Origin of the sequence: Corallococcus sp. AB032C, from assembly GCF_003668935.1 — a bacterium.
In the GTDB taxonomy this organism is placed as follows: Bacteria; Myxococcota; Myxococcia; order Myxococcales; family Myxococcaceae; genus Corallococcus; species Corallococcus exiguus.
Genome location: NZ_RAWP01000052.1, coordinates 1 through 57671, shown reverse-complemented (window position 1 = coordinate 57671; position 57671 = coordinate 1). Strand labels below are relative to the sequence as shown.

General features: G+C 68.5%; 44 protein-coding genes and 2 pseudogenes (1 of these 46 running past the window's edge). 23 read left to right on the top strand and 23 right to left on the bottom strand.

Translation table 11 applies throughout. The features are described 5' to 3' along the window. Both D7X99_RS22795 and D7X99_RS22790 read left to right on the top strand, forming a co-directional pair. Positions 1–532 carry the 3' portion of a DUF6310 domain-containing protein gene (locus tag D7X99_RS22795; protein ID WP_121779617.1) on the top strand. The gene continues 383 nt to the left of window position 1, outside the view, so the window shows 532 of its 915 coding nt (coding positions 384–915); its start codon lies beyond the left edge, outside the window; the stop codon is at positions 530–532. Position 533: 1 nt separating this feature from the next. Continuing rightward, positions 534–1292 carry a DUF5953 family protein gene (locus tag D7X99_RS22790; RefSeq protein ID WP_121779616.1) on the top strand — a complete coding sequence of 253 codons (759 nt, stop codon included), beginning with the start codon at positions 534–536 and terminating at the stop codon, positions 1290–1292. Between the two features lie 100 nt (positions 1293–1392). Here D7X99_RS22790 and D7X99_RS22785 read toward each other — a convergent pair. Then, positions 1393–1593 (bottom strand): annotated as a pseudogene (locus D7X99_RS22785) (IS3 family transposase); the annotation flags it as partial. A gap of 109 nt (positions 1594–1702) precedes the next feature. Here D7X99_RS22785 and D7X99_RS22780 point away from each other — a divergent pair. Both D7X99_RS22780 and D7X99_RS22775 read left to right on the top strand, forming a co-directional pair. Further along, positions 1703–4039, top strand: a complete 2337-nt coding sequence (locus D7X99_RS22780) for a DUF1588 domain-containing protein (RefSeq protein ID WP_121779615.1) — start codon at positions 1703–1705, stop codon at positions 4037–4039. Positions 4040–4044: 5 nt separating this feature from the next. Continuing rightward, positions 4045–5442, top strand: coding sequence for a DUF1552 domain-containing protein (locus D7X99_RS22775; RefSeq protein WP_121779614.1), 1398 nt, complete (start codon positions 4045–4047; stop codon positions 5440–5442). Positions 5443–5487: 45 nt separating this feature from the next. Here D7X99_RS22775 and D7X99_RS22770 read toward each other — a convergent pair whose 3' ends face one another. From D7X99_RS22770 to D7X99_RS22740, 7 genes are all read right to left on the bottom strand, one after another. Beyond that, on the bottom strand, positions 5488–6096 hold the full coding sequence (locus tag D7X99_RS22770) for an iron-containing redox enzyme family protein (RefSeq protein WP_121779613.1): 609 nt from the start codon (positions 6094–6096) through the stop codon (positions 5488–5490). Positions 6097–6098: 2 nt separating this feature from the next. Continuing rightward, entirely contained in the window at positions 6099–7328 is a 1230-nt protein-coding gene (locus D7X99_RS22765; RefSeq protein ID WP_121779612.1) for a CapA family protein, read from the bottom strand. Continuing rightward, positions 7325–8308 carry a fatty acid desaturase gene (locus D7X99_RS22760; RefSeq protein WP_121779611.1) on the bottom strand — a complete coding sequence of 328 codons (984 nt, stop codon included), beginning with the start codon at positions 8306–8308 and terminating at the stop codon, positions 7325–7327. The genes D7X99_RS22765 and D7X99_RS22760 overlap by 4 nt, the downstream gene beginning before the upstream one ends. Before the next feature lie 6 nt (positions 8309–8314). Further along, entirely contained in the window at positions 8315–8926 is a 612-nt protein-coding gene (locus D7X99_RS22755) for an isoprenylcysteine carboxylmethyltransferase family protein (protein WP_121779610.1), read from the bottom strand. Next, positions 8923–10197: a hypothetical protein gene (locus D7X99_RS22750; protein WP_121779609.1), complete on the bottom strand. Its 1275-nt coding sequence runs from the start codon at positions 10195–10197 to the stop codon at positions 8923–8925. The genes D7X99_RS22755 and D7X99_RS22750 overlap by 4 nt, the downstream gene beginning before the upstream one ends. After that, positions 10170–11198, bottom strand: coding sequence for a hypothetical protein (locus D7X99_RS22745; RefSeq protein ID WP_158627055.1), 1029 nt, complete (start codon positions 11196–11198; stop codon positions 10170–10172). Before D7X99_RS22745 ends, D7X99_RS22750 begins: the two co-directional genes overlap by 28 nt. A 777-nt stretch (positions 11199–11975) precedes the next feature. Then, entirely contained in the window at positions 11976–12434 is a 459-nt protein-coding gene (locus tag D7X99_RS22740) for a hypothetical protein (protein ID WP_121779607.1), read from the bottom strand. 211 nt (positions 12435–12645) lie between these two features. On the opposite strand from D7X99_RS22740, the gene D7X99_RS22735 reads away from it, so the two are divergent. Further along, positions 12646–12861 (top strand): hypothetical protein, encoded by a 216-nt coding sequence (locus tag D7X99_RS22735; protein ID WP_147476227.1) that lies wholly within the window; start codon positions 12646–12648, stop codon positions 12859–12861. Positions 12862–12918: 57 nt separating this feature from the next. On the opposite strand, the gene D7X99_RS22730 is transcribed toward D7X99_RS22735, so the two are convergent. From D7X99_RS22730 to D7X99_RS22720, 3 genes are all read right to left on the bottom strand, one after another. Beyond that, positions 12919–13776 carry a hypothetical protein gene (locus tag D7X99_RS22730; RefSeq protein WP_147476226.1) on the bottom strand — a complete coding sequence of 286 codons (858 nt, stop codon included), beginning with the start codon at positions 13774–13776 and terminating at the stop codon, positions 12919–12921. A 98-nt stretch (positions 13777–13874) separates the two neighbouring features. After that, positions 13875–15791, bottom strand: a complete 1917-nt coding sequence (locus D7X99_RS22725) for a hypothetical protein (protein WP_121779604.1) — start codon at positions 15789–15791, stop codon at positions 13875–13877. Between the two features lie 290 nt (positions 15792–16081). Continuing rightward, complete coding sequence (locus tag D7X99_RS22720) at positions 16082–16636, bottom strand: DUF1993 family protein (RefSeq protein ID WP_233613625.1); 555 nt, start codon at positions 16634–16636, stop codon at positions 16082–16084. 98 nt (positions 16637–16734) lie between these two features. On the opposite strand from D7X99_RS22720, the gene D7X99_RS22715 reads away from it, so the two are divergent. From D7X99_RS22715 to D7X99_RS22705, 3 genes are all read left to right on the top strand, one after another. Further along, on the top strand, positions 16735–17094 hold the full coding sequence (locus D7X99_RS22715) for a helix-turn-helix transcriptional regulator (RefSeq protein WP_121779603.1): 360 nt from the start codon (positions 16735–16737) through the stop codon (positions 17092–17094). Positions 17095–17157: 63 nt separating this feature from the next. Continuing rightward, entirely contained in the window at positions 17158–17658 is a 501-nt protein-coding gene (locus D7X99_RS22710) for an SRPBCC domain-containing protein (RefSeq protein ID WP_121779602.1), read from the top strand. Between the two features lie 125 nt (positions 17659–17783). Further along, positions 17784–21920, top strand: coding sequence for an MG2 domain-containing protein (locus tag D7X99_RS22705; RefSeq protein ID WP_121779601.1), 4137 nt, complete (start codon positions 17784–17786; stop codon positions 21918–21920). 422 nt (positions 21921–22342) lie between these two features. On the opposite strand, the gene D7X99_RS43190 is transcribed toward D7X99_RS22705, so the two are convergent. After that, positions 22343–23857, bottom strand: a complete 1515-nt coding sequence (locus tag D7X99_RS43190) for a Cof-type HAD-IIB family hydrolase (RefSeq protein ID WP_233613623.1) — start codon at positions 23855–23857, stop codon at positions 22343–22345. A gap of 203 nt (positions 23858–24060) precedes the next feature. Between D7X99_RS43190 and D7X99_RS22690 the strand changes: the two genes are divergently transcribed. After that, complete coding sequence (locus tag D7X99_RS22690; RefSeq protein WP_121779600.1) at positions 24061–25125, top strand: class I fructose-bisphosphate aldolase; 1065 nt, start codon at positions 24061–24063, stop codon at positions 25123–25125. A 13-nt stretch (positions 25126–25138) separates the two neighbouring features. After that, a complete protein-coding gene (locus D7X99_RS22685) occupies positions 25139–27607 on the top strand; it encodes a phosphoketolase (protein WP_171805312.1) in 2469 nt (822 codons plus the stop codon). Between the two features lie 51 nt (positions 27608–27658). On the opposite strand, the gene D7X99_RS22680 is transcribed toward D7X99_RS22685, so the two are convergent. From D7X99_RS22680 to D7X99_RS22665, 4 genes are all read right to left on the bottom strand, one after another. Next, on the bottom strand, positions 27659–29497 hold the full coding sequence (locus D7X99_RS22680; protein ID WP_121779599.1) for a glycoside hydrolase family 15 protein: 1839 nt from the start codon (positions 29495–29497) through the stop codon (positions 27659–27661). A gap of 377 nt (positions 29498–29874) precedes the next feature. Beyond that, complete coding sequence (locus D7X99_RS22675) at positions 29875–30168, bottom strand: hypothetical protein (protein WP_121779598.1); 294 nt, start codon at positions 30166–30168, stop codon at positions 29875–29877. A gap of 92 nt (positions 30169–30260) precedes the next feature. Next, a complete protein-coding gene (gene xopAJ / locus D7X99_RS22670; RefSeq protein ID WP_147476225.1) occupies positions 30261–34076 on the bottom strand; it encodes a XopAJ/AvrRxo1 family type III secretion system effector zeta toxin in 3816 nt (1271 codons plus the stop codon). Positions 34077–34242: 166 nt separating this feature from the next. Continuing rightward, positions 34243–35106, bottom strand: a complete 864-nt coding sequence (locus D7X99_RS22665) for a hypothetical protein (protein WP_147476224.1) — start codon at positions 35104–35106, stop codon at positions 34243–34245. A gap of 405 nt (positions 35107–35511) precedes the next feature. Here D7X99_RS22665 and D7X99_RS22660 point away from each other — a divergent pair, with 405 nt between their 5' ends. Next, complete coding sequence (locus D7X99_RS22660; protein ID WP_121779595.1) at positions 35512–35697, top strand: hypothetical protein; 186 nt, start codon at positions 35512–35514, stop codon at positions 35695–35697. Between the two features lie 97 nt (positions 35698–35794). On the opposite strand, the pseudogene D7X99_RS22655 reads toward D7X99_RS22660, so the two are convergent. Continuing rightward, positions 35795–36075: pseudogene (locus tag D7X99_RS22655) on the bottom strand (methyltransferase); the annotation flags it as partial. Between the two features lie 409 nt (positions 36076–36484). Between D7X99_RS22655 and D7X99_RS22650 the strand changes: the two are divergent. From D7X99_RS22650 to D7X99_RS22615, 8 genes are all read left to right on the top strand, one after another. After that, on the top strand, positions 36485–36976 hold the full coding sequence (locus D7X99_RS22650; protein WP_158627054.1) for an RNA polymerase sigma factor: 492 nt from the start codon (positions 36485–36487) through the stop codon (positions 36974–36976). Then, complete coding sequence (locus D7X99_RS22645; RefSeq protein ID WP_121779593.1) at positions 36976–39942, top strand: CHAT domain-containing protein; 2967 nt, start codon at positions 36976–36978, stop codon at positions 39940–39942. The genes D7X99_RS22650 and D7X99_RS22645 overlap by 1 nt, the downstream gene beginning before the upstream one ends. A gap of 79 nt (positions 39943–40021) precedes the next feature. Next, positions 40022–40675 carry a hypothetical protein gene (locus D7X99_RS22640; RefSeq protein ID WP_147476223.1) on the top strand — a complete coding sequence of 218 codons (654 nt, stop codon included), beginning with the start codon at positions 40022–40024 and terminating at the stop codon, positions 40673–40675. Between the two features lie 24 nt (positions 40676–40699). Beyond that, positions 40700–42118 (top strand): hypothetical protein, encoded by a 1419-nt coding sequence (locus D7X99_RS22635; protein ID WP_121779591.1) that lies wholly within the window; start codon positions 40700–40702, stop codon positions 42116–42118. A gap of 59 nt (positions 42119–42177) precedes the next feature. Continuing rightward, complete coding sequence (locus D7X99_RS22630; RefSeq protein ID WP_121779590.1) at positions 42178–44145, top strand: SAVED domain-containing protein; 1968 nt, start codon at positions 42178–42180, stop codon at positions 44143–44145. Further along, positions 44138–45208 (top strand): nucleotidyltransferase, encoded by a 1071-nt coding sequence (locus D7X99_RS22625; protein WP_121779589.1) that lies wholly within the window; start codon positions 44138–44140, stop codon positions 45206–45208. The genes D7X99_RS22630 and D7X99_RS22625 overlap by 8 nt, the downstream gene beginning before the upstream one ends. Next, positions 45205–46923, top strand: a complete 1719-nt coding sequence (locus D7X99_RS22620) for a ThiF family adenylyltransferase (RefSeq protein ID WP_121779588.1) — start codon at positions 45205–45207, stop codon at positions 46921–46923. Before D7X99_RS22625 ends, D7X99_RS22620 begins: the two co-directional genes overlap by 4 nt. 43 nt (positions 46924–46966) lie before the next feature. Next, positions 46967–47431, top strand: a complete 465-nt coding sequence (locus D7X99_RS22615) for a Mov34/MPN/PAD-1 family protein (RefSeq protein WP_199756362.1) — start codon at positions 46967–46969, stop codon at positions 47429–47431. Positions 47432–47637: 206 nt separating this feature from the next. Here the strand turns inward: D7X99_RS22615 and D7X99_RS22610 are convergent, their stop codons facing one another. Beyond that, entirely contained in the window at positions 47638–47970 is a 333-nt protein-coding gene (locus D7X99_RS22610) for a hypothetical protein (RefSeq protein WP_147476222.1), read from the bottom strand. Positions 47971–47979: 9 nt separating this feature from the next. Here D7X99_RS22610 and D7X99_RS22605 point away from each other — a divergent pair, with 9 nt between their 5' ends. The 3 genes from D7X99_RS22605 (at position 47980) to D7X99_RS22595 (ending at position 51124) form a co-directional block, all read left to right on the top strand. Then, positions 47980–48816, top strand: coding sequence for a hypothetical protein (locus tag D7X99_RS22605; RefSeq protein WP_147476221.1), 837 nt, complete (start codon positions 47980–47982; stop codon positions 48814–48816). A gap of 102 nt (positions 48817–48918) precedes the next feature. Continuing rightward, on the top strand, positions 48919–50160 hold the full coding sequence (locus tag D7X99_RS22600) for a hypothetical protein (RefSeq protein WP_121779584.1): 1242 nt from the start codon (positions 48919–48921) through the stop codon (positions 50158–50160). Between the two features lie 130 nt (positions 50161–50290). Continuing rightward, positions 50291–51124: a hypothetical protein gene (locus tag D7X99_RS22595; protein WP_147476220.1), complete on the top strand. Its 834-nt coding sequence runs from the start codon at positions 50291–50293 to the stop codon at positions 51122–51124. On the opposite strand, the gene D7X99_RS22590 is transcribed toward D7X99_RS22595, so the two are convergent. Genes D7X99_RS22590 through D7X99_RS22570 form a run of 5 tightly spaced genes read right to left on the bottom strand, consistent with a single transcriptional unit; the run spans position 51096 to position 57158 of the window. Then, positions 51096–52076, bottom strand: coding sequence for an ABC transporter substrate-binding protein (locus tag D7X99_RS22590; protein ID WP_147476219.1), 981 nt, complete (start codon positions 52074–52076; stop codon positions 51096–51098). The genes D7X99_RS22595 and D7X99_RS22590 overlap by 29 nt on opposite strands. Further along, the gene (locus D7X99_RS22585; RefSeq protein ID WP_121779581.1) at positions 52073–53125 is read right to left on the bottom strand and encodes a hypothetical protein; all 1053 of its coding nucleotides are present in this window, start codon (positions 53123–53125) and stop codon (positions 52073–52075) included. The genes D7X99_RS22590 and D7X99_RS22585 overlap by 4 nt, the downstream gene beginning before the upstream one ends. Next, positions 53122–55185 carry an MFS transporter gene (locus D7X99_RS22580; protein WP_121779580.1) on the bottom strand — a complete coding sequence of 688 codons (2064 nt, stop codon included), beginning with the start codon at positions 55183–55185 and terminating at the stop codon, positions 53122–53124. The genes D7X99_RS22585 and D7X99_RS22580 overlap by 4 nt, the downstream gene beginning before the upstream one ends. After that, on the bottom strand, positions 55182–55940 hold the full coding sequence (locus tag D7X99_RS22575; protein ID WP_121779579.1) for a cache domain-containing protein: 759 nt from the start codon (positions 55938–55940) through the stop codon (positions 55182–55184). Before D7X99_RS22575 ends, D7X99_RS22580 begins: the two co-directional genes overlap by 4 nt. 15 nt (positions 55941–55955) lie before the next feature. Next, complete coding sequence (locus D7X99_RS22570) at positions 55956–57158, bottom strand: OprO/OprP family phosphate-selective porin (protein ID WP_158627053.1); 1203 nt, start codon at positions 57156–57158, stop codon at positions 55956–55958. 160 nt (positions 57159–57318) lie between these two features. Here D7X99_RS22570 and D7X99_RS22565 point away from each other — a divergent pair. Further along, the coding region (locus D7X99_RS22565; protein WP_147476218.1) for a hypothetical protein at positions 57319–57671 on the top strand (353 nt) is incomplete at its 3' end.

The window sequence follows — 57671 nt, the reverse complement described above, 5'->3', positions numbered from 1 at the left end:
TGCATATGAACTCCGCCACGCCTACCCCGAGGAAGCAGGGACCTCGCGAGAAACGAAGGTGGCATCCCGGGAAGCTGAAGCTCAAGGCAAGCCCAAGCTGAAGCCCGAGCCAGCAGGGCAGGACTGGCTTCCCCCAGTGCCGCCCGAGTCACTGGAGCGCGAGCGCCATCCCGAGTGCAGGCCGGTCCCAGTGTCGCACCGAGGAGGAAACGACCACCACAACAGGTGCGCTGACGCAATCAAGAACAACAGCATCCCCGGTTGGGATGTGCTTGTTAATGGCAAGCAGTTCGACGCCCTGGTGCTTGCCACACGCACACTATGGGAGGTCAAGACTGATGATTTCGACATACAATCGCTTCGCTCTCAGAGGTTCTTTGCCAAAGTGAAGTTGCCAGAGATACAGCGCGAGAAGAGGCTTGCGGAGGCATGTGGGTATAACTTCGTCGTTGGCGTGCGAAGTGCCGCGCATAAAGCCGCGCTGCTTGAGTTGGACCGCTCCCTCAATGTCGTCGTCATGGATTGGTGCTGAAATGGCAACTACGAAAAAACACCTCCGCCTTGCCGTCTACGCCCCCGCGCTCGTTGGCGACAATGGCCGTCCTCTTGCCATTGTTCACGGAATGGAGAGTGCTATTCCTGGCCTGCGGCTGGCATGGACGAGTTCTGAAACGGACGAACTTATTGCATTGCCCCATCGAGACGAGTGGGTCGCGTCCAACAAAACAGACGGAGGGCTACCGTTCCTGTGCAACGAGGATGAGAACCATTTGGTGACGGTTGCTGGGTGGGAAAGCCCTGGGCGGCTTGCCCCCGGAAGCCGGCCACGCTTTGAGGTCCATGCAGACTGGCCACTCGACGAAGCCGGTATCGCAGCGGCGGTAGATGTGTTGGCGACAACGGGCGACAGCGCTCGCGCGTTCTGGGGGTACGTGGATCCGGAGGGGGTCGCTGTGACAGTGGCTCAGCAATTTTGCCACCCGGGGGATGAGTCTTCCGTTCCGCCCCACGGTCTCCCCTTCCTCAACCCCCCAGAGGAACTTCGCTCCGATGAGATTCCGCATTTCCTCGGGTGGCTGAACTACTGGTCTACCGCCGCCGCACGGGCCATCGGGTTCCCGGACCCGACCCGTGATGCCGAGCTTCTTTCACGGGCACGGCGCACGGCATCGGGCGGATGGGTCGTGCAGCTCACCGACGCGCCGCTCGACCTGGACAACCCCGCCCACCTGGACGCGCTCCAGCGGGCCTATGAACGGTTCCCGGAGATCGGCGGACGGGCAGCGCCTTGATCCCGGCACGCCGCTTTGGTTGGCGCGCCCATCCGAGAGGTCATGCATCCTTGCTCCAACCCTTCAGACTGGGCGTGACCCGGTTCCGTAGACAGGTTGGTTACGCTGCCAGCCTACTCGTTGTGGCCACTCGCTCGAACTCGACGTGGCTGAGGTAGCCCAGGGCGGAGTGGCGCCGCTTCCGGTTGTAGAATACCTCGATGTATTCGAAGAGTGCGCCCCGGGCCTGCTCGCGCGTCTTGAAGCGGGTGACGGAGACGAGCTCTATCTTCAGCGTGGAGCAGAAGCTCTCCGCCACCGCAACGCCGCATTCAGGCAGCCGCCTGATCCGGATGGGCGCCAGTCCCGGGTAAGCCCGTTTGGCAGGACCCGCTTGCTAGTTCACCCGCCGTCCGTGCCAGACTGGCCGGATGAACCGCGTCCTCCTGCTGGCCGGACTGTTGAGCCTCGTTGCGTGCAAGGGCAACATCGGGCCGAACACCAACGACGGAGGCCCCAACAACCCAGGGGATCCAGGTGGGCCCGGGGATGCCGGGGCGAACGTGGGCGCCGCGTGCGTGGTGCAGTCGGTGCTCACCAATCGCTGCGCCAGCTGTCACGGCGCGCTGCCGACCCAGGGGGCGACGATGCCGCTGCGCACCCTGCACGACATGCGGGTGAGCTCAGCGATGGATGGGAAGCTCAGCAACGCCCAGCGCGCGCTCAGCCGCATGCGCGACGACGCGTCTCCGATGCCGCCAGCCCCGCATGAGCGCGCGAGCGCGGCCGAGCGCACCGCGCTCGAGACCTGGATCAAGGAGGGGATGCCCCTCTGCAGTGGCACGGACGGGCCGCCCGTGACCGTAGTGCCCGAGCCCAACCTGCTCGATCAGTCCGCGCTCTTCACCTGCACCGAAGGCGTGCGCTCGGATGCGCCGACGCGCATCCGCCGCATGAACCGGCGCGAGTTCACCCGCAATGCCGGTGGCTCGGTCGAGCGCAGCTGGACCGGGTTCAGCTTCTACGACAACCCGCTCGATCCCAGCGCCATCGAGCAGTACAGCTCCTGGGCCACGGACGAGACGCTGGACGAGGCCACGGTGGAGCTCTTCCTGCCGGTGGTCGGCGCGGCCGCCTCGCCGTGGACGATGAACTACCCGGACGGCAACCGGATGGAGCGTGTCTTCACCAACAGCCGCTTCAGCTGCATGTTCAACGACGCGAACCCGAGCGACACCTGCAAGCGCTTCCACCTCGGCCAGATGCTCGAGTTCGGCGTCTTCTTCCGCCCGCCCACCGAGGATGAGCTCACCCGCCTCACCGCCTTCGCGACCTCGGTCATCGCGCAGGAACCGACCTACTCCCCCCGAAACCGCGCGGACTCCATCACGCGGATCTCCAACGCCGCGTGGATGATGACCGGCGCCATGTTCCGCCGCGAGATGGGCGGCGATCCGGCCGACGGTCGCGTGGAACTGACCAGCCTCGAGCTGGGCTCGCAGCTGGCCTACGCGCTGGCAGGGCGCGCGCCCTCGGCCACGCCGAGCTTCGTGTGGCCGTACTACTCCGCGCCCCTCGAGGGGCATCTGGCGGACGTGGCCATTGCCGCGAAGGATGGCTCGCTCACGCAGGATGCGACGACCACCGCCCTGATCAAGAAGCACCTGGGCGGCGTCGACGCCAGCCAGAACGGGACACCGCGCTTCGATCTGGTGCAGGACTACAACGAGGAGCAGCGCTCCAAGCGTGGGCAGTACTGGCTGGGTGACGGCGTCGCGGGCTTCTTCCGCGAGTGGCTCGGCTACGAGCACGTGTCCGCGGTGTTCAAGGAGTCCCCGGCGGCGACCTCGCGCTTCGAACTCGAGGGGCTCGGCTACATCAGCTCGGTCTCGTACGACAACCTGCTCACCAACTTCCATCCGCTGGAGCCGACCTTCATCCAGCAGTTCGACGATCTGATCGCGCGGGTGGTGGTCGAGGATCAGGACGTGCTGGCGAACCTGCTCACCACGCGCACCTTCTACGTGCCGTCCATGCAGAACGCGGCATACGACTCGCATAAGGGCCTCTCGCACCCCTACAACGTCAGCGAGATCCTCCCGGCGACCGTCGCGGGCCGCTGGAAGACGCTGCCTGCCACGGAGCGCGCGGGGGTGCTGACCCACCCGGTGTGGCTGGCCGCGCACGGCGGCAACTTCGAGGACGATCCGTCCATCGTCCACCGCGGCAAGTGGGTGCGCGAGAACCTCCTGTGCGGCTTCGTCCCGCCGCTCAGCAGCGTGCAGGTGGCAGCCCAGGTCGGCGCTCACGCCGCCGACAAGAACGCGCGCCGCCGCCTGCAGGAGGCGACCGCCGGATCGCAGTGTCAGGGCTGTCACCGTCTGATGGAACCGCTCGGTCTGCCCTTCGAGATCTACAACCACGCGGGCTTCCTGCGCGCACGGGATCACTCGCCCAGCGGAGGCTGGACCACGCCGGACGGAAGCTCGACGCTCACGTCGATGCCGGACCCCGCGTTGGACGGTCCGGTGCGCGACGCGGTGGAGTTGAGCGAGCGCCTGGCGACCTCGCGGCACGTGAAACGCTGCTTCGTGCGACAGGCATTCCGCTACTTCATGGGACGCCCGGAGAACGTGAGCGACGCCTGCACGCTGACGCAGATGGAGCAGTCGTATGATCAGAACAACGGCTCGTTCTCCAAGATGCTGACCACGCTGATGACAAGCGACACCTGGAAGACGCGGCGTGCGCCGCAGGCTGGAGAGTGACTGCCATGTTCTCGCGACGAACCGTCCTGAAGGGCATGGCCGCCGGCCTCTTCGCGCCCTACTTCCACGACGTCTATGCCCAGTCGTCAGCGTTGCCGGCGCGCGTGGTGCTGGTCCTCGAGTGCAATGGCGTCTACCCCCGCGCGCTCCTGAGCACGGGCACCCGCGCGGCGCTGGGGGGACGCGCCAACACCTCCGACCGCCTCTTCTGGGACGCGTACAAGGACACGCCGCTGGTGCGTGAGGGCGACAATCTCGCCAGCGCCATCAGTCTGGGGCCGCTGGCGGCGTCTTCCGGCAACCTCGACCTGGTGAACCGCTCCGCCGTACTGCTGGGGCTCTCAAACCTCATCGCGGGCGGCGGGCACTCCAGCGGGACGGGCGGGCTGAGCTGCGCGGTGAACGGCGCGGGCGCGACCTTCGACGCGGTGATCGCACCTCGCCTGCGCCGGGGTGCACCGTTCGACGTGCTGCGCCTGGGCACCAGCTCCGCGCGCGTGTCGATCGTGTACGAAACCTGCGCGCTCGGACCCCGCAAGCCCGCGGGCATCATCGTCAACCCGTCGCTCGCGTTCGACAGCACCTTCGGCTCGCTGCTCGGCGGCTCGACGAATGGGCGCGACCGCAAGATGCTCTTCGACTTCGCGCTGGCCGACTCGCGCAAGGCGCTGGTGGAGTTCAGGGGCAACTCCAACGAGCGGCTGAAACTGGAGCGCTACCTCTCCTCGCTCGAGTCGCTGCGCACGCGGGAGGATCAGCTCGCGGGCATGGCGGACCGCGTGCGGCCCTACCTGCCGCTGGCGCCGAAGGACAACCCGCTCCTCACCGGCGCGGGCTCACCGCCCGACTCGCTGAAGTGGTTCGAGGCGCAGTTCCAGATCGCCACGGCGGCCCTCCTGGGCGGGCTGACGAACACGGTCGTGCTGGCGACGGGCACCTCGGGCTTCGACGTGGCCTACGGCCCGGACGTGAGCGACGTCGCGCGACACAACCTGCAGCACGGCCTGGATGCGGGGCAGAACTGGGAGAAGGTCGCCGAGGTCACCCGCCGCCACGTGCAGCTGGTGGCGAACCTGGCGAGGACGCTGGCCGCCACGCCCGAGGTCGGCGCGAGCGGCTCGATGCTGGATCACACGGCGATCGTCTTCATGTCCGATAACGGCGAGCAGCACCACTCAACCTCGCGTGAGTGGCCGAAGCTCGTGGTGGGCGGCAACGCGCTGGGCCTGAAGACCGACGGGCGCACGGTCGTGTATCCGAAGTACGACGCGCCCCGGAACCGGCAGGTCTCCAACCTCTTCAACACGCTCGGCCACGCGTTCGGAGACGCGGACTTCAACACCTTCGGGCAGGAGGGCAGCACGCGCATCGCGCCGGGACCGCTGAGCGAGCTGTATGGCTGAGCCGCGAGGGCGGGCCGCGGAACCTGTCAACCCATGCGCGCGTGCCTATGCCTCCGCGAGCGCCCGGCGATGGATGGCCACCCAGAAGTCCGCCGCCTGGCGCGCGCCGTCCAGCAGGGGCTCGGGGCCCTGCGCACCGAGCGACTCGCAGAGCGCCTGGGCCCGCGCGCCGTGCTCCACGTCCACGTCCAGGTGCACGAGCAGGAAGCGCGCCCGCGTCCTGTCCAGGCCGAGCCGCCCCACCCCCTGGCGTGTGTCGCCCCCGAGGTGCCGCGCCACGCCCTCCAGCACGTACAGGGCGCCGAGGAACGAGAGCTGACGCTCCGCCGGGATGCCTTCCCAGAAGGCGTGGAACGCGGAGACCTCGCGGGGCGTGGCGTCCGACGGCGTGCGCCCGAAGGCCGCGAGGTCCGCCTTCGCGAGCTGGTAGTGGGACTGCTCGTCCGCCGCGAGCTCCGCGAAGAAGGCCTTCAGCTCGGGGAGCGTGGCGCGCTCGGCCGCGAGCCGCAGCCGGTCTCCACTGCGCAGCGTGTAGTGGTACATCATGTCCAGGAAGGCCACGTACCGCTCGGGCGTCACGGCCGGCAGCCAGCCCGCGACCTGCTGGGCCATGCCCACGGTGAGTGCCTCCAACTGCTCCCGCATCGACACCATCTTCAGCCCCTCCGGGTTGAAATCAGTCCGCCCAGGGTGCGCCGCGCGTGCGCGAGGTGCGGCGCCGCGCGCTCCGGGCCCAGCTCGTCCACCGCCACGACGCCCGCGTCCAGGAAGCCCTCGCCGCCCAGGCCCCGCCCGCACGCCGTAGGCACCGCGCGCACGTCCACGGGGCGCAGGGAGCCCCCCGCGTCCCGCGCGAGCGCGAGCTTCAGCACCGCGCCCGTCTGGCACGCCCGCGTGGGCATGATGCTCAGGAAGTTGCCGAGCGAGTACGCGATGAGCCCCACTCGCGGCGGCCCTCCCCGGCGCACCTGCGCGGGGCACGTGGGGTCCCCGCCGTCGATGGAGACCAGCTCCACGGGCTGCAGCACGTGCGGAGAGGAGCCCAGGAGGATGTCCGCCCCGCGCTCGATGAGGCGGTAGGCGTGCTCGCGCTGGAGGGACTCGGGCCAGGACTCGTACTCGAAGCCCCAGTGCGGCATGAGCACCACGAGGTCCGGCCCCACCGCGCGCGCCGCGTCGATGAGGGCGCCCAGCCGCTCCCAGTCGGGCGCATGCCGCGGGTTGCCCAGGCGCGTCACCGGAACGCCCTCGGGCGGCGCCCCGGCGAGGTGGTTGATGTCATACGTCACCGCGGCAATGCCCAGGCGCACCCCGGCCACCTCCAGGCCCGCCACCGCGTCCTCCTCCCGGGGGCCTCCGACGCAGCGGTGCTCCGGGCGGGCCAGCACGCTCTGGCGCGTGCGCTCCAGCCCTTCCGCGCCCTGGTCCAGCGCGTGGTTGTTGCAAAGCGAGAATACGCGGTGGCGCGCGGTGCCCTCCCACGCGTCCAGGTAGCCCGGCGGCGCGTTGTAGTGGAGCGTCTCGTAGACGAGCCGGGGCACGGGCCGCGCCGGGTCCACGGGTGTCTCCAGGTTGGCGAAGGCCACGTGCGCGTCCGCCATCAGCGCGCGCACGCCCGGGGAGAGGGCCTCGCGGAAGCCGCTGCGAATCCACATCACATCGCCCACGGCGCACAGGTTGAGCTCCGCGGGCGCGTCGGGCTTCCAGCTCCCGGAGGCGAGGTGCCGGGCGACGCGCGCGAAGTGCTCGGCGTCCTCGGCGCGGCGCGGCTCGGGGACGTGGAGGAGGCTCTTGGCGATGTAGCGCAGGTTGAGGTCCCAGCGGGACAGCGGCCAGCGGCCGTCCTCGTAGCGTATGTCCGCGTACAGCTGGCGCAGGGGGTTCATGGGCGCTTTCGTTCCAGGGTGACGAGCCACACGTCCTCGTCCACGACGGTGGGCCCGGCGAGCAGCGCGCGTCCCATGACGTCGAGGTAGCTGTCGAAGACGGGGGCGCCGCGCGCCAGCAGCCCGGGGCGCAGGTGGGTGTGCAGCCTCGCGAGGTTGTAGCCGGGCACGCGCGGATAGAGGTGGTGGTCCAGGTGGTAGTTCAGCCCGTTCCAGAGGAAGGTGACGAGCCGCGTGCCGCGCACCGTCGTCGCGGTGTGGAAGCGGTCCCCGCGCCACGTGTTGGCGTAGTGGTCCGCGATGGACTTGAGGCCGTTGAGGGGGCTGGCGAAGAGCACCGGCAGCAGCCAGCACTCCACCGCGCCGGGGACGAGCCCGTGCCGCGACAGCAGCCAGAAGAGCCCCGCGTAGAATCCCGCGTAGCAGAGCAGCACCGCGCCATGGCGGCGCAATCGCGCGCGGGAGAAGTGCTGCAGCGGATAGAGGATGTTGAAGTAGATGAGGCTCAGCGGGATGCCGAGCAGCACGGTGGCGTAGAAGAGCGCGCTCAGCCCGAGCGAGCGGCGGCCCGCGTTGTAGGCGTCGGGGTCCTTCTCCGTGCGGTTCCAGCGGTGGTGCGCGAGGTGGTCATGGCGCATGGGCTCGTAGGCGATGCCCACGAGCAGGCTGAGCGCGTTGCCGAAGAGGCGGTTCTGCCACGGCCTTGGGAAGAGGTTGTCGTGCCACGCGTCGTGGTCGAGCTGGATGAGCCCCATCACCGCCCCACCCGCCAGCATCCACAGCGGCAGCTTCACCCAGACGCTGTCCGCGCGGGCAATGGCCACGGCCGCCGCGACCCATACCCCCAGGTGCAGCGCCGCCATGCCCACCGCGCGCGGAGGACGGATGCGGAGCAACTCCACCAGCTCGGCGCGGGAGAGGCCGGGCTCCGGGGGCGCGGCTCCGGGCGGATCAGCGGGACGCGAGAGGGCTGGGTGCATGGCGCGTCAGAAGTAGCGAGGGACGCGCTGGCAATAGCGCGCATAGGGCTCACCGAGGCGGTCCGCGAGGAACCGCTCCTCCTGGAGCACCAGTTGATGGAAGAGCCCCCCGAGCGCCGCACAGGCGCCCAGCGTCACCAGGGACGGAGCCCAGAGCGAAGCCCCTACGAGGTACAGGTAGGAGAACATGTAGATGGGGTTGCGCGAGTAGCGGTGGAGTCCCCCCTCGTGCAGCTCGGGCCGGGCCTCCCCCGCGTCCACTCCGATGCGGAACGCCGGGCCCATTCCATACTGGGCCCACAGCATGCCCATGAGCCCCACGACACCGAGCACCCAACCCGCGAGCGGAGGAATGGGCAGCAGCGGCCGTCCCCAGGCCATGACGGACCACGCGGGCCAGAACGCGGCCGCGAGCACGGAGCCGGCCCAGAGCAGCGAGACACCACTGATGCGCCGCGTGACGCGCGTGTGCGCGGAATCCGCCGCCGCGCTCCGGTAGGCCAGCGGGCTGCGCCCGAAGCGCAGGCGGTGGACGAGGCTTGCGCCCAGGTGCCCCGCGAGCACGTGCAGGGAGATGAAGCCCAGGTACACCCCGGGCGCCTCGCGCAGCCCCATCATGGCGCGAGCACCTCCGCCCGCAGGCCGAAGCCCGAGGACGCCCACCCGGCGACGCGCTCCGTGAAGTCGCGCAACTCCTCGCGCGTCCAGAGGCCCTCGAAGGCCGCCGTGTTGATGTTGAGCGTGTCCGCGAACGACAGGCCCGTGGCGCCCCAGGTGGCCGTGTGGCTGCGCATGGAGCGGATGCGGAACGGCGCCTCCGTGAAGTGCTTGTCCATCCGTCCCAGGTAGGTGACGACGAGCGTGTTCGTCCGGGGCTCGGCGATGAGCCCGGGACGAGCGTTCTTGCGCAGCACCCGCGCCGGTGCGAACCGGGCCACCGCCATGCACTCCAGCGCCGTCGTCCAGTGCACGCCCTCATCGATCACCCGCTGCACCTCGGAGCGCAGGAAGCGGGCCAGCTCGCGCGGGGCCTCCAGCCGGGCGCGGACCTCCTTCAGGGAGATCTCAATCGGCACCGCGGAGCAGCCATTGCCCAGCGTCCGCCCGAGCCCCAGCATCCGCCGCAGGTCCACCGGCATGCGCAAGCGGATGAGTCCGTCCGCCGGGGACTCTCGCAGAGCCACGCCCGCGAGCAGCGCGGAGAAGAAGACCTCCGACGCCTGGAGGTCCGTGGTGCCCTGGGAAAGCGTGAGCCGCGCCGTGGCCGATAGCGCCTGTCCGGCGGTGTCCCCACTGCGGCGCAGGCCCATTCCCCGTGGTGCCAGGAGCCGCCGGCGCGGACTCGTGAGCCCCAGCACCCGGCCAGGCTGGCGCAGCGCCGCGAGCAGCACCTTGCCATCCGTGAGCGTCGAGGGCTCCAGCGGGCGCGACTCCGACCCGCGTCCCGCGCAGAGCAACCACAGCCGCTCCAGCAGGTGCGCCAGCGCCTTCGCGTCCCCGATGGCGTGGTGCAACTGGATGCCCAGCAGCCAGGGCCCCTGGGCCGCGTCCACCATGGGATGCAGGTGCAGCCGCAGCGGCACGTCGCGCGCGAGGTCCACCCGCGTGTTGATGATTCGCGCCACGGCGTCGGGCTCGGACAGGCGCTCCGCGCCTTCCACCAGGGCCGCGTCCACCTCCGCGTCCCCGCGCACCGCGGGCGCCCATGCGCGGCGCGCGTCGTTCCAGGCCACGTTGAGGCGCTCGCTCTCCCGCACCAGCGCGCGCAGCCCCCGGCGCAGGAGCGCCACGTCGGGCCTGTCCTCCAGCCGCAGCAGCACCGTGGCCCAGATGGTGGCGACCTCGCCGTCCAGCAGCGCCATCACCGTGTCCACGAAGTTCGCGCGCATCGCTCCATCCATCCCACGAAGAGTTCCCGGGCCCGCGCGCCGTCCAGCCGGGCGCGGCTCACGACCTCGCACGCGGCCTTCGGGTCCGCCACGTATTGGAAGACGAGCTCATCCGGCTCGTGCTGGCGGAGGCGGATGCCCGTCGGAAGAAAGCCGGCCGCGAGGAGCACCGGCGTCCCCTCCGCCACCGACTGGGGCTCGCCCATGGGCAGGTGGATGAGGTCCACCCGCGCCCGCTCCGACGTGAGCGCCGGGGTGCCCTCCGCGCTGAAGCCCACGAGGATCCGCCGCTCCAGACGCAGCGACGCGTTCCAGTCGAGCGGACGCAGCACGGCGCCCTCCCTCCCTGCCCGGCGCTCCAGCGGCGTGAAGTCCACCGACTCCGCGAGCCCCACCCCGGCCAGGATGGACGCGAGCCACTCTCCCCACGGGCCCTCGGGCAGGTAGCGCCGGCGTGGCGGTGGGGGCGCGAGCACCGTCGTCATCGCCAGTGCCTGCATGGGCACGCCCCTGCCCTCCTCCACGCCAATCACTGTCTCGCCCCGCGTGTAGTTGACGACGAGGCCCATGGGCCTCGCCCGCATGAAGCGCGAGGCATAGCGCTGCGCCATGACGTGCAGCGTGGAGGTGTTCTGGTGCAGGAAGCCCACCCAGCGCCCGAGCCGCTCCAGCAGCGAGCCCCACAGCGCCTCGTGCTCGGCGCGGCCCATGACGGTGCGGCGGCTCGGCAGCGCCACGGAGAGCCCCGAGTCCAGTGAGTCCCGCCCCGGCTTGCTCCACAGGCCCGTGTGCCACAGCAGCGCCCCCCGCGCGTCGAACTCGCCGAGGCTCAGCAGCGCCCCGTCCCTCCAGAGCCGCACGGCGCCGCCGGGCTCGTAGAGGAACGGGTAGGAATACGTCTGCGCGTAGCGCGCGTGAAGCAGCTCACGGAAGGCCGGCTCATCGGGCTCGGCCAGCCAGCGCGTGTGCTCGCTGGGGTTGGCGGCGCGAAGGTCGTCCATCAGGGAAACAGCTCGGTCCCGGCACATGTGCGCCAGCAATGCATCCTTGAGGCCAGCCGGGAAGACCGCCCTCCCGCCCGGACGCAACCTCGCTCGCCCAGCCGCCCGTGCAGCGCCTGGCACACGGGTGTGAAGCCCCCTGCACAGCCGAGGCGCATCAGAAGGATGGGGGCCCTGTTGAGGGGGAAGGAGGGTGTAGAGAGGCCGAGGAGGGTCGCTGACGGGGCCGCCCGAGCCGCGGATCCCCCTCTTCGTCGCCAGCGTCACGGCGCATGCGTTGGCCCTCGTCTCCGCGATCAGCCCCGTGTTCGCGTGGCTTCACTCTCTCGTCGTCGAGGAGTGAAGAGCCAGGGAGCCGACTGTGGGAACGCGAACTTCATGCCCGTCCTACGCTCGCGCCTGGTCCTACAGCTGCAGTCTGAAGCGCGGCTTTCGGGCCCGGTAGTGGCACTGCATGGCCACGGCCTGATGGTGGCGTCGCCAGCGACTCCACGCCAGGACATGGGCAAGTGGAGTGGGAGTAGCCCAGGGCATGCAGCGGCAGCGGAGAGTGGCTGACAGGGGCCCCTGGGCCGTGCGTTGGGTGGGCTGAGCGGCTGTGCAGCCAATTTGGGGCACACCGAAACCTTGCCCAACATCTGCTCAAGGCAAGGCGGGTAGCTGGTGTTTTGACAGTCCCTGCTGCGGGCTGGGCACCACGCGCTCCGCGGGGGCACTTGTGCTGGAGCCAGTCTCCCAGGCTGCATGAGCCGTGGTCGTCCAATCACGCGCGGGGCTTCAGAGAATCCCGTGGCGCTGGAGGATGTCCGCGATTGCCTTCACAGCTCGCGGCTCCTCCTCGCCCAGGCGGCAGAGCGCGTCCGCTGCTGTCCCGACGACCTCCGAAGGCCAGTCATCGTGATCGTCATACCGAGCCTTGCGTAGCGCGCCGAGCACCAGGAGCAAGACGTCGTGTTCAAGGGATCCGCGCGCGGGTCCCCGGGGGGCATTGAGGGTATTTTCGATCGACTCGCTCGCCGCAAGGACGGGTTCGAGTTCCTGCTTTCCGCCGCACCAGGCCTCAAGCACCGCTAGCGCCTCGTCAACGGCAGGCCGCACGGGAGCCCGGGAGTTCAGCTTTCTGGAAATGTGGCGCACGATGGCGAGCAGAGCCGAGACGATGTCCTGATGCGGCGCCCCCAGCCGCGGGGCAAGCTGGTCCTCCAGTTCATAGACGGTGGTTGGCACAGTAATCATGGAGAGATTCTATCAGCTGGTCCTTTGGCCGGGTGGAGATTGACGAGCGGGCTTCCGCTGTTGCTCCGGGCATGAGGGGGTAAACGAGAGGCCAAGGCTTGAAGCTGAAACAGGCGGACGGCGCTGCGCTGCGGGTGCTGACGCACCGAGGACGCGAGTGTTGCGGCGAGCCCGGGTGTTGCAACTGTTCGCGGTGGGCTAGACGGTCGTGGTGGAGATTGAAATCAGCATCCTCACGCGCCAGTGCCTGGGCCGGCGACTGGGCGACGTGAAGACACCCAAGCGCGAGGTGACCCGATGGCAGCGCCAGCGAAACCTCGCACGCGCCCGCATCCGCTGGCGCTTCGGCGTCGACTCCGCCCGACAGAAGCTGGGCAGGTCCTACCCCCTGATGGCACAGGCGGCAGCACACAAGGCCGCCGCCTGAACCATTCAGAACCTCTGTGCCTGCCAGGCGAGAGGCAGGCGAGCTGGAGTCCCGGGGTCACGGGGATGTGTTCTCAAGCTCAAGCAACGACCTTCGGATGTAGACCATCGCGCTCGCGTTGCGCGTCTTCTGGCTCGTGACGTAGTTCCTGACCTCGCCGGCGATGAATCCCATGTTGAGCACTCGGTGCTCGTTCGGGAGCGCCCGGAGGGCCGCGTAGGTGTTGAAGTCGGCGCCGCCCACCAGCACGTAATCGCCGTCACTGCGCATGATGTCCTGATACACATAGAACTGCGGTAGGGTGTTAGTCCATTGAACCTTGCGCTGCTGGCGCTCCGACTGGTGACCAGTGGTGTATAGTTCCACTGGCATCGGCTGCGGAGACATCTTCGTGAGCCCTGATTTCAAGCGTGCGCGGCCACGAGGCAGGGGCAGCAGGTTGAGCTCATTCAGGGATCCGATCCGAGAGAACGTCTCATCGGAGATCTTCCCCTCCCTGCCGAGTTCGTCGAGGAGCAGGTTCGTGTTGGCGATGAGCCCGCCTGTGAACACCTGCATGAGTTGCGTCAGCTTGGGATGTGTGTACCAGGACTCCACCACGTGGTTTTGGCCTGAGTACTCGTAGCGCCCGACCTTGACCTTCCAGGTGGCTTTCGTCCAATCGACCTCGCCGCCATCCCACGAAAGGGCATCCTGATAGGAGTCCATGAAGAACGAGAAGAACTCGTCGAGGTTCCGAATGTACTGAGTCATCCAGGCCCCGAAGACGATGACGTCCGCATCCGAGATGCCGGGCTTCTCGAAGTACAGCGCGTCCCAGAGCCCTTCGTTGAGCCCCTCGACGACCTTGACCGGGTCCCGCTCCTCCCTGACCTCGAGCAGCCCGTCGTCCACGCCGACCAGCCGGGGCGCCACGCCCATCTGCCGCCACAGCAGGAACCTTCGGACGAAGGGCAGAAGGTTGGCGCCGGCGAAGATGCGCTTCTCCGTCCGGATGCCCTCGACGATGGGCTCTACGACGGAATTGAGGATCTCCAGCAGCGCGAAGAACCCCGCTCCCCCCGCGTGGTGGCACGGGCCCCCGAGGACCAGTGGCGGGGAATCGACAGCTCACCCGTGCCGAGCACTGCCTGCTGGAAGGCGAACTGCACCCGCACGCGCTGGAAGGCCTTGAGACGCGTGGTGGGGCCACCGCGCCGCCCGGTGAGCAGAGAGTTGCGAGTCGTCGGCTCCAACGCCGAGAGCATGTGCGCGAAGGCCTTGTCGCTGTACTCGCCCCGGGTGAGCGCCGCGTGGACCGCGACCTGGAGAGGAACCTGTCGCGGCCCCATCTGGCGGCACTTCTCGAGCGCCTCAAGCCCCTTGGGGCCGAGAGTGGTCTCGGCCTGGGTCGTCCTCGGAATGGCGCTTAGGGCCGTCACGAAGGCGGTCCCGCGACGCCCACCGTTCGCGGTGTAGTCGCGCCCCGTTCCGCCCTCAGCCTTTCGGCCCTCCGTCCTCACCCGGAGCGCCGCCTCCATGGCGGTGCGCACGGCCGCGCGCAGATGCTGGAGGGATTGCTCGATCTGCGGCAACAGCTCCGTGTCGAAGTACTTCTCAGAGGGATCGAGCTCCTCGAAGAATGGCCGCCAGACATCGAGGGTCGAGCGCGCCTGCGCGAGGCGTTCGATGCGAGCCAGCCCATCCGTCAGCGCGGAGGGCGTGATGGCACGCGCCTGCGCGTTCGGGCCGCGCACGGTCAGCCGGTCCCCGCTGGCGCCAGCGCCCGAGGGCACCGCCCCCGCCGTGGGCATCTCGGCGGTGACCAGCTCAATGCCCAGCCGGCTCATCAGCTCCATCGTCTCTGCACGAGTCGTGCTGTGGTCGTCGGGATTGGTCTGCTCCACCACCCGGAGCGTGCCGTTGCGCAGCAGCGTCACCTCCAAGAGGCTCATCATGCCCGCCACATGTCCGGCGTCCATGCGCCCGACGTGATGGGAGAAGCCGCTCAGGGTGGTCATGCCCTGGAAGAACTCCGCCCAGGAGCCGACACGCTGCCCCTCCATCGCGGACCGGATCGCCGCGAGGTCGGAACCGCGCATGTCTCCGAGGATGACGACGCTGGCTCGATCTGCCGGGCGCGTGACGCGGGTGAGATAAGAAGAACGGTCCAAGTCCGTCATGGCCCGGAACGCCGACTTCAAGCCGACGTGTTCGACTGAGGCTTCCCCTGCTTTGTAGCTGTATCGAAAGATGTCTCCCCGACCGCCGCTGCGGTCCTTGCTCACCGTTCTGGGAACCCACGTCGCGGTGTAACCGAGCCCCGCCGCGCCGGGCTGTTTTCGCAGCTCGGTGAGGACGCGTTGCATTTCGCGGACTTGCGTAAATTCCCGGGGGATGGAGAGCCTGTCCGGCGTGACGCCGTATTGCTGCAACACCTGTGGAATCGACGAGATGTGATCCCTGTGGACATGGATGATCTGCACTTTTTCCATGTGCGTCACCCCCAGGTTGCGCATCACGCCTTCGAGCTGGTTCAGGTACACCGCCGCGGTGACGCCTCCACGCGGATCCGAGCCAGCATCGATCATCAGCGCGCCGCGCGGACCAACCTTGAAGACGCGAGAGCCTCCGGCGCCTACCGCAGGGACTTCGAGGAAGGGGCCGAGATCCCACGGGACGTGGCTCGAAGATGCCTGCATCTTCGCCAACGTCTCCGTGGTGGGAACGATGGCGAGCCCCGAGCCCGGAATGAGATGGGCATGGAGCGATTCATCCAGCAGGAGGAGAATGGAGCCGGTCGAATTCTCCCAACCTGGAATAGTCTCTTCGGGATCAGGTGGCTGCTGGCGAGCCGCTACCTTTGTCGCGCTCTGGGCCGCGACACGGGCGCTGGTGCTTCTTTTCTCCTCCTGAAGCTTCGCCGTATGCTCCTTACGGCCCTTGATCATCTCCAGCACCTCCAGCTCGCGCGGGTCGCGGAGAAACGACAGGCTCGGGACGCATGCCTGTGACTCTCTCGTAGAGGCTGTAAAGCATCTGCCGGGTCGGGGGAGAGGGATGCCACAGGTCAGGATTTGAGAGGAGGAGCGACTGGGACACACGGCGCTCCGCATCCTGCGGCGTGAAGTCGGCGCCCAGGATGATCAAGACGTCGTGGGTATCCTGGCTGCAGAGGGCGAGGTCGTCCGTGTGCAGCGCATTCGCGTCGGGCGAGGACGCTTCGCCGAATTGCGCTGCCTCAATCCCCGCCCTTGCCTCCTCCGAACCTGGTGCGCAGCTGGCCTTCGTAATCACGCTTGCCTATCGGCACACCTCGCGAGCGGAGGATGTCGTAGGCAGTGACAGCGTGGAAATGGAAGTTCGGCAGGGAGAACGAGAGGATGAACGTCTCCGGCGTGAAGGCGAGCCTCCGCGGCCCGATCTGAAGGTCCAGGTCCTTGCCCGCGCATTGATCGATCTCTTCGGGCGTGAACGCCTCCAGCGCCACCTCCGCTTTGCGGATCATCGCCTGCAGGTCGGCGAAAGGAACCGGTCCGACCAAGGCAGGCGGTGCGAACACCCCGGTCTTGAGGGCTTCCACCCCCCACACGGAATGGTGCCATGTGGCTTCGACCTGAAAGTGGAAGGGCGCCATGTCGTCGAAAAGACGAGCGTTCACGAAGTCGTCGGGATCAGCACCCGTCTCAGCGCAGTGCCTGACCGCACGGTCGAGAAAGCCCGAGACGGCCCTCACGGTCTGAAGGAAGGTGGGCACACTGAGGTCATAGAGCGATGTCGCCATCGGCTTCAGCATGCGTCCGACCGACCACGACTTCAACAGCTCGACGACCCGCTCACGGAACTCCGGCAGGCGAGATTGCTCTCGTGAAACCAGTTGGTATAGTAAACCACATGGTTTTGGATCGATCACCCCGGCTGGACCTCGTGTTTCACGCCCTGGCCCACCCGGCCCGGCGGGCGATCATCCGGCAACTCTCGGGCGGGGAACGCAACCTCAGTGAGCTGGCCGCGCCCCTGAAAATGACCTTCCCGGCGGCCACCAAGCACGTGCGCGTGCTGGAGCACGCCAAGCTCATCCGGCGCCGCGTCGAAGGCCGACAGCATTTCTGCCGGCTGGAGGCCGCGCCACTCAAGGAAGCGACGCTCTGGACCGAGTCGTTCCGCCAGCACTGGGAGGCCCGCTTCGAAGCGCTGGACTCGTTGCTCGATGAGATGAAATCCGAGGAGCGAGCGCGTGCCCGCCGGACCTGAGCGTCTCACCGCCCTTCAACCCATTCCGACCCCTCCCGGTCGTCTGTCACGAGTCACAACACCATGAACACCCCTTCACCCCAGGGCCTGCGAATCTCGACCCCCACGGACACCACCCTCGTCCTCACCCGCACGTTCAATGCGCCTCGTCGGCTGGTGTGGGAGGCCATGTTCACTCCGGACAGGATGCGTCGCTGGATGCTGCCGCCGCCGGGCTGGACCGTGATCACCTGCGAGTGTGATGCGCGCGTGGGCGGCAAGCTCTCGGTGGCGTGGAAGAGCGATGAAGCCAATCCGGTCATGACACTCCGGGGCGAATTCACGGAGGTGGCCCTGTACGAGCACGCCGTTCACACGGAAACGATGGCATTGGGGTCGGGCCAGAAGGTGGGCTCGCTCGTGGAAAAGCACCAGTTCGCCGATCAGGGCGCCACCACAGCGATGAGCATCACGCAAACCTACGACTCGAAAGAAGACCGCGACGGCGCGCTCGCCTCCGTCATGGATCAGGGCATGGAAGCCTGTTACCAAAAGCTGGACGCGCTGCTCGGCGAGCGGAACTAGAGCAACGCTACCGCCCCAGCAGGCCTCGGAGTCGTCGCTGTCGCGCAGGGTGCGCCGCTCACCGCGACGCGGTGTGCCGCCTGACCCGCTAGAACTTCCAAGGCCCCCGCCCGTTGAATGAGGCCATGTCCTCACACGTCCCGAAGCCTCCGCGCGCGTTGCTCCCCATGGGGTTCGCCGCCCTCCTCGCCCTGCTGTCACCCGATACCTTCGCGGCCCGGACCACCACCCAGTCCCTGGGCGGCCCGAACCGCTACCTGACCCACCTCACCACCGACAAGCCGTTCTACCGCCCCGGGGAGCAGGTGCTGGTGCGGGGCCTCATCCTGGACGCCAGGAACCGCAAGCCCCATGTGGGCTCGCTCGATGCACGGATGGAGCTGCGCGGGCCCAAGGGAGACGTCATCACCACCGGCACCGTGTCCACGACGGACGCCGTCTGGGGTTACGCCTGGCCCGTCCCCGCGGGGCAGGCCGGCGGTGAGTACACCGTGCGCGTCACCTACCCGTGGACGGGCGCGGCCCCCGCGGAGCGCAAGTTCGACGTGCGCGCCTACCGGGCCCCCCGGCTCAAGTCGCAGATCGAATTCCAGCGCGACGGCTATGGCCCCGGTGACACCGTCACCGCCACGCTGGACGTGAAGCGCGCGGAGGGCGGCGTGCCCACGGGCGCGCAGGTGACGGCCACCGCGCTCGTCGACGGCGCCACCGTGGCGAAGGTGCCCTGCACGGTGGATGGCAAGGGGCGCTGCTCGGTGAGCTTCCCGCTGCCCGCGGCCATGGAGCGCGGCGAGGGCACACTGGCCTTCACCATCCAGGACGGCGGCGTGGTGGAGTCCGCGGCGAAGACGATTCCCATCCTCCTCCAGACGCTGGACATCGCCCTGTACCCGGAGGGCGGCGACCTGGTGGCGGGGCTCGCTTCGCGCGTCTACTTCGAGGCGCGCACGCCCGCGCGCAAGCCGGCGGACCTGATGGGCCGCGTGGTGGAGGTGGAGAGCGGCAAGGTGGTCGCCCGCGTGAGCTCGGAGCACGAGGGCCGTGGCCGCTTCGAGCTGACCCCGCAGGCGGGGGTGCGGTACGCGCTGAGAATCGACGCGCCGTCGGGCATCCAGAAGAGTTTCCCGCTGCCGGAGGTGAAGCCCCGGGGCGCCGTCATCCGCGTGCTGGAGGACGTGGTGCCCGCAGGCCGAGGCACGGTGCGGCTGGCCGTGGGGATGTCTGGCGTGGGCAAGGGCGCGACAGTGACCCTGAGCCAGCGCGAGGTGCGCGTCGCCTCGGCGGTGCTGCGCGACGACAAGGGCGGGCCGGTGACGCTGGACGCGGGCGAGGCGGACGGCGTGCTCGTGGCCACGGTGTGGGATCACGACGGGCGGCCCCTCACCGAGCGACTGGTGTTCCGCCAGCCGTCGAAGGAGCTGACGGTCGAGCTGAAGGCGAACCGCGAGCGCTATGTCCCCGGCGCTCCGGTGAGCATCACCGCCCGGACGACGCGGGACGGCAAGCCGGTCTCCGCGCTGGTGATGCTCACCGTCACGGACGACGCGGTGCTGGAGATGCAGGAGAAGCGCGACCAGGCGCCGCAGCTCCCCGTCATGGTGCTGCTGGAGCCCGAGGTGCGGGAGCTGGCGGACGCGCAGCTCTACCTGGACGCGAAGAACCCGAGGTCGACGCTGGCGGTGGACCTGCTGCTGGGGACCCAGGGCTGGCGGCGCTTCGCGCTGGCCGACACGAAGAGCTTCCTCGCCAGGAATGGCGACGCGGCGCTGCGCATGCTCGCGGTGCGCTGGCCGCAGGAGCCGCGGCCCAGCAGGCCCCAGCTGAGCAGCCGTGGAGCCGTCCGCGCCCCCGAGCCCGGCCCGAACCTCGAACTGGGGGGCGCGGTCGTCGACGAGGAGGCCGCGGTGCGGATGGAGCGGGCCGTGGACAAGTCGGTCGCCGGCCCCGTCCCTCCCCCCGCCGCCGAGCCCCAGCCCGAGGCCCTCGCCGCGGCGCCATCGGTGGTGGCGGATGATGCGTTCCAGAAGATCGAGGAGGAGGAGGCGCCGCGGGAGATGAAGTCCGCGCGCGCGCGGCGGTCGTACAACCTGGACTGGCGGGGAGACCTGGGACAGTGGCTCTATCTGCGCGAGTTCGCGCACTCGGCCCGGATGGAGCGCAAGGACGGAGACCGGGTGGACTTCGCGGAGACGCTCTACTGGAACGCCGGGGTGCGCACGGACGCCCAGACCGGCGTGGCCGAGGTGTCCTTCGCGATGAGCGATTCGGTCACGACGTTCAAGGCGTTCGCGGGCGCGGTGGGCGGCGACGGCGCGCTCGGCTCGGCGGTGGCGGAGCTGGAGTCGGTGCAGCCGTTCTACGCCGAGCCCAAGCTGCCCCTGGAGGTGACCTCCGGTGACGCGGTGCGGCTGCCCGTGGCGCTGGTGAACGGGACCCAGGCCACGCTGTCCGGGGCGAGCGCCCGGGTGGAGCTGAAGGGAGACGTCAAGGTCACCGCCGGGGCTCCGGTGGATCTGGCCTCGAGCGCGCGGGCCCGGCAGCTCTTCTCCCTGGAGATTGGCCAGGAAGCGCGGCCGGTGGACGTGAAGCTCACTGCGAACGCGGGCCAGTTCACGGACGTCGTCACCCGCACGCTGTCCATCAAGCCCCGGGGCTTCCCGGGCCGCGTGTCCTTCGGCGGGCTGGTGTCCGCGAAGGCGCCCGCGGTGCACCGCGTGGTGCTGCCGGAGACCGTGGTGCCGGGCAGCGTGAAGACGTCCATCGCCGTGTACCCCGCCCCGCTGGCCAACATGACGGAGTCGCTGGCCCGCCTCATCCAGGAGCCCTCCGGCTGCTTCGAGCAGACCAGCTCCACGACGTACCCCATGACGATGGCGCAGCAGTACTTCCAGACGCACACCGGCGTGGACCCCAAGCTGATGGCGGACGCGCGTGAGAAGCTGGAGCGCGGCTACCAGCGGCTGGTGGGCTACGAGACGTCCGAGAAGGGCTACGAGTGGTTCGGGCAGAACCCGGGCCACGAGGCGCTGACCGCGTTCGGCCTGCTGCACTTCACGGACATGGTGCAGGTGCGCGAGGTGGACACCGCCATGCTGGAGCGCACGCGCGGGTGGCTGATGCAGCAGCGGGATGGCCAGGGCGGCTTCAAGCGCAACCGCCGCGCGCTGCACGTGTGGGTGGAGGACGCGGACACGTCGAACGCGTACATCCTCTGGACGCTGCTGGAGAGCGCGGGCAGGCCGGCGGCCCAGGCGCAGGAGCTGTCACGTGAGGTGGCCTCGCTGAAGGCGGCGGCGAAGAAGAGCACCAACAGCTATGTGCTGGCGCTGGCGGCCAACGCGCTGGCGCTCGCGGGAGACACCCCCGAGGCGCGGGCGCTGATGGACCGGCTCGCGTCCCAGCAGAAGCAGGACGGAGTGGTGGGCGGCGCGACGCAGTCCATCGTGGGCAGCTCCGGAGAGACGCTGGACATCGAGACCACCGCGCTGGCGACGCTGGCCTGGATGCGCGAGCCCGCCCACGCGCTCAACGTGCAGCGCGCGATGAAGTTCATCGCGGAGTCCAGCGACGGCGGCCGCTACGGGGCCACGCAGAGCACGGTGCTCGCGCTGCGCGCCATCATCGCCTACGACAAGCAGCGCGCGTCCAGGCTCGTCCCGGGCCGGGTGCGCGTCTACGTGGAGGGCCGTCCGGTGGGCGAGCCGATGCGCTTCGACGGCTCCACCCAGGAAGCCCTCAAGCTGCCCGACGTGAGCGCGCTGCTGGGACCGGGCGAGCGCAAGCTGGAGCTGCGGATGGACGACGGCGCGGAGCTGCCGTACTCCGTGGAGGTCACCTACAACACGCTCACACCCGCAAGCTCCAAGGACACGCAGGTGGCGCTGGAGGTGTCGCTGGCGAAGGCGGAGCTCATCGAGGGCGAGCCCACCGAGGCGCGGGTGCGCGTCTCCAACCGCACGGACCAGAAGCTGCCCACTGCGGTGGCCATCCTTGGCGTGCCGGGCGGCCTGGAAGTGCGGCATGACCAGCTCAAGGAGCTGGTGAAGCGCCAGGTGGTGGATGCGTACGAGGTGCTCGGGCGCGACGTCGTCCTGTACTGGCGCGGCATGGAGCCGAACAAGCGCATCGACGTGCCGCTGTCCCTGGTGGCCGCGGTGCCCGGCACCTACACCGGCCCGGCCAGCCGCGCGTACCTGTACTACGCGGACGAGCACAAGGTTTGGACCCCGGGCTTGAAGGTCTCCATCGCCCCGAAGCAGTAGGGCCTCACGCCCACGCTCCCCCGTCGCATCCTTCGGGACACGGGGGAGCCAGGGCACCTCCAGCCGGATCCGAAGTCGTGGGCGACATGCGCTCGCAGGATTCTCGCGAAGCTCGCGCGCTGCCTTGCCCGGAACGGCGCAGGGAATCCATCGAAGCACTCCAGAACGCGTCAAACCGCCGGCCCAAATCCTCGCTCACCACCTCGACGAGCGCCTTGATGAAGTGCCGGACGCGCTCTGGTTCCAGCCGGGCGGAAGCCGGCACGGCATTCCAGTCCTGTTCCTCTTCCGGCAGGAGAAGGAATAGGAGATCCAGTTCTCGTCGCCTGACCGCTTCCGGACGAAGGTCACCTTCCCCTGGATGAGCAGCCCCTGCTGCTCCAGCCGGACGGTCGCGCGGCGGAAGCGGACGAGGCGCGCCTTCAGGAGGCTTCGTCCTGCCCGAGGAGCACGGCGGGGTCCGCCACCACGAGGTCCGCGCCGTGGCGGCGCAGCTCTGCGGGCCGGCCCACCCTGTCGACGCCAATGACATAGGCGAAGTGGGCTGCCCGCGCGGCCGCGACGCCGGCGGGCGTGTCCTCGAAGATGACCGCTTCCTCGGCGTCGGCACCGAGTGCCCAGATGGCCGCGAGGTAGAGCTCGGGGGGCTGCGTGGCGTCCAGCCGCGCGTCGAAGAGGTCCGGGATGCCGGCGGACTGGAGCAGCTCCGCGCAGTGCCTGCTCGTGGAGACCGCCGCGGTCCGGAGTCCCGCGGCGCGCGCCGCCTGGACGTAGCGGATTGTCCCCTCATACGTCTCCACCCGCTCCTGCCGGAGCAGCTCCACCAGGAGCTCTCCCTTGCGTTCGTTCAGCGCGTGGACCGTGCTCTCCGGCAATTCGATGCCGCGGGCGTCGAGGAACGCGTGGATGCCTTCCAGGGGCGGCTTGCCGTCGAAGCAGCGGCTGTAGTCGCGCACCAGGTCGAAGGGGATGAAGGGCTGCCGCGAGGACCGCGCCCTCTGCCGCAGGTAGTAGTCGCACAGCTGCTTCCAGGCCCGGGCGTGCAGGCTGGCGGTCTGGGTGAGGACGCCGTCGAGGCCGAAGAGGCAGGCGCGCGCGCGCGGTGGAAGCCCCAGCTTCGTCCGTGCGAGGGGCGGCTGGCCCAGGATGAAGGTGTCCACCGCGTGGGCGAACCCCTCCTCTTCGTTGGTGCGCGTGACGTGGCGCGCGGGCCGTTGGACCTCCGGGCTGGCGTTGCCCATGGCGATGCCCATGCCGGCGATGCTCAACATGGGCAGGTCGTTGGCCATGTCCCCGATGGCCGCTATCTGCTCCAGGGGAAGCCCGAGCAGACGCGCGGCCTCGCGTACGACCATCCCCTTGTTCGCTTCTGGGTGCGTGACGTCGACATAGTAGGGCGTCGAACGCGCCGCCGACGCATCGGTGCCCAGCCGCAAGGCGAGCTCCGCCTCGCAGCGCGCGACCCGCGCCGTGTCCTCGCTCACCCCGACGAGCTTGATGACTGCATCGAGCACGCCGTACAGGTCCGCGATGACGACCGGATCGAACCCGACGTTGCTCCGCTCGCGCGCCACGCGGAAGGCCTCGGGGGCGCGGAGGAACCACTCCACCCCCTGGTAGACCCAGACATCCAGGCCCGCCTGGAGCATGAAGTCGATGGCCTGTCTGGCAATGGCGGGCGGCAGGGTCCGCTGCGCCAGCACCGTCGTGAGATCGGGCTTGACGTACACGCCGCCGTTGAAGGCCGCCAGGGGAGCGGTGAGTTTCAGCGGGGCCACCAGACCTGCCATCCCACGCGGCGGCCGCCCGCTCGTGAGGGTGAACTGGATGCCGCTGGCGCGCAGCCGGGCGACAGCCTCGCAGGTTCGCGGCGTGAGGACCTTGTCCCTCGTCACCATGGTCCCGTCGACGTCCGCGATGAGCAACTTGATGGTCATGGCTGTCTCCGCCCGCCCGCTCGCCGCCTCCGCACACCGGGCGTCATCCGTGACAGTGGGGGCCTGCATCAAGATGGCATCGCGACGTGGGCCGCACCATCCAGCCCGGTGCGCAAAGGCAGACCCGCTGCCAGGCGCCCCACCGCCAGTTGTTGGCGCACCGGTACGCCCTCACGTTTCCCTCCGGGGGATGGGAGGAACACATGCCGACGAGGCCAGGGCTCGGTGAAACCGCGCGAGCCATCATTGCAGACGGAATGGGCATCCTGGCGGCGGATGAGACGGTCTCCACGATCACGAAGCGCCTGACCGCGCGCGCCATCGAGTCGACCGCGGACAGCCGCCGCGCCTACCGGGAGCTGCTCTTCAGTACGCCCGCCATCACCGGATTCATCGGCGGTGTCATCATGCAGGACGAGACGATCCGTCAGCAAAGCGCGGCTGGTATTCCGCTGGTCGAGCTGCTGACGGACCGCGGCATCATCCCCGGCATCAAGGTCGACGCCGGCGTCCACCCCCTGGCCGGCGCGCCCGGAGAGTCCGTCACGGAAGGGCTCGACGGGCTCCGCGAGCGGCTCGTGGAGTACCGCGAGCTGGGCGCGCGCTTCGCCAAGTGGCGCGCGGTCTTCGTCATCCGCGCCGGGATGCCCTCCGCGGCGTGCATCCACGCGAATGCGCACGCGCTCGCGCGCTACGCCGTCCTCTGCCAGGAGCAGGGCCTGGTGCCCATCGTGGAGCCCGAGGTCCTGATGGAGGGCGCGCACGCGCTCGAACAGTGCGAGGACGTGACGGGGCGCGTGCTGCAGGCGGTCTTCGATGAGCTCTTCGCCGCGGGGGCGTCCCTGGAAGGGATGTTGCTCAAGCCGAACATGGTCACCGCTGGCCACGGCTTCGCGAGGCACGTCCCGGTGGCGGAGGTGGCGGAGGCGACGTTGCGTGTCCTGACGCGCCACGTGCCGCCCGCGGTCCCCGGAATCGTCTTCCTGTCCGGCGGACAGGACGCGGTCCTGGCCACGGAGCACCTCAACGCCATCAACGCGCTGGAAGGCCCGAAGCCCTGGACGCTGAGCTTCTCCTACGGACGCGCGCTGCAGGACGAGGCGCTCGAAGCCTGGCGGGGCCAGAGCGCGCAGGTGCCCGCCGCCCAGCAGGCGTTCCGCCACCGCGCCTGGTGCGACAGCGCGGCGGCCCTGGGCGCGTACAGCGCGGACATGGAGGGCGAAGCGGGTGTCGCCCCGTCCGACTCCACACTCCACACCCACCACTGATGGAAGGCATGTCATGGCACACCCCGAAGGAACGGAAGCGTCGGAGTATGGATCGCCGTTGTCCGCCAGGGAGCACGGCCAGGGGCCCTCCGCTCCAGGCCGCGAGCAGACCCGAGGCGGAGGACCGCTCACCGCCAGGGAAGTGGAGTTGATGAACGCGTACTGGCGGGCGTGCAACTACCTGGCGGTGGGGATGATCTACCTCCAGGACAACCCGCTGCTGCACCGGCCCCTGGTGCCGAAGGACGTGAAGCACCGGCTGCTCGGCCACTGGGGCGCGAGCCCGGCGCTCTCGTTCACCTGGGTCCACCTGAACCGGCTCATCGTCGAGCAGAACCTCGACGTCATCTTCGTGGCCGGGCCGGGCCACGGCGCCCCGGGCGTGCTCGGGCCGGCGTACCTGGAGGGCACCTACTCGGAGGTCTATCCGGACAAGAGCATGGACGCGGAGGGGATGCGGAAGTTCTTCAAGCAGTTCTCCTTCCCCGGGCACATCGGCAGCCACGTCACCCCGGAGACGCCAGGCTCCATCCACGAAGGCGGCGAGCTGGGCTACAGCCTCTCCCACGCGTACGGCATGGCCTTCGACAACCCGGACCTCATCGTCGCCTGCGTCGTGGGTGACGGCGAGGCCGAGACAGGGCCACTCGCGACGGCCTGGCACTCGAACAAGTTCCTCAACCCCGTGCGGGACGGCGCCGTGCTGCCCATCCTGAACCTCAACGGGTACAAGATCGCCAACCCGACCATCCTCGCCCGCATCAGCCCGGAGGAGCTGGAGGCGCTGTTCGTCGGCTACGGCTACAAGCCCTACTTCGTCGAGGGCAGCGACCCGGCCCAGATGCACCAGAAGATGGCGCAGACCCTGGAGCAGGCAGTCGAGGAGATCCGCTCCCTGCAGAAGACGGCACGGCTGACGGACACCCCGACGCGTCCGCGCTGGCCCATGATCATCCTGCGCTCGCCCAAGGGCTGGACCGGTCCGAAGGAACTGGACGGGCACAAGCTGGAGGGGACCTGGCGCTCACACCAGGTTCCCTTCGGCGACGTGCGAGGCAACCCGGCGCACCTGAAGGCGCTCGAGGACTGGATGCGCAGCTACCGGCCCGAGGAGCTGTTCGACGCGGAGGGACGGCTGATGCCGGAGCTCCGGTCGCTCGCGCCCAAGGGGGCCCGGCGGATGAGCGCGAACCCCCACGCCAACGGCGGCCTGCTCCGCAAGGCGCTCAGGCTGCCTGACTTCCGCGACTACGCGGTCAAGGTCGGCTCGCGCGGCACCACGCTGCATGAGAACACGAAGCCGCTCGGCGAGTTCCTGCGCGACGTCATGCGCGACAACCCGACGAGCTTCCGCGTCTTCGGTCCGGACGAGACCGCCTCCAACCGGCTCCAGGCCCTCTACGAGGTGAGCGGGAAGACCTGGATGGCCAACCTGGTGCCAGAGGATGCCGACGGGGGCTACCTCGCGCGGGACGGCCGCGTCATGGAGATGCTGTCGGAGCACACGCTGCTGGGCTGGCTGGAGGGGTACCTGCTCACGGGGCGCCACGGCCTCTTCCACACCTACGAGGCGTTCGCCCACGTCGTGGACTCCATGTTCAACCAGCACGCCAAGTGGTTGGACATCAGCAAGAACCACGTGAGCTGGCGGGCACCCGTTGCCTCGGAGAACATCCTGCTGTCCTCGACCGTGTGGCGTCAGGACCACAACGGGTTCTCACATCAGGACCCGGGCTTCATCGACCTGGTGACGAACAAGTCCGGCTCGGTCACGCGCATCTACCTGCCGCCGGATGCCAACACGCTGCTGGTGGTGGCGGACCAGTGCCTGCGCAGCACCGACTGCGTCAACGTCATCGTCGCGGACAAGCAGAAGCACCTGCAGTTCACCAGCATGGACGAGGCCGTCGCCCACTGCGCCAAGGGGTTCGGCATCTGGAAGCGGGCCAGCACGGACGAGGACGCGGAGCCGGATGTCATCATGGCCTGCTGCGGTGACGTCGCGACGCAGGAGGCCCTGGCCGCCGCCTCCATCCTGCGCGCGCGCGCACCGAACCTGAAGCTGCGCTTCGTCAACGTCGTCGACCTGTTCAAGCTCCAGTCGTCGGCGGATCACCCGCACGGGTCCACTCAACGCGAGCTCCAGGGCCTGTTCCCGCCGGGCAAGCCCATCATCTTCAGCTTCCACGGCTATGCGTCACTCATCCACAAGCTGGCCTATCGCTTCATCGACCACGAAGACCTGCACGTGCATGGCTACCGGGAGAAGGGCAACATCAACACCCCCTTCGAGCTGGCGATCCTCAACGAGACGTCCCGCTACCACCTGGTCATCGACGTCATCGACCGCGTGCCGGCGCTGCACGCGAAGGCGGGGCACCTGAAGGAGGAGATGAAGAACGCCATCCTCGACAACCTGGCCTACGCGCACGAGCACGGCCGGGACCGGCCTGAGATCGCGGACTGGACCTGGCCGGACTGAGGGCTCGCGCCCTGGAGCTCCCGGGCCTTCGAAGAAGGCCCGGGAGCCGCGTCAGGCGCGGGGCTCGGTGAGGATGTAGGCCGCGTTGACGAGCGAGAAGTGGCTGAACGCCTGCGGGAAGTTGCCCAGCTGCGCGTGCAGCTTCGGCATGTACTCCTCGGCGAGCAGGCCCAGGTCGTTGCTCAAGGACAGCAGGTGTTCGAACAGCCGCCGGGCATCCTCGAAGCGCCCCATCATCTGGTACGTGTCGGCGAGCCAGAACGAGCACGCGAGGAAGGTGCCCTCCTCTCCACTGAGCCCGTCCACGGAGCCGGTAGCGTCCGGCTTGAAGCGGAGCACCAGCCCGTCCTGGAGCAGCTCGCGCTCGATGCACTCCACCGTGCCCACCACCCGTGGGTCCGTTGCCGGAAGGAAGCCGGTCAGCGGGATGTAGAGCAGGCTCGCGTCCATGTCCTTGCCGCCGTAGTACTGCACGAAGCTGTTCAGCTCGCGATTGAACCCCTGCGCGCAGACCTCCTCGAAGATGCTCTCCCGGGCTTCCAGCAGCCGCTCCATCGGGGCCGCCATCTTCGTCTCATCCGAGGCCTTGATGGCCCGGTCGAGCGCCGCCCACGCGGCCACCTTGGAGGCGGTGAAGTGGCGATCGGGTCCGCGCATCTCCCAGATGCCCTTGTCGGGATTCTGCCAGACCTTCATCGCGTGCTCGGCGACGTTGAGCAGCGCGCGCTGCGCGACGGGGCCGACCTCGCCGAAGTATTTCGCGCCCGCGTAGAGCACCGCGGCCACCTCGCCGAGCACGTCGAGCTGGAACTGGTTGTAGGCCCCGTTGCCGATGCGCACGGGCTTCGCGCCACCGTAACCATCGAGCCAGTCCAGCGTGGACTCCGTGAGGCGGCGCTCGCCTCGGATTCCGTACATGATCTGCATCTGGGCGGGGTCTCCCGCGATGGCGCGCATCACCCACTTCCAGAACGAGGATGCCTCGTCGCGCAAGCCCGCGCGCGACAGGGCGTTGTGCGCGAGCGCGGCGTCGCGCAGCCACGTGAAGCGGTAGTCCCAGTTGCGTTCGCCTCCCGGCGTCTCCGGGAGCGACGTGGTGGGCGCGGCCACGATTCCGCCCGTGCTCTCGTAGCTGCAGGCCTTGATGGTGATGAGGGAGCGGACGACCTCGTCGCGGTACCTCGGCGGCGGGACGATTTTCGACGCCCACTGGGTCCAGTAGCGGTCGGTCTCCTGTTCGGACTGGTCCGCATCCAGGTTCGGCGGGACCTGATCCAACCACGAGTAGTTCCAGCTCATCACCCAGGAGAACCGCTGGCCCTCGGTCACCTCGAAGTTCGAGACCAGTGGGGACGCCGTATCCCTGTCCGTGCGCCGGAGGAAGATGGCGTCCGGGCCGGCGAACGCACGGAGCGAGCCGCCCACGCTTTCTACCTTGGGGATGGAGCGGCCAAAGGCGAAGCGTGGCGTCAGCTTCGAGTGCATCGCCACCGTCCCCTTCACCCCCACGACGGTCCGGACGATCCTGGGGAACTCCTGGCCGACAGGCATGAAGTCGATCAACCGGGCGGAGCCCGAGGCGCAGGTGAACTCCGTCTCGAGGATCAGGGTGTCCTTCCGATAGCGGCGGGTGATCTTCTGGATGGACTCCCTCGGTGCGAGCGCCCACTCACCGTTCTCCTCCGTCCCGAGCAGGCTCGCGAAGCAGGCGTCCGAGTCGAAGTCTGGCAGGCACAACCAGTCGATGGTCCCGTCCCGGGCGACCAATGCCGCCGAGCGCATGTTTCCGATGAGCGCGTGGTCCTCGATCTTGCGGTTCGTCTGGACCCCCAGCTGAGCTGGGATGACAGGCTCCTGGGCCTTCTGTTTCTGCGTGATTTGTTCCGCCATTGCGTTGGCTCCCGTATGCCTCATGATCAAGCCTTGACGCTGGCGCCCGGGGCGCGGAGGCGCAACCGCAGCGGCGGAGGGAGAGCGACCGCTTGGTGCTCCGGGGGCGAGGAGCCACTGTCGCGGGTAGGTGGGTGCGCAACCGTTTCGCCCCCAGGCGCTGCTCGAGCAGCACGGGGGACATGCACGGGCGGCGCTGCGCTAGAAGCGAGCGGCTTTACGTCCGCGATGAGAGCATCGGCGCCATCGAGGTGCCGCCGCCCGACTGCCCACCACCGGCCGCAGGCGCTGCTGGAGGATCCTCTGCCCTCCGGCCCCTGAGCGCGGTCCCCAGCCCGGCACAAGGCCCGGGCGGAGGAATGCCATGCCCGGGAGTGTCAGGTCGCGTCGTTGTCGCGCAGGAAGGCCAGGCGCTCCGCGAACTGCTGGAGCGTCTTCACCTGGGGCGACTCCAGGTAGTACCGCCGTTCGTAGTCTTCGATGGCGGAGGGCGTGAGGGGCGCGTCACCGCGATCCCACGCGGGGTTGTAGAGGGCGCGGAGCTTCTCCATGTCGAAGGGCTCCTTGCCAGACGTGGCCCGGGCCTTCGCGACCTGCTCCCGCTCGGTCGCCTTGCGCTGCTGCTGCGCGTCGCGGAGTTGCTTCAGGGTGTCTTCGGCGGATGTCGGCATGCGCGTTCCTCGAGGGTGCAACACTCTTTTTCAGGCTAGGGCCGCGAGCGGCCCGCTTCAACCCATGGATGAAGCGGGCACACGCCGCGGGCTCACTCTGTCTTCTTCGAGTGTTGTTCCAGGGCCTCTCCCAGCGTCTTGCCTTTGTACTCGGTGAGGCGGGCCCGCATCTTCTGCGCGAACCCGGGGTCGGTGATGGCGCCCACCTGCCGGTCGATGAAGGCATCGTCGATGACCGTGTTCTTCACGCGCGCGGCCTCGGCGGCGGGGCTCTCCATGACGGCCCTGTCGAAGAGCGCCTGCTTCTCCGCCGTGTCCGGCCCGTGCCACGTGCCGTTGCGCTTCTCCGCCACCAGCACCTGCTTGCCGGTGTTGTCCGTCACCATCAGCTTGTAGTCGGTGATCTTCGGGTTGTTGATGACGCCCTGGAACTCACCCTCGCGCCCCATGAGCAGCTCGAGCCGGTTCTGGCGCACGCCCTTGAAGCCGCCCTCCACGGCCTCGAACGGGACGAGCGGATCCGCGGTGCCCGGGTTGCGCATGAGCACGCGGACGCTGGACGTCTCCAGCGGGACCTCCAGGTCGACGATCTTCACGTTGCGGCCTTCGACGGCCTTCAACATGCGCGGGATGTCGCTCTCGCCCGCGAAGCGCTTGTCGTAGACGACCGAGCTGCCCGGCCGGGAGAGCATCTCGTTCTCCACCCGCTGCGAGATGATGGAGCCTTCCACGTGCGCCTGGGACGTGGAGATCTTCCCGTCGTGCGCCTCGGCGATCTTCGCCTTGATGGGGTCCGGGTTGAGGGCGCCGCTCAGCTCGCCGTGCTCGTCCAGGACCTTGCTCTTGAGGTGCGGGTCGCTCTTCACGGCCGTCGTCTTGCCCGCGGCGGTGTTGCCGCGCAGCGCGTAGACGGTGTTGGGCTCCAGGCGGTCGGAGAGCGTCTGCGCCTTGTCCAGCTCCGTGTTGAGCAGCTTCTGCTGGAGCTCCCGCCGCTCCGGGACCCAGTTCTTGGGCTCCTCCAGCCACGTCCACAGCGAGCCGTCCTTGGGGGGCTCGCCGACGGTGAAGGCCTCGAAGGTGCTGACCTTGCCGCCCGAGCGCTCCAGGATGGCCTGACGGACCTCGTAGCTGCCGGCCGTCTTCCCCGTGCGCAGGTCCGCGGCCTTGACGAGCTTGAGGACGTCCTTGGCGTTCTCCGGCGTCACCGTGCCTTCGAAGACGCGGCCCTCGGAGGTCGTGAAGCGGATGTTGGGGCCGTTCGTCTCCAGGGCGCCCTTGGCCCGCACCTCGCGGATGAGCTGCCCGGCCTTGGCCGTGCCCGCGCCCACCACGCCACCGGTCGCCGCGCCCACCGTGCCGTCGATGGCGGCCCGCTTGCCCACCTCGACGAAGCCGTTGACGACGCCGTTCTCCCACGTCTCGCTCCGCGTGGCCGCGTCGAAGGCGCCACCCGCGGCGCCGCCCACCGCGCCTTCCTTCGCGCCCTGGATGGCCGCGGCCTTGACGGACGTCTCCACCGTCTCGCGCACCGCGGTGCCCGCGACCTCCTTCGCCGCGGTGGTGGCGCCCGTGCGGGCCCCGGCCGTCACGGCCCCGGCGCCCTTGCCCACGGGCAGCACCGCCGTGCCGCCCTCCACCGCGCCAATGCCGGCCTGGCGCAAGAGCTCCTGGCCGCCGGCCGCGTCACCCTGGAGGGCCGCGTACGTCCCCACGCGCGTCGCCGCGCCCAGGGCCGCGTAGCCCGCGATGGCCAGCGGCGTGGCCGCGCCACCCGTGCCGATGACGGCCGCGGTGGTGACCACGACGACGGCGGCGCTGGCCGCGCCGTCCGCCAGCGAGTCCTTGCTCGTCTGGAGCGACTTCACGTCGTCCGCGCCATAGCCGGTGAGCGTATTGGCCCGCTGCGTGTCGCCGGCCTGGATGGCGGTCTCCGCCCGCGCCAGGTTGTTGTTGATGCGGTCGTTGTCGGACTCGCCCTTGATGGTGCGCTGGACGCCACCGAGCACCCAGGAGCCGAAACCCGACTCGTTCGCCTGCTGTTCACGCAGGCGGCGCGTGCGCTCCTGCGCGGCGTTGGGATCGTTGGCATCCACCGCGCCCAGGTCGTAGTTCTGCTTGAGCAGCTCCAGCTCGTCGCGCCCATCCAGCTCCGAGTCCAGCTCCGCGCGCAGGTCCTTGCCGTACTTCTCCTTGTAGGCCGCGGCGATGTCGTCGAGCTCGGGCTTGGACTTGCCCTCCAGCGTCTGGCGGATGGCGTCCTCGTCGGTGCCCAGGCCGTCCATGGCGAGGTTGAGCTTCTCTGCGGCGGCCTCGGCCTGCGCCTTCTTGTCGCCCGGCGCGGGAGGGTTGAGCAGCCGCAGCGTCACGTCCGCGTCCGCGCCGCCCCAGCCGCGGATCTCGCTCTCCAGCGACTTGCCGGTCTGCCGCTGGTATTCGCTCTTGATGGCGTCGAGCTGGGCGGGCGTCTTGCCCTCCAGCACCTTGCGCACGCCCTTTTCGTCCGCGCCCGTCCAGCCGCTCATGGCGTCGCGGATGCGCGCCGCGTCCGCCTGGCCGGGGGTGCCCTGGAGCAGGCCCATGGCGCGGTCGTAGTCCTCGCTGCCCAGCTCGTCCTTGAGGCGGGCGGCGACGGCGGGGTCCTTGGCCAGGAGGGCGCGCTGTTCGGGCGTCGCCTTCTCCAGGCGCTCGAAGATGCGGTCCTCGTCGGTGCCCAGGCCGTCCATGTCCCGCTTCAGACCCTCCTTGAGGGCCTGGGTCTCCAGCTCCAGCTTCTGCTGGGGCGTCTGGGCCTGGCTGGCGCCGAGCAGGCTCCGGGCGCGCGACATCTCGTCCGAGTCCAGCTCCTTGCCCAGCTTGGAGAGCATGAAGTCCTCGGCGGACTGGCCCGCCGGGGCGCCGCCGTTCTGCTCCGCGAACTTCTGGGCAATGGCCTTGCGCTCCTCGGGCGAGCGCTTCTCCAGCGTCTTGAGGACCGCTTCCGAGGAGCCGAACACGCCATCCAGCTCGGACTGGATGACGACCGCGTCGTTCTTCGCGGTGTCGCCCTTCAGCATCGCCTGGGCGCGCGTCCAGTCGTCTCCGCCCAGTTCGTCCTGGAGCTTGGCGTCCAGGTCCTTGTTGTAGTGGTCCTTGTAGGCCTGGCGGATGAGGTTGACCTGCTCGGGCGTCTTGCCCTCGAGCGTCTGGAAGATCTTGTCCTCGTCGGTCCCCCACCCGGTGATGCCGCCGTCCGTGGCCTCGTAGAGCGCGGTGGCGTCCTTGCTGGCCTGCTCGGCGGTGTACGCGGGGGCCGCGGGCGCCTGCGCGGGGCTCGCGGGCGTCGTGCCCGGGGGCGAGTCCGCGACCATCATGCGCTGGAGCTCGGGCGAGACCTTCGCGTCCGCGATGGCCTTCTGACGCTCCGGCGAGCCCGGGGGCGCGGAGAAGATCTTGTGGGCCGAGGTCCCCGACAGCGTCCCCGACTGCTTGTACTGCGGCTGCTCCTTCAGGAAGGCCTGGAGGTTGTCGTAGCTCTTGCCGCTGGAGGGGTCGACGACGCGCTCACCCTGCCGCACGATGACGTGGCCGGTCTGCCCCTCCTGGCCGGGACGCGTGTCCTTGAGGAACACCAGCTCCGAGCGGGCCCGCAGCGCGGGGGTCGCCGTATCCACCCAGTCCGCCGCCTTGTCCAGGCAGTTGGCCTGCGCGTCCTGGGTGTTCTCCGTCAGCAGCGAGCTGGCCGGCGGGGCAAGCTGCGGGCCTTCCCGGGGCGCGGTCCGGTCGAAGGTGGACTGTTCGTTCGCCACGGGCCGGGTCGCGACGTTCGCGGGCGGAGCTGGAGGAGGAGGCGGCGGCGGTGGCGCCACCACGGGAGGCTGTGCCGTGACCGGCTGCCGAGGACGATTGTTGCCAGTTCCGTCGATACCCATGCGCATCCCCCAATCGGGCGCAGCGAAAATAAAGAGGGCCGCTCACATCGGGCCCATGAAACCCCTCTGCGCTGATTATCCATCAAAGGGGCTCGCGGTTGCGTCCCCTGTCGCGGCTGGACAGAAGTCCTGGAATTACGAGAGGTTGGACACCCTCAGGCCCCGGTCAACGCCGGCTGGCGCGGGTGGCGGCGGCCTGGGTCCTGGGGGGACTGAACGACAGCTCGCGCAGACGCATCTGGAGTGTCGCGAAGCTGTCCATGCGACGCGGTGAGTCCTTGTCTTCCGCGCGCAATGCCAGACGTGTCTCGACGTCCAGCTCGAAGCGCGTGGGCCACAGCCGGTCCAGGCTGAACGTGCAGCCGCCCTGACCTCGCACGTAGGTGGTGAGGGACTCGCCGCCCTTCTTCGTGCGGAGGTTCTCCGGCGCGGGCTGGGGCTTCGAGGTGGAGTCCAGCTCCAATCGCAGGCCGAAGCCCGTGGCCTCCCGCTTCTTGAGCTCCAGGGTGGTCCGAGCCCCGGAGAGGGGCCCCTTGCCGGGCAAGGGAGGCGACCAGCGAGCCCCCAGCCCCAGGGCTTCGAGTGGGAGCAGGCGCCCGAGACCCGCGAGGGTGGCCGTCACCTGTTGGAGCTGGTCGCGTACGGGGGCGGCCATGTCCTTGGGCAGCTTCAGCGTGAAGCCCTGGGAGCGTCCGTCCGAGCCCACGCGTCCCTCGCCTGTCAGTCCGGGCAGGGGTTCCAGCTGTGCGTGGAGCTTCTCCACGGCCTGGGGCGGCGTGCCGGGCTGGATGAGGAGCGCCGCGCTTTCGAGCGTGAACTGGAAGCGCACCTCCCCGGAAGCGGACACGCTGAGCACCTCCGCGGCGAGCACCATCTGGACGCCAGGAACCGGAGGGAGCGGCGTCTTCTGGCCCGCGTCCTTGATGGCGCCCTGGCTTTCGGAGCGGACGCGGATGCGTTGCACGCTCCCCACGAGGGGGCTGAGCCGCAGCGGCGCATGGGGAGCACTGCCTCGTTCGAGGACTTTCATGGGAGCGGGAGGATAGCCCTTCTGGAGTCTCTATTGGCGAGCGTTGTCCGGGCGGAGGCCCTTCCCTCCCAGCCATGGGTGAGACGCGGCTCTCTTTCCTGCCATGGGCATACAACGCCGCCATTCCAAGACACCCATGACACAGCCGACATATTTGTCATTCTCTGCCCTTCCTCGCGGGCGCCTCCGAGCAGTCCGCCTGTCTTCACCAGGAGCCGCTGAATGGATTTCTTCGAGCAGCCGATGGCCAGCGCCGCTTGCTCGAAGCTCTCGCCAGCGATGACACGCCGCCGAATCTCCAGCCTATCCTCACCCGTCAGCCTTGCTGCTTTCCCTCGGCCTCGCACCCTGTGCCTCCCATCAAGCAGGGTGCCATGGTGAGCACCCGCGTGGTGCGTTCACCGCTTGAGACCGCCGGGTTACGCCCACCTCACCGGGGTTGTCCCCATCTCCGCAGGCAATCACCAGACACTGGCGACGACGTCCGATGGCGCCGTCTGGGCCTGGGGCGGCAACTCCTTTGGCCAACTGGGCGATGGGACGACGACGGACCGGCTGACGCCTGCTCCGGTGCAGTCCCTGGGGCCCTGACGAAGCGCGGGGCACCTGTGGCTGGCGCCGCGCCCGAGACGCCGGCCCCGCCGGTCCGTGCCCGACACGGACCGGCGGAGGAAGCATCGACCCAGCCTCAAACGCTCCGTGACGCGATGAGCGCGAGGTTGCGCGGAGACAGGCGCGGCTCGAAGCGATGGAGGATCTCGACCTGGAAGCACAGCTCCTCCAGGACGAGCGCGCGATCGAGCAGGAGCACGACCTCCAACGCCCTCACGAAGCGGTCCCTCAGCAGATGGCATGGCAAGAGAACCCGCGTCTCGGCGCGAACGGACACCTCGAAGGCATCCAATTCGGCGTCCGTCATGCCAGCACCGGGGGGCCCAGGCGCTCCAGGCGGTCGCGCGCGTAGACGGCCCGGCGTGGCCACCCGGATGACCTCCGAAGCGGCGCGCTGAGCCCTCGGCTACGCACGTTGAGCAATACGGTTTTAGAAGCCACACCAGCGGGGCCGTGCTCCAGCACGGCCCGTTTCCATTTCAAATGGAGTGGAAAACGACCCTCCAGGTCCAACTCTGCAGGCGAAAATCAGGCGGGCGGAGGTAACAAAACGGCGGTTCGGCGTCTGTGGCGGAGGCAAGCTCCCATGTCCCCACCCGATGCCCATCCTCCCGACGCGTATCCGCCCCAGGAAACGCCCACTCCCGAACAACGGGGGCAGGCCCGAGGTAGCTCCACCTCCTTCCCTGCTTCTGTCCAAAGGGAGAGGGAAAGGCTTCCGCCCGTGAGGACAGAAGCAGGTGCCCAGCGCTTGGGCGAGTTCGCCATGACGTACCGCGACTGGCTGTTGAGTCAGGCGAGGAATCTCTGCAGGAACGAAACGGACGCCGAGGATCTCGTGCAGGAGACGCTCCTGCGTTTCGTCAAGACTTTCAGCCAGAGCGGGTCCCTTCCAGACAGGAAGGCTTGCGGTGCCTGGCTCAATACGACCCTCAGCAACCTCTTCATCGACCAGTGCCGCAAACAGCAGGTGCGCAAGAAGCACCTCACGGATCCGACTCGCAAGGAACAGACCGAGGCGACCTCGAAGCACTCGGCCCTGCCCGATCTCGACGATGTGACCCCGGAACAGCTCGCCAGGGCCGTCGAAACCCTGAGCCCACCCATGCAGGAAACTTACAACCTGCATGCCAAGGGCATGAAGTACCGCGATATCGCAGAGGCGCTGGGCATCCCGGTGGGCACCGTCTCCAAGCGCCTCCATGACATCCGCGCGAAGTTGGGTGCGCTCCTTCGCCCGCACCACAAGGTGAATTGATGGCCAGCCCATGCGAGCATGTGGCGCTCTTCGTCGACGGTGAGCTTTCGCCCGAGGAGGCCGAGGACTTTCGCCAACACCTGCCGGACTGCGTGGCCTGTCAGCGGGAGATTCCCGTCCTGCTCCAGTTCAAGTTCCTGGCCAGGGAGCACGTCAGTGACCCAGATGAATCAATAGCGCCGCGCGCCCCGCCCGTCCCCGCCGGCTGGTGGAGACAGCCCAGGGTCCTCGCCGCGACGTCGTTCGCGCTGGTGCTCGTGGTGGTGCTGCTCCTGGTGGGGCGGCCTCCCGGACAATCCCCGGCACTGCCACCGATCCTCGTGGAGGGCCCGGAGCGTCCGCTAGAGCCCAGGCTCAGTCATCCATCCATGGCCCGCTACCGCCCCCTGGCCAGCAGGCCCATGGCGGCACAGACCAACTCCGCCGCCAGTCTTCCGGAGTACGCCGCCTTGGGCGAGCTCCAACGGGACAAGGACTATCGGGAGCTGGCCACGGCCCTGCTGCTGCGGGAAGGGCCCTCCGCCGCGAAACGGGTCCTTTCCGTCCTGGATCGCCTCCCCCCGTCCCCGGAACGCGAAGCCGACCGGGCCGCGGTCCTCCTCCTCCACGGCTCCTTCGACGACGCCCTGGCAGCGGCGGACGCGGCGCTGGCGCAACGTCCCCAGATGCCCCAGGCACTCTGGAACCGGGCCCTGGCGCTGAGGGAACTCCAACTGCCTTGGATGGCGGCCAAGGTCTTCACGGACATCGCCAACCTGCAGGAGCCGGGTTGGTCGGAAGAAGCCCTCCAGAAGTCGCGGACCTTGCGGCACACGATGCCTGACCGGAAGCAACGAGAAGACCAGGATGCCCTGGGCAGGTCGCTCGTGGACAAGGACCCGGCAACGCTCCCCAGTGACTTCAGCCTCTGGCCCAGTGCTCGCCTCTACTTCTACGACGCGGTCCGGTCCGCCCCCAGCCGCGCCCGGGCCCTGGAATTCGAACCTCTGGCACGGAAGCTGGATGCTCGCGCGGGCGGACGGGTGCTCCAGGACTATGTCGCCCGGATCGCGGGAGCAGACTTCAAGCACCGAGGTCCCTTGGCGAAGACCTACGCGGAGCTGGTTCACGACCGCTTGTCACGGCCTCAGCAAGAGAAGTTCCTGGCCAGGATCCAGACCTCGGGAGAGGACGACCTGCTTCTGGGAGCACTCGTCCTCATGGAAGCCGTTCCCCAGCACCTGCCCCTCTTCGAACAGAAGGCCGCCGCGAGCGGGGACCCCTGGTTCACGCTGACCGCGGCCCGGGCGCGTGCGACGGAACAGCAGGGCCTCGCGGCGAAGAAGGGGGTGGAGGCGCATGCCCATTGGAACCAGGCCATCCAAACGCTGCTGGATGCCCGGCGCCTGTGCACCTCACCCGGCCTGGATTACCGCTGCGCCCAGATCGACATCGATCTCTCCACCCTCTACACCCAACTCCACCGGCTCGACGACGCGCGACGACATGCCCAGCAGGGCCTGCTGCTCACCCGAAGGAACGGTGACTGGTTCCTGGAGCGATCCCTGCTCCAGAACGTCGCCCAGGTGGCTCGCATGGTGAATGACGCTCCACTCTCGCGTGCCTACTATGGCGAAATCCTGGAGCGTGACCCGGCAGACCCCGAGACCCGTCGCCGGGTCCATCAGGCGCTCGCGGACATGGCCTGGCACCACTTGAAAGTGGACGAAGCCAGAACGGAACTGGACCTGGCGCTGGCCTCGGGACTGCCGCTCTCCGTCAGTGGTGCCTTCACCCTGTCGGACGTCGCGAGGCTCCGGAGCACGCCTGAGGACGAAGAGCACCTCCAGAAGGCCTTCGATGCGATCCCGCCCACGGAGAAGGGCGAGCGCTGGGCCGCCGCCCACGCCCTGGGGCGACTCGTCATCGAGCGGGATCCGGCGCGCGGTCGCGAGTTGCTGAACGACCTTTCGCGGCAGGTGGAAGCCGCCGCCAGGCAAGGGCTTCCGGCGGCCAGGCGGGTGTGGGCCTACGGGTTCACGTCCCTGATCATGGACGCGGGGCATCGAAACGACTTCACGCAAGCCCTGGCGTTGATGGCGAGGGAGCGCGGCACTCCGCTTCCCTCCCACTGCCTCCTCGCCGCCACCGTCGACTCCGAACGCACATTGGTGCTCTCCCTGGATGCACAGGGAACACTCGTCGGCCATTACGATGCCACCCGCCGGCAGCCACTGGCGTCGCGGCTCGACGGCCTCGTCCCCGCGTCCGTTCTAGAGCCCCTGCGCGCCTGTGCCCGGGTGGACGTGCTCGCGCGCCCGCCCCTGCATGGCCGCGCCGGAATCCTCCCCTCCGACTTCGCATGGAGTTACCTCACGCGGACCACCGAAGCCCGACGCACGCCCCCCGCTGGCGTGGCCCGGCACCTGGTGGTCTCTGGAGTCGCGCTACCTCCCGGCACGGACCTGCCCCGGTTGAATGACTGGCAACCCGGCTTCGGTCCGGAGGAAGAACAGGTACGGCTCTCTGGCGCCCAGGCCACCCCGGCCCGCGTGCTCGCCATGATGGAGGATGCTTCCGAGGTCGACCTGGTGACCCACGGGGACATCCACGCCGGGTCCAGCGCCTCCTTCCTGCTGTTGGCCCAGGACGCGGACGGACCCGAACTGCACGCGGCCCAGGTGCGATCCGCCGTGCTCCGGTACGCGCCTTTCGTCGTGCTGGCCGCGTGCAAGGCTGCCCACACGACCTACGCCGTGCACGAACCCCTGAGCATTCCCGCCGCGTTCCTCGACGCGGGGGCGCGGGGCGTCCTGGCCGCCCCCATCGACCTGCTGGATACGGAGGTCAATGCGTTCTTCAATCAGGTTCGGGAGCGAATGCGCGCGGGGCAGCCCGCGGCGATCGCCCTTCGCGACGAGCGGGAAGCCTGGCGCCACGAAGGACGCGGCAGGCCCTGGCTCGATGGCATTCTTCTATTTGAGTGAAGACAGGTAACAAAACGCTCCAGAGCGCGTCCTGATTGCCAGGTGAATCCCGCACCTGCATCCCTCTGGAGGAAGCGCATTGGACACGCCGAACCTGCCGCAACACGACCTGGAGTTTTCACAGGCACAGGAACTCTGGCCAGGAAATGAGACCGCGCGACGTCTCGTCTATCTCATGCCCTTGTCCCGGCCGACGCAGTTTCTGGCATTCGGCTCCCTCGCTCCGAGGGAGGCCTGTTTCGTCTGCTATGGACGGGTCGACACGAACCTGGCCCCCTTCATCGAGAGGATGGTCCGGGACGGCGCGGAGGTGACGCTTTACGAGCTGCCGCCGCTGCCAGAGGCGCTCATCGAGAAGTACGCCACCAACCCGCCTTGGGAGGGTCATGAGGTGGAGAAGCCCACGGGCACGCCCGTGCGCGGACTCGTCCCCAAGGAGCTGCCTGACTACGCGGAGGAGTCATCCGGCCCGCTCTGGCCCGAGGGTACGGCATCGGAGCGGTGCACCCTGCTCCTCCCCCTGGACGACCCCAAGACGTTCCTCGCGCTGGGTGTCGCGACGGAGTCCGGAACGGTGGTCTTCGCCAGGAAAGGCACCGTGGAAGAAACGCTCGGCTCACTCATCCAGCAGACGATGCGCGAGCAGTCACGTGTGGAACTGCATGCCCGCCCAAGCCTGCCGCGAGAGGTATTGGACCGCTATCTGGAATTGCCGGCCAGCCTCAATCCGTAGGCCCACCACACTTCGAGTCCATCCATGACCCTCGAGCTGCTGCTCGCGCACGCGGACACCCGCGCGCCCATTCTTTGCCCGGGACTTGATGAATTGGTCTTGAGCCATCCGCCTTCCATCCAGGGTCTCTCACGTCCGAAATACCTGTGGAGTGACGCGGGAGACCTGGACGACTTCCCGGCCCAGCGTTGGGGCATCGTCCATGCATGTGGTCCCGAGGGTGAACGACTCCTGGCGCTCATCGCTCCGCTCCGGGAGTTGCGGCAGCGGGAGCAGGGCGGAGAGGTCCGGACCTATGCGGTTCCATCCGGGCTGGACCGGGAAGCGGCCCATCGCTGGAAGGAACGCTTCTTCGACACGGAGAATGGCCAGGATCAGGACCGGCCCCGATACCTGCTGATCCTTGGTGACCTGGATGCGGTGTCCCTGGCGTTTCAGCAAGTCATGGCCACCAACGCCCTCGTGGGTCGTCTGGTGTTTCCTTCCGACGATGGCTATCGGGCCTATGTCGAGAAGGTCCTCCGCTGGGCACGAACGCCGTCGGACGTGGACCGGGCACGGACGCTCTTTTACACGGTGCAAGACCACACCGCCGCGACGCGGATCGGGCACGACCAGTTGATGGTGCCGAGCGTGAAGGAGTGCCAGCGGCTCCAGAGCGTGGGCAAGCTTCCTGCGGCGCCACCACAGCATTGCGTCGAAAGGGGCATCGGTCAGGACACCGCCGTCGCGAGATTCCTTGAGTTCGCGCGAGGGGCCGAACCGTCCGTGCTGTTCTCGCTCAGCCACGGGCTGGGTCATCCCAGGGGAAAGGACTGGAACTCCGCCGAGGAACAGCGGGCCCGCCAGGGCGCGCTGGTGCTCCCCAATGGCGAATTGCTCAGCGCGGAGCAGGTCGCGACGGCCCCCTTCCTGTCTGGGGGAATCTGGTTCTGCTTCGCGTGCTTCAGCGGTGGCACCCCGGAGCGGAGCGCCTATGCGTCATGGTTCCAGGATCTCGCGCCAAGGGAGGCGGAACTCGTCAAGGCCATGATGCGCCCTGACAAGGACCGCCCGTTCATCGCCGCGATGCCGCAAGCCGCCCTGTCCAATCCAGAGGGTCCCCTCGCGGTCCTGGGACATGTGGATCTGGCGTGGACCCAGAGCTTCAATGACCAGGGACGCAGCAGGTTCACGCGCTTCGCGGGCTTCATCCTGGAACTGGCCAGACGCAGACGGGTCGGGGCAGCCATGGCCGGCATCCTCAGGGCCGTCGCCGAGACAGGCGCGGCCTTGGCGTCGAGCTATCACCAGCAACGGACAGCGCGCGTGTCCGGGCAGGCCTATGAAGGAAGCCCCGCCGAGCACGCCGAGCGGTGGATGCTCTACCACGACCTTTCGAGCTTCGTGCTTCTCGGAGACCCGGCGGTCCAACTTCCACTGAGTCAGCGACCGCGGAGGTAACAAAAAGCCATCGCACGGCGTCTTTTGTCGCGGCAACCACACAACAGCAGGACAACGCCATGCCTCGCAATCCCATCCCGTTTGAAATCAGGCTGGAGTTCACGGGACAGTCCAAAAAACAGTTCAATTGGCAGAAACGAGCGTACTACGCCAAGCGCTCCCGTGGCGCTGGGGGGACCGTGACGTTTCCATGGCCCCATCTCCGTGAGGACCTGGAGGCGCTCACACGAAATGAGGAGGAACGCGTCCCCAGCGAGCGAATCTCGAAGGCCCTGAGTGACTTCCTCAGGCCAGCGGATTGGGCCCTGGTGGAGGCACAAATCCAGAATGCACTTCATCAAGGCCGTCCCGTCCATCTGACCATTTGCGCCGAGGACGCGGACGAGCTGTATACCCTCCCGTGGGAACGCCTTCTCCTGGGCAACGGGCCTCCCTTCGCCGAAACGGATGATTGCGTGCTGCAATATGAGTACGCCTGTGAGCCTCGCCATGAGCCTGCGCCTCGGCCCCAGGGACGAATCCTCTTCGCCTGGTCATCCGCGGGAGGATGGGTTCCCAACGAACAGCACCTGCACGCACTCAAGGAGGTGTGCGCCTCCGCCCGCTTCGGCTTCGATCCAGAGAACGATGTCCTCCCCAACGCAACCGCGCAGCGGCTCTCCGACAAGATCCGGCAAAGCCCTCGTCCGTTCACGGCACTGCACCTGCTGGGCCACGGGAAGAAGCTGGGTGACGGCACCTATGGGATCGAACTCAATGCCTTCGAGGCGGCGGACGGCCCTGAAACCCTTGATGCCCGGCAACTGAGCACCCTTCTTTTCGCGAAGGCCAATTCCCTCCGCCTCCTCACGATCAGCGCTTGCCAGAGTGGCGACTCAGGCCCCCCGGCCCATCCCATGCGGAGCATTGCTCAAATGCTCCACACGAATGGTGCGCCTGCGGTCATTGCGTCACGGCTCCCGCTGAGCTGCCCCGGCTCCATCCAGCTGACCCGCACGCTCTATACCCGGTTGCTCGTGGACGGAGCGAACCTGGGAACCGCGCTCTCCGATGCACGCCGTCGCCTTCGTGAGACGGGGTGCTATCGCGACAGCCGTTCCCTCCAGCTCTACGCCCGGGGCGGAGACGAGCCCGCACTCCATCCATTCAATCCGCCGCCCCCTCGGCCAGCCGCGACCGAGGCCCGCGAAGAACTGGTGCGCGTCTGCCATGAGGCGCTCAGTCGAACTTCTGTGAAGCCCATTGAAGCGGATGCTCCAGAGCTGTTTGCTCAACGGGAGATCAGGCCAGACGTCGTCCTCATCGACCAATACGATGCCATTGGAGAACGCCAATGGGCGAACCTGGAGCAGGAGGTCCAGCGACTGGCGGCACCGGCAGGCCCGCTCCGAAGCGTCTTCGATGAACGTGGCACCGCAATCCTCTACTATGGCTTTCCATATGTTCCCCTGGCACTCCTGGCAGGGTACATGGCTAATACACGGTTGGTGCATGTCCTTGAGCACGACCGGGCCCTCCAGCGCTTCACCTGGTCAACCCAGCCGCCTGCCACCCATCCGCAACTTGAGGTGACTTGCGACTCTCGTGAGTCAGGCTCTGCGGCGCGTGTCAGGATCTCCGTCTCCAACGAGGTCGAATTCGCGGCCTGCGCGGAGGTTTTGCCGGAGTCGGAAGTCCGGCTCGACCTGCACCTTCAATTGACGCTTCCCCAAAAAGGCATCGTTCAAAGCGAAGCTCAGGTATTGGATTACGCCAAGATCATTCGCGAGGCCATTGAGCAGACCATCAGCGGACGCAACGAACTCACAAACGTCCACGTCTTCGCTGCTGTTCCTGTCAGCATTGCCTTCCACATCGGTCGGACATTGGCATCCACCGGCCTTCCGGAATGCTACGCCTACAACTACAACGCCCTCGACACACCTCGATACAAATGGCGCCTGGGCTTGAAGGCCGCCAAAGAGGGACGTCCCGCCGTCACCCTGTTCAATCCGCCCTCCCAAGAAAGCGAACGCCACCATGGCTGACATCCAGCGACAGTTCGAGCAGTTCGACGACGAAATCCGGCTCACACGGCTCAAGGAGAACAAGGAACTCATCCAGAAGCGGGACGTCATCCTGGATAAGCTCAGGAAGGCCTTCGCGCAGCTGCGTGGAGAGGGCCAGACGGTTCCCACCTTCGAGTTCATCAATCAGGGCAGCTACGAGATGGGGACGGGGATCCACCCCGCGGAGGGCCAGGACTACGACATCGACGTAGGGCTGAAGTTCAACTGCGCGAAAGGGGACTACCCCAACCCCGTCGACCTGAAGGAACTGGTGGCCAAGGCGCTGGAAGACCACACGGACCTGGGAACCGAGATCCGACGCTCTTGTGTCACGGTGAAGTACACCCGCGACGGAGAGCAGGCCTTCCATGTCGACCTCGCGGTCTATGCCTACGACAACCCGGATCATGCGTGGAAGCGCCTCTTCATCGCCAAGGGGAAGCTCGGCGCGGATGAGAAGAACCGAGCATGGGAGGAGTCGGATCCAGACGGCCTCATCGATTGGGTGGAAAAGCGATTCACAGGGAAGGAGCAGGACCAGTTCCTTCGCATCATCCGGGCGCTGAAGCGTTGGAAGACGGAGAAGTTCAAGACGGACGGCCAGAATGCTCCAACAGGGATCGGGCTGACTGTCGCGGCGGGAGAGTGGTTCCGTCCCTGCGTCAATCACAACGCCTTCGCCGTGAGAACCCGGTGTGACGACCTGGAGGCTTTGAGTGGATTCGTCGCCACCCTGGTGTCCAAGTTCTATGTGGTCGGAACGAAGCAGGACGGGACCCCGTTGTACCGTCTCACGGTCCCTGTTCCCGTGGCGCCGGGCGCCGACATCTTTATGAAGATGTCCCACGGCCAGATGACGACATTCCGGGAGCGACTCCTCCAGATCAAGGAGAAGCTGGACAAAGCGACACGCGACCCGGATGCCGTCACCGCCTGCCAGACGCTGCGCGGCGAGTTCGGTCCCCTGTTCCCTGTTCCCGAGAAGTCGAGCACCGCCAGTTCCGGTGGACGCGCGGTTGCCGGCGGTGGCATTTCCGCATGAGTCCGCATCGCGAGGAGCCCCGGCAGGTGCTCGAACGGCTTTCCCAGAGCGGGGTCATCAAGGATTGTGGCCCTGTCTTGTTGCGTGCGGACTTGAACAAGTTCGGGTACGAAGAAGCCACCTGCTCGGGCCAGTTGAGCGTGGAGGGACATATGGTCCGCCTGCGCATCCGCTTGCCTTGGAACTTCCCGCGATGCCTGCCGCTGATCTCCATTGAGGACATCACGCCGCCCCTTCACCTCCCTCACCGGTTTAGGGACAACACCCTCTGCTTCACTTCGGACCTGACCCTGCTGGATGCGAAGGACCCTGAGGCGATCGTCGAGGAGTCGCTCATCAGGGTCCGCCGCATGCTCCAGGACCAGGTGACCGGCAACCGTGGCCAGGAATTCCTGCGTGAAGCCGTGGCGTATTGGGAGGGCCTTGCGGGCCGCGCTCTGGACTGCCTCATCTCGGTTCTGGAGGAACCCCGAATCGTGTCGGTGCTCCGAACGAGTACGGAGGTGCTGGCCGTTGCGGATGATGCGGAGACCTACTCACGTTCACGCCTGTCCAACCCCAAGGAGGGCCTGCATGCCGTCAATGCCCTCTACCTCCCGGTGTCTCCAGACGGCAATGCGGCTGCCTTCCGAATCCTGGAGCTCGCGACGCCAGCGGGGCTGCGTGCGTACGCACGGCGGCTCCCGGATGAACGCAGGGCTGCTCTCGCTGGCCTCATCCACCGTTGCGACAAGTCACGGCACGTGCTCGTCTTGGGCCTGGAACGGCCTGGACAAGACCGGGCCTTGCTTGGCCTTGATCTGACCCAGCTTGAGCAGGGCCATCCGCTGCTCTCGGACACCACGAATGCGAAGGTGGAGCCCATTCACCTCGTCCGGTGGGACCGCCACTTTCTGCTGCCTCGGGGGGGCGCCGAGTTGGACCTTCAGGGGCGTAGCGTGCTCATCGCGGGTTGTGGTTCCGTCGGCGGCCATCTGGCCATGGCGCTGGCTCGGGCAGGAGTCGGGCGTCTCACATTGGTGGACCCGGACATTCTCGCCCCAGAAAACACGTACCGGCACGTTTGTGGAAGGAGCTGGCGTCATTGGCCGAAGGTTCAGGCCCTGGGAACGGAGATCCTTTCGAACACGCCCTACGTCGAAGTGGAACCTGTCTTCGAATCGCTAGAGTGGTACCTCAAGGAGAAGTCTGATCAGCTCCGCTCCTACGATCTGGTGATCGCCGCCTTGGGAGTTCCCGTCCTGGATCTCCATCTCAACGAGTGGGCCTGGACGGATGCGGGCCATCCACCGGTGCTTTTCGCATGGCTGGAGCCGTACGGGTTGGGTGGGCACACTCTGCTGACCCATGTGCCGGGACAGCAAGGCAGTCAGCGAGGATGCCTTGAGTGTCTCTATGAACGTCCCATCAAGGGAGGGCCCCTTGAGAATCAAGCTGCATTCGCGACACCCGGCGTCAGCTACGGCCGTGACGTCCTCGGGTGTGGAACCAGCTATCTGCCCTTCGCGGACCTGGATGCCCAACGAACTGCGGAGCTGGCGGCGCGGATGGCGTTGCGCTCGCTGCGAAAGGAAGCCACGGAGCCGACCCTGCTCTCCTGGAAGGGCGAGCCCGGCCCCTTCCTGAAGGCAGGCCACACAGTCACGCCCCGGTTCCTCGCGATGCAGGATGCCCGCTTCGAGCGGCAGGATTGCCTCATCTGCCAGCCCGCCTGACTCCATGGACGGGCTCTTGTTCCAACGCAGCGGTGGCGGAGTCTTGAAGCTGTCCCCAGAGGTTCTTTCGCGGCTCAACCCATACCGTCAACTGGAGCTACACCAGCCGGAGGCAGGCGGGGTGATGCTCGGACGCCGAATCCTGGGATGCGACGATGTCGTCATCGATGAAGTGACGCCCCCCATGGAGGGAGACTCACGTGCACGACTCCAATTCCACCGCGCGCCCGCACGGCATCAGTCGGTCATCGACGCCCGATGGGCCGAGTCCCGGGGCACCTGCCTCTACCTGGGGGAATGGCACACCCATCCCGAACCAATCCCGACCCCCTCCAGCATTGACCTCGAAGGCTGGAGCAGACGCTTGAAGGAGGACCAGTTCGATGGTTCCTCGCTTTTCTTCCTCATCGTGGGGATGGAGCGGGTCGCCCTCTGGGAGGGCTTTCGACAGTCCCGGCATCTCGTCCCACTTCGACGCATCACGTCGTACTTCGAGCAGGTCTCCTGATGGCGGTGTTGGCACGCAACAGCCTCATCACGTCCAACCTGTCCATGACTCGAATTCAGTCTAGCCAAGTGGTCGAACTTCCGCGTGTGGTGGAAGTTCGTGTCGCTGCTCCCGGTGCTGGGACTGCCCCGAGGTCCGCCAGGGGCGTCCCTGGCGGTTCTCTGAGCAGGCACGTCGCGGAGACGGACCGCGACGTGCCCCGGAGCTCAGTCGATGACGGGCCCCGGCGACCCGCCGCCGCAGCCCCGGCTCATCTCGCAGAAATTGAGGGGGGCATACCCGATGCAACACTCGTCGGCGCTGGTTCCACACGCGACGCCACACTTCGGGCGGCAATCCGCGGTGCCGCTGCTCGCCGAAGGATAGACGCAGACACCGTTGCCCCCGTTGCAGAGGGAATAGGGCGCGGCCCCCACGTTACAGGCGTAGATGGCGTCCTCCCGGGAGGCAAACTCGGCCGGCGAATCCACATCCGCCTCCGTGCCACCACAGCCCACCAGCAGGACCGCCGCCAACAATCCCTTCAGCATCTTTGACATGATTCCTCCATGAATCGCCGTCACCGACGAGGCTTCCATCCTACGGGGCGTCCGCCCCAGCTCAAACCCGGAGTCCCAGGCCCAGGAGCGCCTCCGCGCCCCAAGCCCCTTCCCCACCGTGCCGCCCTCCTCTCCTGCCTGCTGCTCGCGGCGGCGTGTGGCCGGCGTCTGGAGTCCGACAGCACCGAAGCCGTGGGCTCCGCCACCGTCCGCCACGTGAGGACCTGCAAGTGGTTGGACTGGGAGAACAACTCCTGCCGGGTGGACTCCGTGATGACGGCGGGCTCCCGGCGCATCGAGGGCGTCTATTTCACTTCGGCGAGCCCTCATGGGGAGCTGGCCCTCGTGAACGTGATGCAGGGGGACAGCCTGCTCGTCGACACGCGCTCCGGTGCGATCCGCGCGACGCTGCCCGCCCAGACCAGCGTCAAGGAGTGGTGCAACGACGCGGAGCTCGTCGTCTCCCCGCTCGTGAAGGACACTGAGGCCACCGGGGAGTTCGGGGGCTCCCACCTGGTGCACCTGTGGCTTGAGCACGGCACGGAGGTCCATCGCTCCACCGTCTACCAGGGCCCTCGCCACGTGCCCCGGGTCCTCTGCGGCCCCGAGCACACGGTGGCGCTCGCGCTCTCGACCATCCGCGAAGGGCCGCCCATCGATCTGTTCCGCTGGAGCGCGGACCAGGGCCTCCAGCTCGTGGAGACCTGGCCCGGGGACATCCAGGGAGGCGGTGCCTCCGACCTCGTCCTCTCCTGGACCGGCGCGGGCCGGCCGGACTGGTGCGCGCGCAGCCGCCCCTACTCCCTCGGCACGTGCGTGCCACCCACCCGGCCCGCTGTCCCCTGAGGCCCTGAGCCTCCCTCTCCTTCACAACGGGCTCCAGTTCCGCGTCCTGGCTCCAACGCCTATCGGAGCGGGCGCTCAAAGCTCCAGAGGGAGAGGTCTTCGATGAGCCTGGTGAAACAGCAGGGCATCCTGAGCCCGGGTACGCAATACGCCAAGGACGCGGATGTCATCATGACGGCGGCGGTCCTCGGGTGGGCCTGGAGCCGTCTCACGAACGCGGACGTGAACAAGCGGCACGCGCGGGTCGACTTCGAGGTGGAGGACGGCCACAAGCTGTCCGAGCAGGAGCTGCGGGAGAAGCCGCTGGACCCCACCCACCTCTCCGCCATCCAGAAGATCAACCAGTTGCTGCAGGCGTCGGGACTCAAGCCCGACCAGAGGGTGGAGCTGGGCAAGACGCCCATCTGGACCACCGGCGGCCGCATCACCGGCGGCTCCGGCGACAAGAACCCCGCCGACACCTACCGCTACGACCCGCCGCTGCCGGACGGCACCGCCGCCAGGCTGTTCCTGCTGGCCACCCAGGCGGACACCGCGGACAAGCTGGGCTACCAGGGCCGCGGCGCCTACACGGGGTTCATCGATGGCCGGACGGATGGACAGACCGGCTTGATGAGCACCTTCCGGCACAACGTGCCGTTCGACATCACCTACGGGCGGCGGTGGCATCCCCCGGAGGCGCTCCCGGACAAGCCCTGGGGGATGATCGGCGCCGCCAATGAGCAGGACAACAATGACCCGGCGAAGCCAGGGCTCAAGCAGCAGGGCATGCACTTCGAGGGCCCTGCGCCCCAGCGCAACCGCGACATCTGCGCGTACACGCACGGGATGATCCAGGCCATCTACGACGTGCACGTCAACAAGCGGGTCAACGACACCAGCCCGAACAAGAAGACGCCCTACAACCCCGGCACGCCGTATGAAATCGCCGTGGGCAAGAAGACGACGAAGCTGGCCTCGTGCTTCCCCTGCAGCATCTTCATGGAGGCCACCGGCCACCCGGCCTCCTCCACGCACCTGGGCCGCGGCGAGTCCTGGAGCCCGCTGTATCCGCCCCCCAACTCCACCACCACGCAGCACAAGGCGTGGCAGGCGTGCAACACGCAGTGGCAGGACTACTGCAAGACCATCATCGACGCCGGGCTCCAGTGCCTGAAGAAGGCCCCGGCCCAACTGAAGGACGAGTGGAAGCTCAGCGTGGGCGCGCTCGACCTCTACCTCAACGGTCCGAACGGGGTGAACAAGACGCCGGCCACCGCGGCCCAGGCCTACGCCAACCTCATCCTCGACGCCGTGACGGTCCACGACTCCGAGGTGAGTCGCATCAACCGGACCCTCAAGTAATCACACGCATGCGGTGGTTCCCGGCGGGGAGCCGGTGACTTCCGACAGGCCTCACGGGGCAGCCGCCCCGTGGGGCTTCTTTTATTTCCGCTGGGAATCACAGCCTCGCCGCCGGTGCCGTCCTGGCGGCATGATCCGAACGCACATCTCAGAGGCTTGTGAAGCAAGGGACCTGGCGCTGTTGGACGCGGTGCTCTTCGTCACCCGGACGAAGAGCCCCCTCACCCAGGCGAAACAACGGGAGGCCTGGCGTGGCGTGCTGGGCGACCCGGAGGTCCTCGACCCACGGCGCGAGTTGCTCGCGGATCGCCTGGCGCGCCGGACCGGCTCCTCGCTGGAGGGCGATGCCCTCTTCTCATCGCTGCGGGTGCGATTGCCGGACGTCCCCAATCGCCTGCTGGCCTACGGCCTGGCGCTGCGGGCCGCGACCGCTCACTGCGGACACCCAGGCCCTGTGCGGCTGCCGCTGGCCCAGCTGTGCCGCGAACTGGGACTGACACAGGCCCAGGCGCGTGACATGCGCCTGGGCCTCCTGGATGGCATGTCCCCCGTCGCGCTGGCGGCGGAGTCCGCGCACCCGCGGCATGCCCGCGTCCTGGAGACGGTGCTGCTGGCGGCGGGGCTGGAGGCCCACCTGACGGAGGCGGAGACGCTGGCGCTGGACGCGTCACGGGAGGACACGCCCGTCCTCCTGGAGCTGACCGGCCAGCTGCTGCGCCGCATCGCCTTCGGGTCCCATGTAGCCTCACCGTTGGAGGCGCTTTGCCAGCGGCTGACGGACATCGCTCTCGCGCCCGCGACCCTCGCGCAGCGCTGGGACACCCTGCGGCTGGCGTACTGCTTCTCGCATGCGGTGGGCCACGACCTGGGACAGCAGCTCCTGCTCGACCTGCTGCAGGAGCTGCTGCACCTGGGGACCGTGGAGGCGGCCCGCGCTACCGCTCGCGAATCCGCGCGTACCTGAGGATGTGCATGGGCGGGTACAGCCCCAGCGCGTGCGCGGCCGGCATGTTCACCTCGAAGGAGAAGCGGGACAGCGTCTCCACGGGCAGCTCCGCCGGTGAGCGGTGCTCACGCAATATCTGCGTGGCCTTGAAGCCCGCCAGGCCGCCGACGTTGTAGAAGGGCGCCACCAGACCCATCATGCCGCCCGCCTCCAGTTGCACCTCGATGGCGCAGAAGGTGGGCAGGCCCAGGCGGATCGCTTCGTCCATCAGCAGCTGGCTGTGCGGCGCGAAGAAGTTCACCGGAGGCAGGTACACCAGGTCCGGCCTCCGGGCCGCCAGCGCCTGCATCATCGCCGGCAGGCGCGCCGCGTCCGGCTTCCCGTCCTTGCCGAGCGGGTGCACCGCCACCAGTTCGATGCCCGCCTGCGCGGTGAGCTGCGTGAGCTTGTCGAACATGTTGCGCTGGGACGGCTCGGACGGGTTGTAGGCGACGCCCAGCCGCTTGAGCGGCATGAACGACTGCATGGCCTTGAGCTGCACCGGCAGCGAGGCCACGTGGATGGCGCCGGTGAGGTTGCGCCCGGAGCCCTCCAGCCGCGTCACCAGCCCCGAGGCGATGGGGTCCGACACCATGGCGAAGACCACCGGGACGTCGGTGATGTGCCGCGCGGGATCCACGTCGCCCAGCCGGCCCACGAGCCCCTCCGTCACCAGCGTGCTCTGGGCGTAGATGAGGTCCGGACGCCGCGCGCGAATCTCCTGGATGACCGCCGGCAGCCGGTTCGCGTCGCCTTCGATGTTGCGGACGGTGAACTCCACCTCCAGCCCCGCGCTGAGCAGGTAGTCCCGGAAGCCCTGGTCCGCCTCCGCGCCTGTGCGGTGGATGACCATGAAGACGCGATACGGCGCGGCGGAGGCGGAGACCGCCGACAGCAAGACGAGCGCGGCGAGGAAAGCGCGGACCGTCATCGCCCCGCCTCCGTCCGGGCGGACGCGCTCCGCCACATCCGGCCCTGCCGATCCAGGCTGTGCCGCAGGATGTGCTCGATGACGTCCGCCTGCTGGAGCCCCGCGTCGCGCGCGGTGAACATCACCGCCGCGTGGCTGCCCAGGTTGCAGCCGATGTTGAACTCCAGGAGGAACAGCTCGCCGGTGTCGCGGTGCAGGCGGAAGTCGACGCGCAAGTAGTCGAAGTCCCGCACCGCGGCGCACAGCCGGAGCGTGTACGTCCGCAGGGTCTCCGCCAGCGGCCCCCGCGGCGCCATGCGGCGCTCGCGCCCGCCCTCCAGCATCCGCTTCTGCCGGTGGGTGACGATGCCGTGCGGCAGCGAGGAGGTCTCCTCCGCGACGCCCAGCACCAGGGGCTCCTCGCCGCCCAGCACCGGCACCGTCAGGTCCAGGCCAGGCACCAGTTGCTCCACGAGGCAGGCCTGGCCCAGGTCCTGGAACAGGCGCAGGCGCTCGTGCAGCCCGGCCTCCGTCTCCTGGATGCTGTCCTCGGAGATGCCCACGGACGCGGCGCCGAAGCGCGGCTTGATGATCCACGGCCCCCGGAAGTCCGGCGCGGGCGGCAGCTTCCCCTCCGCCGGGCACGTCACCCACGGCGCCGTCGGGATGCCCAGCGAGCGCGCCATCAGCTTGGTGAGGTGCTTGTCCTCCGCCAGCGCGCGGATGTTGGGCGGCGCGCCCAGGTAGGGGACCTGCAACCATTCACAGAACGCCGACGTGAAGACCTCCGAGTTGCGGACCGGCGCGCGGTTGAGGAGCGTGAAGACGTAGTTGGGTTCGCTGCGGATGTGGACCAGGTCCTCCAGCGAGCGGCACGGCGAGCACCGCAGCCCCAGTCCGGTCAGCGTGTGGAACAGCTCGTGGTTGTAGCGCGGGAGCACGCCGTGCTCCGGGTGCAGCTCGGGCCACGGGGCTCCGGGGTCCGGCGCGTACTGCGCGAGGAACAACACGTCCAGGCGCTCGCGCTGCGTAGGCGTCAGCTTCAACAGGTTCTGGGTGATGGCGGTCATGGAGTTTTCGGAGTGGGAGTGGTGGGTGGAAGGGAACGCAGGAAGAGGTAGGCGGCGAGGCCCGCGGTGAGCGCGAGCATCCCGACGCCGATGGCGTGGGTGCTGCGCACGAAGCCGCTGGCGCCCAGCAGCGCGGCGGCGAGCAGCGGGCCGACGAGGCTGCCCACCCGCTCGATCATCCGGAAGACAGACAGGAGCGAGTCCAGGCCGAACCCGGCGCACTCCTCGGCGAAGAGCGGCGGGATGCTGGCGAGCAGCGGCGTGGCCGCCAACGCCTGTCCCAGGCCCACCAGCAGCACCGCGGCCAACAACTGCCACGAGCCACCGGCCGACGCGAACAGCAGCACTCCCAGCCCGGAGAGACCGCCGCCCACGAGCATCATCCCCCGGTGCCAGCCATGGCGGTCCGCCAGCAGCGACACCACCGGCGTGGCGAACACCGTGACGATGAAGTAGCCCATCATCAACCGGCCGATGGCGGCTTCCGTGAAGCCCATCGCATGCAGGCGCAAGGGCGTCAGGTAGAAGAGGAACCCCGTCAGCACCAGGCGCGCCGGCATGGCCGCCAGCAGGATGAAGAGCAGCACGCGCCCGCGCTTGAGGATGCCCAGGTAGGCCGCCATCGCGCGGGGCTCACCCTCCTCCCGCGCCCGGACGGGCCCCAGGTCCGGAGCCAGCAGCAGCACCAGCGCCATGGCCAGGCCCACCAGCGCCGAGGCCACCCCGAACGTCGCCGCGTAGCCGATGCGGTCCGCGAGGATGCCGCCGATGGCGGTGCCACAGACGCTGGCGGCCGTGGACGCGCCCACGAACACGCCCATGCTCCGCGCACCGTGGCTCTGCTTCGACGTGCGCGCCACGTGCAAGAGCGCCGTGGTCGTCACGATGCCGTAGCCGCCCGCGGTGACGACGCGCCAGAAGAAGAGCTCCGTGAGGCTGGAGGCGAGGCCCGTCATGAACAGACCGAGGCCCGCGGGCACCATGCCCACCAGCATCGCCACGCGGCTGCTCCGGGTGTTGAGCAGGCGCCCCGCCAGCGGCGTGCACACCACCATCGCGGTGACCCACAGCGACATGGGCAGCGCCACCATGAAGCTCTCGGAGAAGTAGGGGCCGGGCTGGTACAGCCGCTTGACGAAGAGCGGCCAGAACGAGCGCGACAGCTCCGAGCCGAAGAGGAAGACGAACAGCGGCAGCCGCAGGTCGCTCGTCCCGGGCTCCTCCAGCGCGGCGGGGGCCTTCGGGTCTCCAAAGCGGAAGCGCTCGCCCAGCGTCGCCAGCTCCGGCGCCGCGCGTGCGTCCAGCGCCGCGTGCCGGCGGTTGAGGCCGCGCACCAGCCTGCCCGCGGAGGCCAGCGCGCGGGTGGCCTCGTCGTGCAGCCGCACCCGGGCCTGCCGCGTGAAGTCCCCCGCGCCGCCCAGCTCCAGCAGGCGCCGCAACAGCCGCAGCGGCCGGATGACCAGCAGGCCCATCAGCGCCATGAGCACCTCCACGGTGACCAGCGCCGTCACGAACAGGGTGATGAGGACGTCGGTGTGGATCTCCTGGAGCCGCTGCTCGGCGTACGTCGCGTCGATGCCCAGGTGCAGCTGGCCGATGACGCGCCCCCGCGACACCACGGGGTGGACCAGGTCCAGGTCCCCGTCCAGGCGCGCCAGACCGCGCGCCTCCTCGATGGCGTGGGCCTTGAGCACCTTGTCGAAGAAGGACGCGGGCTTCGCCTTCAGGTCCCTGGACGCGTACAGCAGGTGGCCGTCCGGCGAGGCGAAGCCGATGTAGCGGATCTCCTCGTGGCCCAGGGCCGCGTCATCCAGGTACGCATCCGCCGCGCCCAGCCGGTTCACCGGGATGCCCAGGTCCGCGGCGCGGTGGAACTGGAGCGCCACGGTCTGGGCCAGCGTCTCCGCCTTGGCGCGCAGGTCCGGCCGCAATGACTGCTCGAACAGGCGCGAGGCCTGGATGGACGCCGCCACCAGCGTCGCCACGATGAGCAACGTGGGCAGCAGGCTCACCTTCCAGATGCGGCTCCGGGACAGACTTCCGTCGTTCGTGGAGTTCATGCCGGGCCCTCCAGCGAGCGCTCCGCGCGGGCCAGGGCCAGGGAGGCCTCCTGGTAGCGCGCGTCGAAGGCACGCAGCGCCTCGTCGGCCGGGGGCGTGTGCACCGGACCGTCCATGTTCCGGAAGGCCTGCTCCATCGCCTGGAAGCGCTGGCCCAGCGGCCTCAGCAGCATCCACATCAGGGCGCAGACGAGCGAGAAGCCGATGGCCAGGGGCCACAGCGCCTGGCGGGCGAAGGTGTGGAGAAAGGCGCTCGCGCGCGCATCCAACGCCTTGCGGTCATAGGCGATGAGCACCAACCCCACGGGCTGACTGAAGGGGTTGAGGATGGGCGCGCCCACCAGCAGGGCCTCGCGGTCCGAATGGCTCCAGGTGCCGCCGTGCGCGGCGGCGGCGGCCTCGAACCAGGCGGCCCGCTCCCGGGCGGATCCGGGCAGGTGGGTGGTGGCGTGCAGCCCGCTCTGGAACAGCACCGTGCCCCGGCGGTCGAGGATGGCGACGCCCCGGATGTCCGGGTCCATGCCGGACACGCGGGTGAGGATCTGCTGCGCGTCGCGGACGGCGGGCAGGGCCAGCCCCAGGTCGATGGCCGCCTCGGTGGAGGCCTTCGCGTCCAGCGCCAGCACGCGCAGCCGTGACTGCTGAAGCTCCACGAGCGTCGTCTCGAACTTGGCGAAGTTGAGCAGGACGACCAACGCGATGGAGAAGCACAGGATGGCCGCAGTCGCGGCCCCCAGCTTGAAGAACAGACTCATGGCCCCGGCTCCCCTCTAGAAGAACCACTGGATGCGCATGAGGAACTCGTCGTAGGGCGCGCGCCCCCCGTCGAAGACGTACCGGCTGGCGTTGAACATCCAGCGGGTGTTGGTGTTGAGGTACCAGTTGAGGCCGGCGGTCACCTCCTGGAGGCGCTCCTCGGAGGGCCCGTCGTGGTCGGGCAGTCCCTCGAAGCGCAGCCGCGCGAAGCCGTAGCGCAGCCCCAGCTCCCAGGCGCCCGCGCCGTACTTGTCCGCGCCCGGATCAAACGGCCGCTCCGGGTCCACGCCCCGCTCCTGCTTCTTCTCGCCGGTCAGCACCCACGTGCCGGACGCGTAGAAGGCCTGCGAGCGCAGCCCCGCCAGGTGCACGCGCCGGTCCTCCTTGCCCAGGTCCGCGGCGGTGAGCCAGCCCTCGCGCGAGGGAGAGAAGAAGCGGGCGTACTCCACCTTCAGCGACGTGGGTCCCTGGAAGGAGACGAAGTCCGCGCCCAGGCGCCATTCGGGTGGAACGACGAACAGGCCCGTGGCGCCCGTGGCGTACGTCAGCTTGTACTGGGGCGCAGTCAGGAAGGAGAAGCCCGTGGGCAGCTTGCCGCGCGCCTCCTCCGGCAGGTTGTCGCCCAGCGCGTGGGTGGCGCTCACCGCGACGGAGACGCCCTCCGCCGGCACCACGGCGATCCGGCCCGCCAGCATCTTCCCGCGATCCTCGTCGCGCGCCTTGCTGCTCGCCTCGTTGAAGAGGCCCAGCCAGTACTCCACGCGGTTGCCGGCGAACTCTCCGTGGAGCGCCAGGCCCTGGTCGTACCGGGGCAGCACCAGGGAGAAGAGGAGGGATTGTTCGACGAAGTCCAGGAAGGTGGAGGAGGTCTCCAGCCACTCGTAGCCGAAGGGGACCTTGAGCCGGCCCGCGCGCAGCCGCAGCCAGGGCGCGGCGCGCAATTCCAACCATGCGTCCTGGTAGAGGGGCGTTTCACGCAGGCCCACGTCGGTGATGAGCCGCACGTCCGCGAAGGGCGCCAGCGTGCCGGACAGGTTGATGCGCGCGCGGCGGACGTAGAAGGTGCTCGCGAGCCCATCGTCGGTGGGCGTCAGCCGCAGGTCCGTCTGCAGGCCCATGCCCACGCGCAGCGCGGACCGGCCATCGCGGCTCTGGAGGACGGTGGCCCCCGTCGGCGGCGGGGCTTCCGCGCGGGCCTGGGGGGCCAGCAGGGACATTGATACAAAAACAGACATCAGGGCAAAGGCACGCATTGGGGGTGTGGGCATGCCCGTGGGACGGCGCATGGATGCCTTTGTGAACCGTTCACACCGACAGGGGCCAGGCCGTCCTTGGAGACAGGGCGCGGCACACGAAGCCGCCTTTCGCGAGTGAACCATGTCTGTCCATTCCCTCCGGCACGGGCGCGGGTTGCGCCGGGCCCGGCTTGGCGCCCTCCTCCTGGTGCTGGCCGCCTCGCTCGGAGGGGTCGTCGCCCTGGGGCTGGGCGAGGCGTGGCGCGGGGATGCCCGCCTCCAGTTCGAGCGGCTCGCGGCGCAGGGCGCGATCCTCCAGGGGCCGGTGGAGATGTTCCTGCGCGTGGGCATGGCGCTGGAGCAGTTCACCGGCTTCACCCAGCTGGCGCGCACGCTGCGCCAGGCGGACCCCACGCTGGAGGCGGTCCGCGTCCTGGATGACCAGGGCCGGCTGCTCTTCTCCGAGCCCCCTGGCCCGGAGGCCCCGGCCCCCGC

Bases quoted from the DNA above. Each gene is read 5' to 3' on its own strand.
- D7X99_RS22790 (WP_121779616.1), top strand. From the start codon at position 534: ATGGCAACTACGAAAAAACACCTCCGCCTTGCCGTCTACGCCCCCGCG.
- D7X99_RS22780 (WP_121779615.1), top strand. From the start codon at position 1,703: ATGAACCGCGTCCTCCTGCTGGCCGGACTGTTGAGCCTCGTTGCGTGC.
- D7X99_RS22775 (WP_121779614.1), top strand. From the start codon at position 4,045: ATGTTCTCGCGACGAACCGTCCTGAAGGGCATGGCCGCCGGCCTCTTC.
- D7X99_RS22770 (WP_121779613.1), bottom strand. From the start codon at position 6,096: ATGGTGTCGATGCGGGAGCAGTTGGAGGCACTCACCGTGGGCATGGCC.
- D7X99_RS22765 (WP_121779612.1), bottom strand. From the start codon at position 7,328: ATGAACCCCCTGCGCCAGCTGTACGCGGACATACGCTACGAGGACGGC.
- D7X99_RS22760 (WP_121779611.1), bottom strand. From the start codon at position 8,308: ATGCACCCAGCCCTCTCGCGTCCCGCTGATCCGCCCGGAGCCGCGCCC.
- D7X99_RS22755 (WP_121779610.1), bottom strand. From the start codon at position 8,926: ATGATGGGGCTGCGCGAGGCGCCCGGGGTGTACCTGGGCTTCATCTCC.
- D7X99_RS22750 (WP_121779609.1), bottom strand. From the start codon at position 10,197: ATGCGCGCGAACTTCGTGGACACGGTGATGGCGCTGCTGGACGGCGAG.
- D7X99_RS22745 (WP_158627055.1), bottom strand. From the start codon at position 11,198: ATGGACGACCTTCGCGCCGCCAACCCCAGCGAGCACACGCGCTGGCTG.
- D7X99_RS22740 (WP_121779607.1), bottom strand. From the start codon at position 12,434: ATGATTACTGTGCCAACCACCGTCTATGAACTGGAGGACCAGCTTGCC.
- D7X99_RS22725 (WP_121779604.1), bottom strand. From the start codon at position 15,791: ATGATCAAGGGCCGTAAGGAGCATACGGCGAAGCTTCAGGAGGAGAAA.
- D7X99_RS22720 (WP_233613625.1), bottom strand. From the start codon at position 16,636: ATGCTGAAGCCGATGGCGACATCGCTCTATGACCTCAGTGTGCCCACC.
- D7X99_RS22715 (WP_121779603.1), top strand. From the start codon at position 16,735: ATGGTTTTGGATCGATCACCCCGGCTGGACCTCGTGTTTCACGCCCTG.
- D7X99_RS22710 (WP_121779602.1), top strand. From the start codon at position 17,158: ATGAACACCCCTTCACCCCAGGGCCTGCGAATCTCGACCCCCACGGAC.
- D7X99_RS22705 (WP_121779601.1), top strand. From the start codon at position 17,784: ATGTCCTCACACGTCCCGAAGCCTCCGCGCGCGTTGCTCCCCATGGGG.
- D7X99_RS43190 (WP_233613623.1), bottom strand. From the start codon at position 23,857: ATGACCATCAAGTTGCTCATCGCGGACGTCGACGGGACCATGGTGACG.
- D7X99_RS22690 (WP_121779600.1), top strand. From the start codon at position 24,061: ATGCCGACGAGGCCAGGGCTCGGTGAAACCGCGCGAGCCATCATTGCA.
- D7X99_RS22685 (WP_171805312.1), top strand. From the start codon at position 25,139: ATGGCACACCCCGAAGGAACGGAAGCGTCGGAGTATGGATCGCCGTTG.
- D7X99_RS22680 (WP_121779599.1), bottom strand. From the start codon at position 29,497: ATGGCGGAACAAATCACGCAGAAACAGAAGGCCCAGGAGCCTGTCATC.
- D7X99_RS22675 (WP_121779598.1), bottom strand. From the start codon at position 30,168: ATGCCGACATCCGCCGAAGACACCCTGAAGCAACTCCGCGACGCGCAG.
- xopAJ (WP_147476225.1), bottom strand. From the start codon at position 34,076: ATGGGTATCGACGGAACTGGCAACAATCGTCCTCGGCAGCCGGTCACG.
- D7X99_RS22665 (WP_147476224.1), bottom strand. From the start codon at position 35,106: ATGAAAGTCCTCGAACGAGGCAGTGCTCCCCATGCGCCGCTGCGGCTC.
- D7X99_RS22650 (WP_158627054.1), top strand. From the start codon at position 36,485: ATGACGTACCGCGACTGGCTGTTGAGTCAGGCGAGGAATCTCTGCAGG.
- D7X99_RS22645 (WP_121779593.1), top strand. From the start codon at position 36,976: ATGGCCAGCCCATGCGAGCATGTGGCGCTCTTCGTCGACGGTGAGCTT.
- D7X99_RS22635 (WP_121779591.1), top strand. From the start codon at position 40,700: ATGACCCTCGAGCTGCTGCTCGCGCACGCGGACACCCGCGCGCCCATT.
- D7X99_RS22630 (WP_121779590.1), top strand. From the start codon at position 42,178: ATGCCTCGCAATCCCATCCCGTTTGAAATCAGGCTGGAGTTCACGGGA.
- D7X99_RS22625 (WP_121779589.1), top strand. From the start codon at position 44,138: ATGGCTGACATCCAGCGACAGTTCGAGCAGTTCGACGACGAAATCCGG.
- D7X99_RS22620 (WP_121779588.1), top strand. From the start codon at position 45,205: ATGAGTCCGCATCGCGAGGAGCCCCGGCAGGTGCTCGAACGGCTTTCC.
- D7X99_RS22610 (WP_147476222.1), bottom strand. From the start codon at position 47,970: ATGTCAAAGATGCTGAAGGGATTGTTGGCGGCGGTCCTGCTGGTGGGC.
- D7X99_RS22605 (WP_147476221.1), top strand. From the start codon at position 47,980: ATGAATCGCCGTCACCGACGAGGCTTCCATCCTACGGGGCGTCCGCCC.
- D7X99_RS22600 (WP_121779584.1), top strand. From the start codon at position 48,919: ATGAGCCTGGTGAAACAGCAGGGCATCCTGAGCCCGGGTACGCAATAC.
- D7X99_RS22595 (WP_147476220.1), top strand. From the start codon at position 50,291: ATGATCCGAACGCACATCTCAGAGGCTTGTGAAGCAAGGGACCTGGCG.
- D7X99_RS22590 (WP_147476219.1), bottom strand. From the start codon at position 52,076: ATGACGGTCCGCGCTTTCCTCGCCGCGCTCGTCTTGCTGTCGGCGGTC.
- D7X99_RS22585 (WP_121779581.1), bottom strand. From the start codon at position 53,125: ATGACCGCCATCACCCAGAACCTGTTGAAGCTGACGCCTACGCAGCGC.
- D7X99_RS22580 (WP_121779580.1), bottom strand. From the start codon at position 55,185: ATGAACTCCACGAACGACGGAAGTCTGTCCCGGAGCCGCATCTGGAAG.
- D7X99_RS22575 (WP_121779579.1), bottom strand. From the start codon at position 55,940: ATGAGTCTGTTCTTCAAGCTGGGGGCCGCGACTGCGGCCATCCTGTGC.
- D7X99_RS22570 (WP_158627053.1), bottom strand. From the start codon at position 57,158: ATGTCCCTGCTGGCCCCCCAGGCCCGCGCGGAAGCCCCGCCGCCGACG.